The sequence below is a fragment of the Flavobacterium sp. C4GT6 genome, from assembly GCF_036347315.1.
In the GTDB taxonomy this organism is placed as follows: Bacteria; Bacteroidota; Bacteroidia; order Flavobacteriales; family Flavobacteriaceae; genus Flavobacterium.
On the sequence record NZ_JAZGZU010000001.1, the window covers coordinates 229,230 to 285,866 of the forward strand.

General features: G+C 35.6%; 64 protein-coding genes (2 of these 64 running past the window's edge). 29 read left to right on the forward strand and 35 right to left on the reverse strand.

Going from position 1 to position 56,637, the window contains the following annotated elements:
• On the reverse strand, positions 1-1,284 hold the 5' portion of the coding sequence (locus V3Z67_RS00985) for an RluA family pseudouridine synthase (protein WP_330441563.1). The gene continues 405 nt to the left of window position 1, outside the view; 1,284 of the gene's 1,689 nt are visible here — the first part of the coding sequence; the start codon lies at positions 1,282-1,284; its stop codon lies beyond the left edge, outside the window.
• Between the two features lie 157 nt (positions 1,285-1,441).
• On the opposite strand from V3Z67_RS00985, the gene V3Z67_RS00990 reads away from it, so the two are divergent.
• Complete coding sequence (locus V3Z67_RS00990) at positions 1,442-1,999, forward strand: DUF6642 family protein (protein ID WP_330441564.1); 558 nt, start codon at positions 1,442-1,444, stop codon at positions 1,997-1,999.
• A 59-nt stretch (positions 2,000-2,058) separates the two neighbouring features.
• Positions 2,059-2,598: a hypothetical protein gene (locus V3Z67_RS00995; RefSeq protein WP_330441565.1), complete on the forward strand. Its 540-nt coding sequence runs from the start codon at positions 2,059-2,061 to the stop codon at positions 2,596-2,598.
• On the opposite strand, the gene V3Z67_RS01000 is transcribed toward V3Z67_RS00995, so the two are convergent.
• The 8 genes from V3Z67_RS01000 to rlmD form a co-directional block, all read right to left on the reverse strand.
• On the reverse strand, positions 2,591-3,046 hold the full coding sequence (locus V3Z67_RS01000) for a GNAT family N-acetyltransferase (RefSeq protein ID WP_330441566.1): 456 nt from the start codon (positions 3,044-3,046) through the stop codon (positions 2,591-2,593). The genes V3Z67_RS00995 and V3Z67_RS01000 overlap by 8 nt on opposite strands.
• Complete coding sequence (locus tag V3Z67_RS01005) at positions 3,033-3,863, reverse strand: sulfite exporter TauE/SafE family protein (RefSeq protein WP_330441567.1); 831 nt, start codon at positions 3,861-3,863, stop codon at positions 3,033-3,035. Before V3Z67_RS01005 ends, V3Z67_RS01000 begins: the two co-directional genes overlap by 14 nt.
• A 36-nt stretch (positions 3,864-3,899) precedes the next feature.
• Complete coding sequence (locus tag V3Z67_RS01010) at positions 3,900-5,093, reverse strand: alanine dehydrogenase (RefSeq protein WP_330441568.1); 1,194 nt, start codon at positions 5,091-5,093, stop codon at positions 3,900-3,902.
• 57 nt (positions 5,094-5,150) lie between these two features.
• On the reverse strand, positions 5,151-5,558 hold the full coding sequence (gene tsaE / locus V3Z67_RS01015) for a tRNA (adenosine(37)-N6)-threonylcarbamoyltransferase complex ATPase subunit type 1 TsaE (protein ID WP_035130818.1): 408 nt from the start codon (positions 5,556-5,558) through the stop codon (positions 5,151-5,153).
• An 11-nt stretch (positions 5,559-5,569) separates the two neighbouring features.
• Entirely contained in the window at positions 5,570-7,123 is a 1,554-nt protein-coding gene (locus V3Z67_RS01020; protein WP_330441569.1) for a T9SS response regulator signal transducer PorX, read from the reverse strand.
• A 150-nt stretch (positions 7,124-7,273) separates the two neighbouring features.
• A complete protein-coding gene (locus V3Z67_RS01025) occupies positions 7,274-7,978 on the reverse strand; it encodes a DUF6048 family protein (protein WP_330441570.1) in 705 nt (234 codons plus the stop codon).
• Positions 7,950-8,480 (reverse strand): DUF6452 family protein, encoded by a 531-nt coding sequence (locus tag V3Z67_RS01030; RefSeq protein WP_330441571.1) that lies wholly within the window; start codon positions 8,478-8,480, stop codon positions 7,950-7,952. The genes V3Z67_RS01025 and V3Z67_RS01030 overlap by 29 nt, the downstream gene beginning before the upstream one ends.
• A gap of 21 nt (positions 8,481-8,501) precedes the next feature.
• Positions 8,502-9,914 (reverse strand): 23S rRNA (uracil(1939)-C(5))-methyltransferase RlmD, encoded by a 1,413-nt coding sequence (gene rlmD / locus V3Z67_RS01035; protein WP_330441572.1) that lies wholly within the window; start codon positions 9,912-9,914, stop codon positions 8,502-8,504.
• Positions 9,915-9,982: 68 nt separating this feature from the next.
• Here rlmD and V3Z67_RS01040 point away from each other — a divergent pair, with 68 nt between their 5' ends.
• The 8 genes from V3Z67_RS01040 to V3Z67_RS01075 all read left to right on the forward strand — a co-directional run bounded on the left by V3Z67_RS01040 (position 9,983) and on the right by V3Z67_RS01075 (position 15,423).
• Entirely contained in the window at positions 9,983-10,540 is a 558-nt protein-coding gene (locus tag V3Z67_RS01040; protein WP_330441573.1) for a DUF1697 domain-containing protein, read from the forward strand.
• Between the two features lie 104 nt (positions 10,541-10,644).
• Positions 10,645-11,061: an OsmC family protein gene (locus V3Z67_RS01045; protein ID WP_330441574.1), complete on the forward strand. Its 417-nt coding sequence runs from the start codon at positions 10,645-10,647 to the stop codon at positions 11,059-11,061.
• Between the two features lie 86 nt (positions 11,062-11,147).
• Positions 11,148-12,101 (forward strand): helix-turn-helix transcriptional regulator, encoded by a 954-nt coding sequence (locus V3Z67_RS01050; protein ID WP_330441575.1) that lies wholly within the window; start codon positions 11,148-11,150, stop codon positions 12,099-12,101.
• Positions 12,102-12,173: 72 nt separating this feature from the next.
• A complete protein-coding gene (locus V3Z67_RS01055; RefSeq protein WP_330441576.1) occupies positions 12,174-12,671 on the forward strand; it encodes a DinB family protein in 498 nt (165 codons plus the stop codon).
• A 176-nt stretch (positions 12,672-12,847) separates the two neighbouring features.
• Complete coding sequence (rocD, locus tag V3Z67_RS01060; protein ID WP_330441577.1) at positions 12,848-14,092, forward strand: ornithine--oxo-acid transaminase; 1,245 nt, start codon at positions 12,848-12,850, stop codon at positions 14,090-14,092.
• A gap of 47 nt (positions 14,093-14,139) precedes the next feature.
• Positions 14,140-14,595: a DUF5362 family protein gene (locus tag V3Z67_RS01065; RefSeq protein ID WP_330441578.1), complete on the forward strand. Its 456-nt coding sequence runs from the start codon at positions 14,140-14,142 to the stop codon at positions 14,593-14,595.
• Between the two features lie 86 nt (positions 14,596-14,681).
• Entirely contained in the window at positions 14,682-14,876 is a 195-nt protein-coding gene (locus tag V3Z67_RS01070) for a hypothetical protein (protein ID WP_330441579.1), read from the forward strand.
• A complete protein-coding gene (locus V3Z67_RS01075; protein ID WP_330441580.1) occupies positions 14,845-15,423 on the forward strand; it encodes a Smr/MutS family protein in 579 nt (192 codons plus the stop codon). The genes V3Z67_RS01070 and V3Z67_RS01075 overlap by 32 nt, the downstream gene beginning before the upstream one ends.
• 32 nt (positions 15,424-15,455) lie before the next feature.
• Here the strand turns inward: V3Z67_RS01075 and V3Z67_RS01080 are convergent, their stop codons facing one another.
• Complete coding sequence (locus V3Z67_RS01080) at positions 15,456-16,436, reverse strand: hypothetical protein (RefSeq protein WP_330441581.1); 981 nt, start codon at positions 16,434-16,436, stop codon at positions 15,456-15,458.
• Between the two features lie 111 nt (positions 16,437-16,547).
• Here V3Z67_RS01080 and V3Z67_RS01085 point away from each other — a divergent pair, with 111 nt between their 5' ends.
• Entirely contained in the window at positions 16,548-17,675 is a 1,128-nt protein-coding gene (locus tag V3Z67_RS01085) for a cysteine desulfurase family protein (RefSeq protein ID WP_330441582.1), read from the forward strand.
• Positions 17,676-17,810: 135 nt separating this feature from the next.
• On the opposite strand, the gene V3Z67_RS01090 is transcribed toward V3Z67_RS01085, so the two are convergent.
• From V3Z67_RS01090 to V3Z67_RS01115, 6 genes are all read right to left on the reverse strand, one after another.
• Positions 17,811-17,987, reverse strand: a complete 177-nt coding sequence (locus V3Z67_RS01090) for a hypothetical protein (protein WP_330441583.1) — start codon at positions 17,985-17,987, stop codon at positions 17,811-17,813.
• A gap of 94 nt (positions 17,988-18,081) precedes the next feature.
• Complete coding sequence (locus tag V3Z67_RS01095; RefSeq protein ID WP_330441584.1) at positions 18,082-18,510, reverse strand: GldL-related protein; 429 nt, start codon at positions 18,508-18,510, stop codon at positions 18,082-18,084.
• Positions 18,507-18,845: a PadR family transcriptional regulator gene (locus V3Z67_RS01100; protein ID WP_330441585.1), complete on the reverse strand. Its 339-nt coding sequence runs from the start codon at positions 18,843-18,845 to the stop codon at positions 18,507-18,509. Before V3Z67_RS01100 ends, V3Z67_RS01095 begins: the two co-directional genes overlap by 4 nt.
• A gap of 100 nt (positions 18,846-18,945) precedes the next feature.
• Complete coding sequence (locus V3Z67_RS01105) at positions 18,946-21,120, reverse strand: S9 family peptidase (RefSeq protein ID WP_330441586.1); 2,175 nt, start codon at positions 21,118-21,120, stop codon at positions 18,946-18,948.
• A gap of 143 nt (positions 21,121-21,263) precedes the next feature.
• Positions 21,264-22,193, reverse strand: a complete 930-nt coding sequence (locus V3Z67_RS01110; protein ID WP_330441587.1) for a T9SS type A sorting domain-containing protein — start codon at positions 22,191-22,193, stop codon at positions 21,264-21,266.
• 86 nt (positions 22,194-22,279) lie between these two features.
• Positions 22,280-23,479, reverse strand: a complete 1,200-nt coding sequence (locus V3Z67_RS01115; protein WP_330441588.1) for an aminotransferase class I/II-fold pyridoxal phosphate-dependent enzyme — start codon at positions 23,477-23,479, stop codon at positions 22,280-22,282.
• Between the two features lie 165 nt (positions 23,480-23,644).
• Here V3Z67_RS01115 and V3Z67_RS01120 point away from each other — a divergent pair, with 165 nt between their 5' ends.
• Positions 23,645-24,103 (forward strand): Lrp/AsnC family transcriptional regulator, encoded by a 459-nt coding sequence (locus tag V3Z67_RS01120; protein WP_330441589.1) that lies wholly within the window; start codon positions 23,645-23,647, stop codon positions 24,101-24,103.
• Between the two features lie 31 nt (positions 24,104-24,134).
• Positions 24,135-25,769: a carboxylesterase/lipase family protein gene (locus V3Z67_RS01125; RefSeq protein WP_330441590.1), complete on the forward strand. Its 1,635-nt coding sequence runs from the start codon at positions 24,135-24,137 to the stop codon at positions 25,767-25,769.
• A 77-nt stretch (positions 25,770-25,846) separates the two neighbouring features.
• Here the strand turns inward: V3Z67_RS01125 and V3Z67_RS01130 are convergent, their stop codons facing one another.
• Positions 25,847-26,533 (reverse strand): OmpW/AlkL family protein, encoded by a 687-nt coding sequence (locus V3Z67_RS01130; protein WP_330441591.1) that lies wholly within the window; start codon positions 26,531-26,533, stop codon positions 25,847-25,849.
• 315 nt (positions 26,534-26,848) lie between these two features.
• On the opposite strand from V3Z67_RS01130, the gene lpdA reads away from it, so the two are divergent.
• On the forward strand, positions 26,849-28,255 hold the full coding sequence (lpdA, locus tag V3Z67_RS01135; protein ID WP_330441592.1) for a dihydrolipoyl dehydrogenase: 1,407 nt from the start codon (positions 26,849-26,851) through the stop codon (positions 28,253-28,255).
• A gap of 238 nt (positions 28,256-28,493) precedes the next feature.
• Here the strand turns inward: lpdA and V3Z67_RS01140 are convergent, their stop codons facing one another.
• The gene (locus V3Z67_RS01140) at positions 28,494-28,916 is read right to left on the reverse strand and encodes a DUF4293 domain-containing protein (RefSeq protein WP_330441593.1); all 423 of its coding nucleotides are present in this window, start codon (positions 28,914-28,916) and stop codon (positions 28,494-28,496) included.
• A gap of 198 nt (positions 28,917-29,114) precedes the next feature.
• On the opposite strand from V3Z67_RS01140, the gene rho reads away from it, so the two are divergent.
• Positions 29,115-30,896, forward strand: coding sequence for a transcription termination factor Rho (gene rho / locus V3Z67_RS01145; protein WP_330441594.1), 1,782 nt, complete (start codon positions 29,115-29,117; stop codon positions 30,894-30,896).
• 55 nt (positions 30,897-30,951) lie between these two features.
• Here rho and V3Z67_RS01150 read toward each other — a convergent pair whose 3' ends face one another.
• Positions 30,952-31,119: a hypothetical protein gene (locus V3Z67_RS01150; RefSeq protein ID WP_330441595.1), complete on the reverse strand. Its 168-nt coding sequence runs from the start codon at positions 31,117-31,119 to the stop codon at positions 30,952-30,954.
• 172 nt (positions 31,120-31,291) lie between these two features.
• On the opposite strand from V3Z67_RS01150, the gene pyrR reads away from it, so the two are divergent.
• The 9 genes from pyrR (at position 31,292) to V3Z67_RS01195 (ending at position 38,795) form a co-directional block, all read left to right on the forward strand.
• Positions 31,292-31,825: a bifunctional pyr operon transcriptional regulator/uracil phosphoribosyltransferase PyrR gene (gene pyrR / locus V3Z67_RS01155; RefSeq protein WP_035130865.1), complete on the forward strand. Its 534-nt coding sequence runs from the start codon at positions 31,292-31,294 to the stop codon at positions 31,823-31,825.
• A 21-nt stretch (positions 31,826-31,846) separates the two neighbouring features.
• Positions 31,847-32,776 (forward strand): aspartate carbamoyltransferase catalytic subunit, encoded by a 930-nt coding sequence (locus V3Z67_RS01160; protein ID WP_035130867.1) that lies wholly within the window; start codon positions 31,847-31,849, stop codon positions 32,774-32,776.
• 72 nt (positions 32,777-32,848) lie between these two features.
• Positions 32,849-33,178 (forward strand): ribonuclease Z, encoded by a 330-nt coding sequence (locus V3Z67_RS01165; RefSeq protein WP_330441596.1) that lies wholly within the window; start codon positions 32,849-32,851, stop codon positions 33,176-33,178.
• Positions 33,179-33,268: 90 nt separating this feature from the next.
• Entirely contained in the window at positions 33,269-34,174 is a 906-nt protein-coding gene (locus V3Z67_RS01170; RefSeq protein WP_330441597.1) for a ribonuclease Z, read from the forward strand.
• A gap of 82 nt (positions 34,175-34,256) precedes the next feature.
• On the forward strand, positions 34,257-34,901 hold the full coding sequence (gene pdxH, locus V3Z67_RS01175) for a pyridoxamine 5'-phosphate oxidase (RefSeq protein WP_330441598.1): 645 nt from the start codon (positions 34,257-34,259) through the stop codon (positions 34,899-34,901).
• Positions 34,902-34,983: 82 nt separating this feature from the next.
• Entirely contained in the window at positions 34,984-35,508 is a 525-nt protein-coding gene (locus V3Z67_RS01180; RefSeq protein ID WP_330122682.1) for a SixA phosphatase family protein, read from the forward strand.
• Entirely contained in the window at positions 35,471-37,606 is a 2,136-nt protein-coding gene (gene ppk1, locus V3Z67_RS01185) for a polyphosphate kinase 1 (protein ID WP_330441599.1), read from the forward strand. Before V3Z67_RS01180 ends, ppk1 begins: the two co-directional genes overlap by 38 nt.
• A 42-nt stretch (positions 37,607-37,648) precedes the next feature.
• Positions 37,649-38,539: a Ppx/GppA phosphatase family protein gene (locus V3Z67_RS01190; protein WP_157484240.1), complete on the forward strand. Its 891-nt coding sequence runs from the start codon at positions 37,649-37,651 to the stop codon at positions 38,537-38,539.
• Positions 38,540-38,621: 82 nt separating this feature from the next.
• Positions 38,622-38,795: a macro domain-containing protein gene (locus tag V3Z67_RS01195; RefSeq protein ID WP_330441600.1), complete on the forward strand. Its 174-nt coding sequence runs from the start codon at positions 38,622-38,624 to the stop codon at positions 38,793-38,795.
• A gap of 158 nt (positions 38,796-38,953) precedes the next feature.
• On the opposite strand, the gene V3Z67_RS01200 is transcribed toward V3Z67_RS01195, so the two are convergent.
• The 4 genes from V3Z67_RS01200 to V3Z67_RS01215 form a co-directional block, all read right to left on the reverse strand.
• Positions 38,954-39,568, reverse strand: coding sequence for a hypothetical protein (locus tag V3Z67_RS01200; RefSeq protein WP_330441601.1), 615 nt, complete (start codon positions 39,566-39,568; stop codon positions 38,954-38,956).
• 113 nt (positions 39,569-39,681) lie between these two features.
• Positions 39,682-40,344, reverse strand: a complete 663-nt coding sequence (gene lepB / locus V3Z67_RS01205) for a signal peptidase I (RefSeq protein WP_330441602.1) — start codon at positions 40,342-40,344, stop codon at positions 39,682-39,684.
• 8 nt (positions 40,345-40,352) lie between these two features.
• Complete coding sequence (locus tag V3Z67_RS01210; protein ID WP_330441788.1) at positions 40,353-41,117, reverse strand: TIGR02757 family protein; 765 nt, start codon at positions 41,115-41,117, stop codon at positions 40,353-40,355.
• Positions 41,118-41,146: 29 nt separating this feature from the next.
• Complete coding sequence (locus V3Z67_RS01215; RefSeq protein ID WP_330441603.1) at positions 41,147-41,815, reverse strand: ABC transporter ATP-binding protein; 669 nt, start codon at positions 41,813-41,815, stop codon at positions 41,147-41,149.
• A 142-nt stretch (positions 41,816-41,957) separates the two neighbouring features.
• Here V3Z67_RS01215 and msrA point away from each other — a divergent pair, with 142 nt between their 5' ends.
• The gene (msrA, locus tag V3Z67_RS01220) at positions 41,958-42,620 is read left to right on the forward strand and encodes a peptide-methionine (S)-S-oxide reductase MsrA (RefSeq protein WP_442902253.1); all 663 of its coding nucleotides are present in this window, start codon (positions 41,958-41,960) and stop codon (positions 42,618-42,620) included.
• A 36-nt stretch (positions 42,621-42,656) separates the two neighbouring features.
• Here msrA and V3Z67_RS01225 read toward each other — a convergent pair whose 3' ends face one another.
• The 5 genes from V3Z67_RS01225 to V3Z67_RS01245 form a co-directional block, all read right to left on the reverse strand.
• On the reverse strand, positions 42,657-42,974 hold the full coding sequence (locus tag V3Z67_RS01225) for a DUF6787 family protein (protein WP_330441604.1): 318 nt from the start codon (positions 42,972-42,974) through the stop codon (positions 42,657-42,659).
• Positions 42,975-43,004: 30 nt separating this feature from the next.
• Entirely contained in the window at positions 43,005-43,451 is a 447-nt protein-coding gene (locus tag V3Z67_RS01230; RefSeq protein WP_330441605.1) for a DUF6146 family protein, read from the reverse strand.
• 89 nt (positions 43,452-43,540) lie between these two features.
• Positions 43,541-44,503, reverse strand: coding sequence for a D-2-hydroxyacid dehydrogenase (locus V3Z67_RS01235; RefSeq protein WP_330441606.1), 963 nt, complete (start codon positions 44,501-44,503; stop codon positions 43,541-43,543).
• 29 nt (positions 44,504-44,532) lie between these two features.
• Entirely contained in the window at positions 44,533-45,603 is a 1,071-nt protein-coding gene (gene serC / locus V3Z67_RS01240; RefSeq protein WP_330441607.1) for a 3-phosphoserine/phosphohydroxythreonine transaminase, read from the reverse strand.
• Positions 45,604-45,700: 97 nt separating this feature from the next.
• Positions 45,701-46,762: an acyl-CoA reductase gene (locus V3Z67_RS01245; RefSeq protein WP_330441608.1), complete on the reverse strand. Its 1,062-nt coding sequence runs from the start codon at positions 46,760-46,762 to the stop codon at positions 45,701-45,703.
• A gap of 70 nt (positions 46,763-46,832) precedes the next feature.
• Between V3Z67_RS01245 and V3Z67_RS01250 the strand changes: the two genes are divergently transcribed.
• Positions 46,833-47,186 (forward strand): 4Fe-4S dicluster domain-containing protein, encoded by a 354-nt coding sequence (locus V3Z67_RS01250; protein ID WP_330441609.1) that lies wholly within the window; start codon positions 46,833-46,835, stop codon positions 47,184-47,186.
• A gap of 48 nt (positions 47,187-47,234) precedes the next feature.
• Here V3Z67_RS01250 and V3Z67_RS01255 read toward each other — a convergent pair whose 3' ends face one another.
• On the reverse strand, positions 47,235-47,969 hold the full coding sequence (locus V3Z67_RS01255; RefSeq protein ID WP_330441610.1) for a DUF434 domain-containing protein: 735 nt from the start codon (positions 47,967-47,969) through the stop codon (positions 47,235-47,237).
• Between the two features lie 118 nt (positions 47,970-48,087).
• Here V3Z67_RS01255 and V3Z67_RS01260 point away from each other — a divergent pair, with 118 nt between their 5' ends.
• Together V3Z67_RS01260 and V3Z67_RS01265 are read left to right on the forward strand one after the other, a co-directional pair.
• Positions 48,088-48,828 carry a hypothetical protein gene (locus V3Z67_RS01260; protein WP_330441611.1) on the forward strand — a complete coding sequence of 247 codons (741 nt, stop codon included), beginning with the start codon at positions 48,088-48,090 and terminating at the stop codon, positions 48,826-48,828.
• 124 nt (positions 48,829-48,952) lie between these two features.
• The gene (locus V3Z67_RS01265; protein ID WP_330441612.1) at positions 48,953-49,156 is read left to right on the forward strand and encodes a (4Fe-4S)-binding protein; all 204 of its coding nucleotides are present in this window, start codon (positions 48,953-48,955) and stop codon (positions 49,154-49,156) included.
• 51 nt (positions 49,157-49,207) lie between these two features.
• Here the strand turns inward: V3Z67_RS01265 and V3Z67_RS01270 are convergent, their stop codons facing one another.
• The 3 genes from V3Z67_RS01270 to V3Z67_RS01280 all read right to left on the reverse strand — a co-directional run bounded on the left by V3Z67_RS01270 (position 49,208) and on the right by V3Z67_RS01280 (position 53,013).
• On the reverse strand, positions 49,208-49,990 hold the full coding sequence (locus V3Z67_RS01270; RefSeq protein WP_330441613.1) for a glucose 1-dehydrogenase: 783 nt from the start codon (positions 49,988-49,990) through the stop codon (positions 49,208-49,210).
• An 88-nt stretch (positions 49,991-50,078) separates the two neighbouring features.
• On the reverse strand, positions 50,079-51,659 hold the full coding sequence (locus V3Z67_RS01275; RefSeq protein ID WP_330441614.1) for a phage tail sheath family protein: 1,581 nt from the start codon (positions 51,657-51,659) through the stop codon (positions 50,079-50,081).
• A gap of 103 nt (positions 51,660-51,762) precedes the next feature.
• On the reverse strand, positions 51,763-53,013 hold the full coding sequence (locus V3Z67_RS01280) for a pyridoxal phosphate-dependent decarboxylase family protein (protein ID WP_330441615.1): 1,251 nt from the start codon (positions 53,011-53,013) through the stop codon (positions 51,763-51,765).
• Positions 53,014-53,235: 222 nt separating this feature from the next.
• On the opposite strand from V3Z67_RS01280, the gene V3Z67_RS01285 reads away from it, so the two are divergent.
• Positions 53,236-53,886 carry a hypothetical protein gene (locus tag V3Z67_RS01285; protein ID WP_330441616.1) on the forward strand — a complete coding sequence of 217 codons (651 nt, stop codon included), beginning with the start codon at positions 53,236-53,238 and terminating at the stop codon, positions 53,884-53,886.
• Positions 53,887-54,042: 156 nt separating this feature from the next.
• On the opposite strand, the gene V3Z67_RS01290 is transcribed toward V3Z67_RS01285, so the two are convergent.
• The 3 genes from V3Z67_RS01290 to V3Z67_RS01300 all read right to left on the reverse strand — a co-directional run.
• The gene (locus tag V3Z67_RS01290) at positions 54,043-54,924 is read right to left on the reverse strand and encodes an aldo/keto reductase (protein WP_330441617.1); all 882 of its coding nucleotides are present in this window, start codon (positions 54,922-54,924) and stop codon (positions 54,043-54,045) included.
• Between the two features lie 79 nt (positions 54,925-55,003).
• Positions 55,004-55,564 carry a Crp/Fnr family transcriptional regulator gene (locus V3Z67_RS01295; protein WP_330441618.1) on the reverse strand — a complete coding sequence of 187 codons (561 nt, stop codon included), beginning with the start codon at positions 55,562-55,564 and terminating at the stop codon, positions 55,004-55,006.
• 175 nt (positions 55,565-55,739) lie between these two features.
• Positions 55,740-56,637: the end of a BCCT family transporter gene (locus tag V3Z67_RS01300; RefSeq protein ID WP_330441619.1), read on the reverse strand. Its footprint extends 1,118 nt past the window's final position; 898 of the gene's 2,016 nt are visible here — the last part of the coding sequence; the start codon falls outside the window, past its right edge; the stop codon is at positions 55,740-55,742.

The window sequence follows — 56,637 nt, forward strand, 5'->3', positions numbered from 1 at the left end:
GTCTTTGTGAGTTTCTTTTGTCTTAGCTACTACCAGTAAGCCTGAAGTTGCCATATCCAACCTATGAATAATTAAGGGCTCGATATTTCCCCACATTGCCTGAAGCCTTGTATAAACCGAATCCTGAATTACAATACCGGGAACCGAAAGTAGCTCGGCAGGTTTATTTACAACGATAAGGTAATCGTCCTCAAAAATAATTTCCAGTTTTTTGTCTTCTCCCTGATTGATTAATAGCGGATTATCATCAACAGGAGTACCTTCCAGCATATGTTCCAATATAGGTTTGCATTTACCGGTACAGGCAGGATAGTATTGTTTGTGTTGCCTTATTTCCGACTTTGGAGGCGTTCCCCACCAAAATTCGGCCATAGCTATCGGTTGGAAACCATGTTTAAAGGTATATTGCAATAGCTTAGGGGTGGCGCACTCTCCGGCAGCGGCAGGAGGTTTTCCAAACACCGTATCCTTAAATATAGCGTGAAGGCTTTTGTTTTCTCCGTTTTTATTTAAAAACACATATTGCTCAAAAAGTTGTTGCTGTAGTGCAGACGATTTTTCCCTTCGCTCTTTTTTTAAACTTTCAATAGTATTTTCGTATTCGGCGAGTTGCTGTTTAACTTCATCAGTCTTTTCCTGCCATTTGTTTATTAGCACGTTAAGCTGATGTTTATCATGCAGGCTGTGCTTTATCATAAGAGCCTCAAACTGTACATAATCATTACCAGTCAGGATCTTTTTTTGTTCCTGTCGCTGTTTTTTACGATCCTGTTTGTTGGCTTTTACAATTTGTTTGAAGTCGTTTGTTTCTTTATCAGAAGCTAAGCTATATTCCTTTAGTTTTTGCTTTAGGGAGATGTAGTTACTATTGCTCTCAATTTCTTTAACCCTGTCGTTAATGCTGTTAAGAATATACTGCTCCTTTAGGAAAAAACTATTTTCCATAAGCATATCAAAAACAGGAGGAACAAATTTAGGATGCTCATTAGACCCCGCAAGTTTACCTGAAAAAGCCGACAGATAGCCCAGTTTACCATTAGTATCCTTTACGACTAATACCCCAAACATTTTCCCGATAACATTTCCTTTTTGGTTTTCTTTTAAACCAAAGTTATGGTCCAGTTCAGTTTGAGTTTCTAAATACTGTTGCAGTTCTTCAGCCGCTATTTTTGTTAACTCATGTGGCTCATAGTAAAAAGGAAAGGTGAAGCGTTCCGGTAAATTAATTGAATTTATCAGGCTTTCAGGAAAATAGGTAATTCTGTCTTTAGGATTGCTTGCCACCGGGTAATATAATTTTTTGCGCGAAAGTAATGGTTTTCTGTTTATTGGTAAACAATTGGTGTCTATTTTATGATTACTAACATAATATAAGAGTATCAAAAATGTGATTTTAAAACACAAATATTACATTTGCTATGCATTATTTAGAATAGATTATATGGATTATGAAAACTTCATTTTCTGCCTTGAGGCTGTTGCCGATGTAGATAGGGCAGGGAATACCGAAGTGGTTAGGAATTTGGAACAGCTGGCTTTTGAGGGAATTTCCAGTATTTATAAAAACTGTGATACTATAGAAGGAATGGAGGAGAGCCTACAGGCTTTACTATATGATGATCATAATTTTAAAAACTACGAGATTATTTATTTGGTAATGCAGGGACAGGCAAACAATATTTGCCTTAATGGCTACTATTACAGCATAGAGGAAATTGCCGAACTTTTTGAAGGAAGGATGAAAGGGAAAGTAATACATTTTGCCAACTCAAAAGTATTGGATCTTGATGAAGAGGAGGCTCAGTATTTTCTTGATATTACAGGAGCTAAAGCCATATCGGGTTACGGACTTTCTTTTATCGATATTAGCAGTGTTAACCTCGATAAATTATTTTTTAGCCTTTTTGAAGATAGTGATGACGTAGTAGATATAGTGGAAGAACTGCATGAAAAACGTTATACTCTTTGTAAAAGACTTGATTTTAGATTATATTACTAATTCATTTCAATAATATGAACACCTTACAGGTAATACTAAATATAGTAAACAGTATTTTTATGAGAGAGCTCTTTTTTATTGTAATTGCTATTGTATTGTATAAATCAATATTTAAAAGGGATGATATTTATACAAAATCGATAAATTTTCTACGATGGATAATTGTTTGTTATTCAGTAATGGGACTATTATCGTATTTGCTTTTATTGGTGTTTCCTAATGAAGATTATGCTTTAATAAACAGGGCAACAGGTACTTATTGGTGGAGTTATTTATTAATGAGTACAGGCCACCTCCTTATTCCTTTGTTACTTTTAAACAAAAAATTAGGAAGAAGTATTTATTTCCTACTGTTTCTAGGTATCATGATGAATATTGGCAGATTATTTGAAAGGTTTGTAATACTAACCACCTCTCTGCACAGGGATTATTTACCACAGGCATGGGAGACAACAGAAAATAGCCTTATAGGTATGTTTTTAATTATTGCGGGAAATTTTATCTTTTCCCTATTTACAGGATTGTTAGTTGCAACCTTTATTGTACTGGTGTTTTATGTAATACACTTGTATAAAAACAGAAAGCCGACAGTTATTTAATATTGTTGACTCTGTTTTCCATTAGGTATAAATCCAAACCTTTTGCCCAGTAGTCTTTACTAATTTCACGAATTTTAAATCCAAACTTTCCGTAAAATTTATAGGTAAGTTGTGATGTGCGAACCCTCACGGCTGTTACCGTACTCATTTCTTTTATTTTTTGAATTCTGAAAAGGGTTAAGCTAGAGCCTAATCCCTGTCCATGATAATCAGGATGGAAAAAATCCCACGAAAGTATTCCTGTAGTAAGGTCGTCAGAAAGGTTTATGCCTCCTGCACCAACAATGTTTTCATTTTTAGTAAGTACATAGTATTTATAAATACTATTATCCAGATAGTGAATCAAATCCTGTTCTTCCTCCGGTGAAAAGTAATGAGGGGTATTTAGCCTGAGTAGTGCTATCAGGTATGGTTTGTCTGCAGGTGTATATTCCCTAATGTTTACCATAAAAAAGGATTCTGATTCCTACTATAATAAGGCATACAGCAAGTGCCCTTATAATAGTATGGCTTTTAATTTTATGAGAAAAATAAGCACCAAGCTGAGCCCCTGGTATAACACCCAGTGATAAGTACACTATGGTCAAAACAATATCAGTATTGTTGTAAGTGCCGTTTATGGCATGTGTAATTACACTAACAGTAGCCATAATAGCCAGTATAAAGTGTGAAGTTGCTGTAGCGATATGTACCGGGAATTTTAACCAGTTTACCATGGCAGGTACATGTATTATCCCTCCGCCAATACCTAAAAGAGGGGAGATGTAACCTACCACAACACTTATTAGTGAACCTATTGATTGTTTATAGCTGTATTCGTATGTAGTTCCGCTTTTATCGGTAAGTACAGTATGTTTATATCCTTTTTTTTCTGAATGGATAACCGAATTGGAAACAATGGCCTTATTTTTAAAGAAGAGGTATACCGACAGCCCAATTAGCATAATACCGAATATGATTTTAAATACATTCTGCGGAATGTATTTAACCGTATATACTCCCAGTATAGATCCCGGAATAGTGAATACAGCAAAAACCACCCCTGCCTTATAATCAATTCTACCAGATTTAGCATAGGCCATAGAGCCTGAAATAGAATTCACAGCTACCACAGCTATTGAGATTGCCGTAACGACCTCGGGAGGAAATTCAGTATAGAAAAGAAGTAAAAAGGGAACAAGTATAAAACCACCTCCGGCTCCAATAAGTGTTCCTAATGTTCCAATTATTAATCCGGTGATAATTAAGGTAATGGGAGTATGCAAAATTGTATTTTTTGTTTAATAGAGTAGTTATACTCTTTAAAAAATTAAAAGGTTAATGTCCCTAAAAGGTATATTAAACCATTCGGCAACCGGGCGATTGGTTAACAGCCCGTGATAAAAGTAAATACCGTTTTTAAGTCCGTAATTACATCTTATAGAACTTTCTATACCACCGTCTTCCGCAATTTGCAGTAAAAACGGAGTAATAATGTTACTAATAGACATAGAAGCCGTTTTGGAGTAACGTGATGGAATGTTCGGTACACAATAGTGTATCACGTTGTTTTTTATAAAGGTAGGCTTTTCGTGAGTTGTAACTTCAGATGTTTCAAAGCAGCCTCCGGTATCAATACATACGTCAATAATCACAGCTCCTTTTTTCATGCGTTCTACCATCGTTTCGGTAACTACGATAGGAGTACGGTTTTTACCTCTCATAGCACCAATGGCCACATCACAACGCATTAAGGCCTTTAGTAATACTTTTTCCTGTATAGTAGAGGTAAATATCCTTTGGTTAAGATTGTTTTGTAACCTGCGAAGTTTGGTGATTGAATTATCAAACACTTTTACATTAGCGCCTAGTCCAAGAGCTGTTCTGGCAGCATATTCGGCTACGGTACCGGCACCTATAATAACAACTTCTGTAGGCGGTACCCCTGTTATATTACCCAAAAGCAGGCCTTTACCTATCTTTTGGTTGATCATCAGTTCTGAAGCGATGAGTACCGAAGCGGTACCTGCAATTTCACTTAATGATTTTACAGCAGGGTAGGACCCATCCTCATCTTTAATGAATTCAAAGGCAAGTCCGGTTATTTTCTTAGAAGCTAAAGCTTCAAAATATTCTTTCTTTTGTGTTTTTATCTGTATAGCAGAAATAAGTAACCCCTGATGAGCCATCATTTCTATTTCCTGTAGTGTAGGTGGTTCAACCTTTAGTATTACAGGGCAACTAAACACTTTTTTTGTATCATTGGTTATTTCTGCTCCGGCATCACTAAAATCCTTATCGCTATAGCTGGAACTAACTCCGGCTCCGGCTTCAATCATAACGCGGTGCCCGTGTGCTACAAGTGATGCAACAGCATCAGGTATAAGGCATATTCTTCGTTCCTGATAAGATGTTTCTTTTGGGATTCCTATAAACAGGTCACTTCTCTGCTTTCCTACTTCAAGTTTCTCCTCCTGCGGAAGCAATTGCTGTTTTGTAAAGGGTGTTAACGACATGATGGTTAGGCTGAAATATTTTGATACAATTTACAAAAATAATGTTAAGTTAAATAACTATTTTACAACTACATGCCTTTTACCGTCGGGCAGTTGTTTAATGGTAATTGCCGTGTGATCTAAAGGGATAAGATTAGGTGTTTTTTCGGGCCATTCTATTAGGCACAGGTTACCCGAATAGAAGTATTCGTCTATACCCATATCATAAGCTTCCTCCTCGGTATTTAAACGATACAGGTCAAAATGGTAAAGGATGTCACCATTTTCGGTTTCATATTCATTTACGAGCGAAAAGGTAGGGCTGGAGGTCATATCCTGAACTCCAAGCTGTTTAGCCAAAGCTTTTATAAGGGTAGTTTTGCCCACGCCCATACCGGCATGGAACAAAACTATATTTTTTATGTTTGCAGACAGTATTTGCTGTGCAACACTGTCTATTTCATCTAAGGAAAATGTAATTTCCATAAGCACTTCACCTATTTTGGGTTGAACACTAAAAACGGTATAATCATTTCTTCCAGTGAAATACCACCATGCTGATAGGTATTTCTGTAATAGCTTACATAATGGTTAAAGTTATTTACATAAGCAAGGAAAAGATCGTTTTTAGCAAAAATAAACGAACTGCTCATATTTACAGCCGGTAGGTGTATACTTTTTGGATCTTTTACATGGTACACGTCTTTTTCCTCATAAGTAAGGCTTCGTCCTGTTTTGTAACGAAGGTTAAGGCTTGTGTTTCTGTCACCAATAACCTTAGATGGGTTTTTAACGTTTATGGTACCGTGATCTGTAGTAAGTATAAGCTTAAAGCCCATTTGCTGCGCCTGCTGTATCATTTCCAGTAGAGGCGAGTTTTTAAACCAGCTCAGGGTTAGCGACCTGTAAGCCTTGTCATTACTGGCAAGTTCTTTTACCACATCCATTTCAGTTTTGGCGTGCGAAAGCATATCAACAAAGTTGTAAACTATAGTAGTAAGATCGTTGTTTTTAAGTCCCTTAAAGTTATCTACAAGTTTTTTACCATCCTTAAAGTTGGTAATTTTATAGTACTCCTGTTTTATATTAAGGCCTAAGCGTTTTATTTGCTCAGTAAGAAATTCAGCCTCAAAAAGATTCTTTCCGCCCTCATCTACATCATTTTTCCAGTACTGCGGATATTTCTTTTCCATCTCTAAAGGCATAAGACCCGAGAAGATGGCGTTACGCGCATATTGGGTAGCAGTAGGGAGGATAGAGAAGTAAGTGTTTTCTTTTTCCAGCTTGTAATGATTGTTTACAACACTTTCAAAAGCTTTCCACTGGTCGTATCTAAGGTTGTCTATAACCACAAACAGTATAGGTTGTTTCTTTTTGATTTCCGGAGCAACAAGTTCTTTAAACAGGGTATGAGACAGCACAGGTTTATCATCTTCTTTAGGATCAAACCAATCTTCGTAGTTTTTCTCTATAAATTTACCAAACTGAGAGTTGGCTTCAAGCTTTTGTGATTCCAGTATTTCAATCATACTGTGGTCTTCAATGTTTTCAAGCTCAATTTCCCAGAAAACAAGTTTCTTGTACAGGTCAATCCAGTCCTCATAACTGTTTACCATTGACATGTCCATGGCAATTTTCCTGAATTCCTTTTGATAGTCAAGCGTAGTTTTTTCAGAAACCAGCCTAGAGTTGTCCAGGTTCTTTTTCAGGCTAAGTAAAATCTGGTTAGGATTTACGGGTTTTATAAGGTAATCGGCAATTTTAGACCCAATAGCCTCTTCCATAATGTATTCCTCTTCACTCTTGGTAATCATAATTACCGGAACAGATGATTTTTTTTCCTTAATCTCAGCAAGTGTTTCCAGTCCGCTAAGTCCGGGCATGTTTTCATCAAGGAAAACAATATCAAAACTTTCTTCATCAAAAAGGTCTAAGGCATCCTGCCCGTTATTTGCTGTAGTAACTTTATAGTTTTTCTTTTCTAAAAACAGTATGTGTGGTTTTAACAGGTCGATTTCATCATCAACCCATAATATCTTTATTTCATTCATATCAAAGTGATTTTCCCTTCATTAAATTGATTATGCAATGTAACGCTAATTGCTCATTTTAGTATTAATTTTTTTATAAAAAAATTAAGAGACTAACAAAAAAAAGCGTAAGTAGAAACTCACGCTTTTCCTAATGTTGTATAATAAATATTATTTGACTCTTTTGTATAACGGAATGGTGTATGAAAGGGTGTAGTTAAACCCTGCACCAAAACTTCCGTCATAAGTACGGTTAAATCCCGGAATGTAAAGGTTATCAAAATTATCCGGTTTTTTATCAGTAATAAGTGCTTTTAATCTCACACTGAAACCTAAATACAGATTATTAAATAACTCGGCTTTAATACCTCCTACAAACTCCAGCCAGTGGGCACTTAAACCGCTATATTCCTGATTAGGGTAAACCACAGTTTGTTCAAAATACCCCGAATCATCGTATATCTTATAACTGTTAAGTGTTTGGCTGTAACTGCTGAAACCATAACGGAAACCAATATATATCATGTTTTGCATGTCCAGCCAGTTCTCGTAGGCATTATAATCAAAACCAAGTTTTATATAACTACCGTTTGTTGTAAAGTTTAATTGGTCGTCATCTACCGTAATTTTGGTATTCCCTATTTCTCCGGCAGCATATATCTTTTTTGTCAGTCTGTAATCGGCAACAATTTCAAATCCCTGAAAGTCGTCATCATAAAAAGAACGGGCAAACCTGTATAAATCGGCACCAACACGTATACCATACTTATCCGTTCTAGGCTTTTGTATGGTATCTGTTTTTTCTTCCTGCGAAAATGCCGGCTTAATGGCCAACATTAAAACGATACTAAAAATAAATTTTAACGTGTACTTCATCTTCGTTTTCAATGTTTGACTCTTCAATAGTATATTCCTGTATCCAAAGACCTTCTTCATCTTCAGAATCTTCAATTACAAGAGGATCAGGCGCTGTTCCGTTTTGTAGGTTTAGCGTAAAATTACTTTTAAAACCACAGGCACGTGAAATATATAATTCTGTAGTCTCGTAGTTAAAAGTAATTACATCAGTATTATAAGTTATTTCCCCAAGCTGAGATGAACCTAATCTAAAGTTCCACGTTGTAGCAGTAGAATCGGTACGTAGAGGTACTTCAATATGATTAGTACCATTAATTGTACCTATGGTGTCTAAATCTGCCGAAAAGTAACTAAAATAGGTTACGTTTTTTGGATCTGTATGGTTATCACGGTTATAAAATTCAATAATAAGGCTAGGTGTTGTTGCTGTACCTTCGGCACATATATCATCTTTTTCACAACTCCAAAAGCCAACAGCTGTGAGGAGTGCCAGAAGAAAGACTGTTATTATTCTTTTCATAGTGATAAATTACAGAAATTATTATCGTTTTTCCAAAAGTACAACATTTTCCACGTGATGTGTTTGCGGGAACATATCAACAGGGCGAACGCGTGTTACTTTGTATTTTTCGTCCATTAACGCAAGGTCTCTCGCCTGTGTAGCCGAATTACAGCTTACATAAACCACTTTCTTAGGAGCAATTTTTAATATCTGCTCTACAACATCTTTGTGCATACCATCGCGTGGTGGATCGGTTATAATTACATCAGGTGTACCATGTGTATTTATAAACTCTTCATTAAATACCACTTTCATGTCACCCACAAAAAAGTCACAGTTGGTTATTTCGTTACGTTTAGCATTTTCCTTGGCATCGGCAATAGCTTCAGGCACTGCCTCAACACCAATAACTTTTTTTGCTTTTTTAGAAACAAACTGTGCAATGGTTCCTGTACCTGTATACAAATCGTATACCAATTCGTTTCCGGTAAGTCCTGCAAATTCACGTGTTATTTTATAAAGCTCATAAGCCTGGTCAGAATTGGTTTGGTAAAACGACTTAGCATTGATGCTAAATTTCAAGCCTTCCATTTCTTCAAGGATATAATCACGCCCTTTGTAAAGTATAATGTTCTGGTCGTAAAGCGTATCATTAGCTTTACTGTTAACTACATATTGTAATGAAGTTATTTGAGGGAAACCATCGGCAAGGAAATCAAGAATAAGCTCTCTGTTTTCCTTATCGTCTTCAAAAAACTGGATAAGCACCATAATCTCACCTGTAGAGGCAGTACGTATCATAAGCGTGCGTAGTAGCCCTTCATGGTTACGGGGATTAAAGAAAGTTAGTCCGTGTTTATTGGCAAAGTCTCTTATTTCATTCCTAATAGCGTTACTTGGATCTTCCTGTAGGCTACAGTGGGTAATATCAAGAATCTTATCCCACATTTTAGGGATGTGGAATCCAAGAGCATTAGCATTGTCAATCTCTTCACCGCTTTGTATTTCCTCTTCTGTCATCCAGCGGGAATTAGAGAAAGAGAATTCCATTTTGTTACGGTAAAAGAATTGTTTTTCAGAACCAAGTATTGGTTCAAATTCAGGTAGTTCAATCTTACCAATACGCTTAAGGTTATTGAATACTTCCTGATTTTTATAGAACAATTGCTGACTGTATTTCATGTTTTGCCACTTACAGCCCCCGCAGGAACCAAAATGACTACATACAGGCTCTGTTCTGTGTTCAGAAAATTCATGAATGTTAATAGCCCTTCCTTCGTAGTAGGCTTTCCTTTTCTTAAAGGTTTGCACGTCTACTACGTCTCCTGGTACCACATTTGGTATAAATATAACCTTACCATCGGGAGCTTTAGCTACCGATACTCCTTTTGCGCCTGCATCAAGAACCTTGACATTGTCAAATACGATCTTGTCTGATCTTTTTCTTCCCATGCGGCAAAAATAAACTATTGGCTATAAAATTTAAATAAATTTGTAATTAAACTAATCAAACAAAAATAATGGCACTGTATCTGGCACTTTTTAGAGGGATAAACGTAAGCGGTAAAAACATCATTAAAATGGAAAGTTTGCGGAAGCAAATGGAGCATGCTGGCTATGGTAATGTGCAAACCTATATACAAAGTGGCAATGTGGTTTTTGAGGCTAAAGAAACATCTAAGGTAAAAGTATCGGTTGCTATTGAGTCACTTATCAAAAAAGAATACGGTCATGATATTACAGTGTTTGTACTTGATATGGCAGATATGAGCAAAGTTACTGCAAATAATCCTTATGCCACAAGAGATGAACTGGAAGAGGGGAGTAAAAAACTGTATGTTACTTTCCTGTCGGAAATACCACAAAAAGAAAATATCCAAAAGCTTTATGATGCACCAATAGATGATGATCTTATAGATCTTAAAGATGATATATTATACTTTAAGCTTGCAACAAAAGCATCTGATTCTAAATTGAGTAATAATCTTATCGAATCGAAGCTCAAGTTAAAGGCTACCACCCGTAACTGGAACACTACCATTAAGTTACTTATAATGTTAGAGAAATCTGAAAAATAGAGCTTCAGTTTTAATGTTATGTTAAATTTAAATTGTTGATTATTTGGTGTTTATCTGTTTAGTAACTTTATATGGAATAAAGAAACCAAATAAATAAAAAATTTATGAAAAGACATGCAACTGCCCATTGGGAAGGATCATTGAAAGAGGGAGCCGGAAAACTAACAACACAAAGTACTGTTCTAAATAATACACAATATTCATTTAAAACCCGTTTTGAAGACGGTAACGGAACAAACCCCGAAGAACTCGTGGCAGCAGCCCATTCAGGCTGTTTTACCATGCAGCTTACAGCCTATATTAATGAGGCAGGGTATGAAGTAGCTTCTATTGAAACCAAATGTGATATTGATTTTCAAAACGGAAGTATAGTTGAGTCTCATTTGTCGGTTGTGGCTAAAGTGGCCGAAATAAGTACAGATCAGTTTCAGGAACTTGTAAAAAAAGCAGAGAGTAATTGTCCTATATCACGGTTGCTAAATACAAAAATAACTTCGAATGCAACGCTTGTGCAGCAATAATTAAATTACAAAGGTTACTTAGTAAAGCCCCTTTTTTGGGGCTTTTTTATTTGTAGTATATTTGGCTAATCAATCATCTTAATCAAATGAATCGTTTTGACCGTATTACTGCAATATTAATACAACTACAGTCTAAAAGGGTAGTTAAAGCACAAGATCTTGCCAACAGGTTTGATATAAGCCTTCGTACCGTTTATCGTGACATCCGCACACTTGAGGAAGCCGGAGTACCTTTATATGGTGAGGCCGGAGTGGGATACTCCCTGGTAGAGGGATACAGGCTTCCGCCCGTAATGTTTAGCAGGGAAGAGGCTATAGCCTTTTTAACTGCTGAAAAGCTTATGGAAAAATTTACCGATGATTCCCTGCAAAATCATTTTTCTTCGGCCATGTATAAGGTAAAGGCAGTTTTAAGAGGAACCGAGAAAGACCTTGTGGAAAACCTGGAAAACCAGATAATGGTAACCCAGAGAAAAACCAATGCTGCTCCGTCGGGTAATATACTTGATACATTACTTAAAGCCATATCAGACAAGAAGGTCATAAAAATGGAATATAAGGCTTTTGGAAATGAACAAAGCTTAGAAAGAAAAATAGAACCTATAGGTGTATTCCATGAATATGAAAACTGGTATACTATAGGTTACTGCCATTTAAGGGACAGTTACAGGCAGTTTAGGTTAGACAGAGTAGTTTATATTGAGCTTACAGATGAACTGCAACAGGAGCGTACTTCACTTAAGGAATTTAATGAAATGCGAGAAAGAGCAAAATCAAGTCTTACTTTACAAAAAGTAATTATTAAGGTAGACAAAGCTATGGCTTTGTACATACAGGAACATAAGCATTATTATGGCTTTGTTTCAGAAAAAGTTAACGATGACAATATAGAAATGACTTTTTTAACCCAATCACCACAGCAGGGATTTGTAAGATGGCTTACTATGTTTGGTGATCAGGCAGAACTAATTGAACCGTTATCGCTTAAAGCAGATATGAAGAAACTTTTGGATCGAATTTTAGAAAAAATGAATCTTTAAAATCCTACTGACATACTGTTGTCACAACCCCGTGTTTACTTTGTAGTGTCAAACAAATAAACCACAACAGTTATGGAATTAATAGCATTATTAAAACAGGAATTAAATGAAGAGTCAAGAACAACCCGTAAAATGCTTAGCAGGGTACCACCAGAGAAATTTGACTGGCAACCACACCCTAAGAGCATGACATTGGGTAGGCTTGCTTCACACGTGGCAGAACTGCCGGGATGGGTAGCTATGGCTGTAGATACTCACGAGCTTGACTTTGCTGATAACCCTTATGAACCTAAGGATGTTAAAAACACAGGTGAATTACTGGATTATTTTGAAGAGTCGCTTAAAAATGCAAAAGACGGACTTGAAAAAATCGATGTGAAAGATTTTAATGAGCCGTGGACACTTAGAAACGGAGAGCAAATACTTAATTCTTATACTAAATATAGTGTGATAAGGATGGCTTACTCTCAGGTTGTACATCACAGAGCGCAACTAGGTGTTTATTTAAGGTTACTTAATATACCTATACCGGGTAGTTATGGCCCAAGTGCCGACGAAGTGGCTTCCTAGTTTAAAAACACTAAAATTTACAAATCCCTCACTGCAATACTGCGTGAGGGATTTTTAATTACATTTTACTCAAAATAAATAATAAATCGTTTTAATTTTATTAATTTGCAGCAAAGGATGATTTCTCTCCTAACTAAGCAGGAATTGTAAAGTGAAAATTAAAAATTTAGATTACAATGTCAGTTTTAGAAAAATTGAGTTCGGCAGATGCCATTGCTTTAGAAGACAAATACGGAGCACATAACTATCACCCGCTTCCGGTAGTTTTAAGCAAAGGAGAAGGTGTTTATGTGTGGGATGTTGAAGGGAAAAAGTATTACGATTTCCTGTCGGCTTATTCGGCAGTAAACCAGGGACATTGCCATCCTAAAATTGTAGGTGCAATGATGGAGCAGGCTCAAACCCTAACATTAACATCAAGAGCTTTTTATAACGATAGGCTGGGCAGGTACGAAGAGTTTATAACCAAATATTTTGGTTTTGATAAAGTACTACCAATGAATACTGGTGCTGAGGCTGTGGAAACAGCAATTAAACTTTGCCGTAAATGGGCTTATGAGAAAAAAGGAATTGCAGAGCAACAGGCTAAAATAGTAGTTTGCAAAAATAACTTCCACGGTAGGACAACAACAATAATTTCGTTCTCTAATGATGAGGATGCAAGGAAAAATTTTGGTCCGTATACTGAAGGTTTCATCAAAATAGAATACGATAACCTACAGGCGCTGGAAGATACTCTAAAAAATAATAGTGATATTGCAGGATTCCTGGTAGAGCCTATACAGGGAGAAGCAGGCGTTTATGTACCTTCAGAAGGGTATTTAGCTAAAGCAAAAGCACTTTGTGAAAAACATAATGTACTGTTTATTGCAGATGAGGTTCAAACCGGTATAGCAAGAACAGGTAAATTACTTGCAGTTAACCATGAAAATGTAACTCCGGATATTCTTATTTTGGGAAAAGCACTTTCAGGAGGGGCTTATCCTGTATCGGCAGTATTAGCTAATAACAGTATTATGGATGTTATTAAGCCGGGACAGCATGGTTCTACTTTTGGAGGTAATCCCGTTGCAGCAGCTGTTGCAATAGCAGCCCTTGAAGTAATTGAAGAGGAAAAACTTGCTGAAAATGCAGAAAAGCTGGGAGTTGTTTTCCGAAACAAAATAAATGAATATATTAGCGAAAGCAATATAGTTACTTTAGTAAGAGGTAAAGGATTACTTAATGCTATAGTAATCAATGATGCAGAAGACAGCTCTACAGCATGGGATATTTGTGTTAAGCTAAAAGAACATGGGTTATTAGCAAAGCCAACCCATGGTAACATAATTCGGTTTGCACCACCATTAGTTATGAATGAGGAGCAATTGTTAGATTGTGTAAACATCATTACATCGACACTTAAAGAATTTGAAAAATAACAAACACATTAAATAACCAATTAATTATTAACTAACAATTTTGTTTTATGGAAAATAATTCCGCATTTGATTCTTTTGAATTACAATTAACTAACGAGTCTAAAAGCTTTCTGAGAGAAGCAGGTAAATGGGCTAATTTTTTAGGTATTTTAGGTTTTATAGGTCTTGGATTTATGGTAATTGGTGCTTTTTCAATAATGGCAATGGGTAGTGCTTTTGGATCTATGGGAGGAGGCGCAGGAGCATTTGGTGCTATAGGGTCTACATTTTTAGGAGTCATTTATTTATTAATGGTGCTATTATATTTTTTCCCTGTACTATACCTTTATAGGTTTGGTTCAAGAGTAAAAAAAGCATTTGCGAATAATGATACAGCTATGTTAACCTCTTCTTTAGAGAACTTAAAGTCTCACTATAAGTTTGTAGGTATATTAGCAATAATCATGCTTTCATTTTATGCTCTTGCAATTTTAATTGCAATTATTGGAGGATTAGCTTCATAAGAGAATAATATATAGATATAAATCCCGCTCTGTGCGGGATTTTTTATTTAAAAACTTATAGTAAATTTGAAGCTTTAATAAACACTATGAGAACAATTTTTATAATATTAATGTTTGTAGCCGCTTTTTGGGCTTTTTATGAGCAGTCTAAAGATCAGCCTAACAAAATATTAATGATTCTTGCTTTTGCAGTTTTTGCTTTTGGTTTAATGCGCCTTATGGCAAAAGTGCCAAGCAAGGAAGAAAAAGATGAAAGAGAAAACAGAGATGAAGACATTTAATATAGGCGATGAGGTAACGGTTTTAGACGATTCTTTTTCAGGCAAAGTAAAAGGGTTTAAAAAAGACAGAGTTGTTATTGAAACTCCCGAAGGTTTTGAGCTTGATTTTGAAGCGCAGGAATTGGTTAAAATTGCCGACACCGGTGATATGAAGTCATTATTCTCTTCTCAAAGCTTATCTTCTGTATTGAAAGATAAGGAAGAGCCTAAAAAAAGGAGTTTTGTAAAGGAAAAACGCTCTAAAAAAGATGAGTTTGTACTGGAGGTTGATTTACATATAGAGAAACTCGTACCTAACAAAAAGGGTATGTCTAACTATGATATACTTACGTTACAAACCGAAACAGCTAAACGCCAAATTGATTTTGCCATAAAAAACAGGATGCCTAAAGTTGTACTAATTCACGGAGTGGGAGAAGGTATACTTAAAGCAGAATTAGACTTCCTGTTGGGTAGATATGATAACATTAGCTTTCAGGATGCCAATTACAGAAAATACGGACTTGGAGCTACAGAGGTTTATATAAAACAAAACCCTGACAGATAAGAATAAAAAAAGCAGCCATTAGGCTGCTTTTTTTATTCTGTACCAAATTGTCCAAAAACATAATTTCCATTTTCGTCTTCTGTTGGTTTAAAAGTTTCTTCATTGTTGGTAGAATTAAAAAAGGTAACATCGTGAAATATTACAGTATGCTGAAATTCTCCCACAACAACTTCTTCAGTTGTCACCCAAATTTCCCCGGTAGTAAGCCATCGCTGTTCTACAACAGGTGTAATAGGAGGTGTATTACTACAAATTAATGTACCTGAAGCAGTACCGGAGTATACATCAAAAATTACCCTGTTATCTGTTTCGTCAAGTTCAAGAATCCTTGGAGCATCAATGCCGGTAACTTCATTAACAAATAAGGTATTGAAGTTTTCTGAAGTAATAATTATTTTTAATACTTCGTCAGAGTTGATTTCGTATATTATTTTAGGAGCGTTTTCATCTCCGCTATCACATTTGCTAGGGTTAATAGTCCCGTTTGAGAAATCTTCAAAATCAAAATCAAATCCTTGTGAAGTAGTATATGTACCATAGTTTTGGTTTTCAATCACTATAGTCTCATCATCTTTAACAAATTCAAGTCTAACAATAGAGATGCTGTGTTCATACGATACATCACCATCATCACTTACAAGTTTAGTTGTCGTAACAGTAAGCTCACCACCCTGTGATGCATTCCACTCTTCAACAACCGTAGGTGTTGCAGGAGGTAATGATGTACAAATAGTCGAGGAAGTTACTGTACCGCTGTAATTTCTATAAATAACTTTATTGGCGCTATTCACAGTAATGGTTTCTATGGCTCCGTCTATATTTGAAAAGTATTCCTCAATGTTTACATCAAGTATAAGTACTTCTGTTCCGTTTACCTTGTATAAAAATTCGTTTGCAGTACATAACTGTGCTGTAGTTATATCGTCAAAGTTAAAATCTTTAAATGTCATATCACCATCATCACAGGCAAATACCAATATTACAATAGCAAACAGAGCAGATAGCTTTTTCATAAATTATATTTTTCAACAAAAATAAGGTTTTTACCGAGTTGATAAAACGTTTTTATGAAGCTGTATATTATATATAGTACTTATAAATGCTTTTTAAGTAATTTTGCAGGTATGAAAAAAGTATACCTGGATAACGCATCTACCACAGCTATAAGGCCTGAAGTAATTGAGGAAATGATGGCTATAATGTCACAAAACTTTGGAAACCCTTCTTCTACACACAGTTATGGCAGGGGAGCTAAAGTACTTTTGGAAACAGCAAGAAAAACCATAGCGTCCCTAATTGGGGCTGAAGCAAGAGAAATTATATTTACATCAGGTGGTACTGAGGCCGATAACTGGGTTATACGCAGTGCTGTTAAGGATTTAGGAGTTAAACGTATAATAACTTCTAAAATAGAGCATCATGCTGTATTGAATACAGTTAAAATACTGGAAACCGAATTTGATATTACTATAGACTATCTTAGTGTTTCCGAAAATGGTGAGGTTGATTTAAATCAGCTTGAATCGCTTTTAGCTGATAAAATTCCTACACTGGTTAGCCTTATGCACGTTAATAATGAGACTGGAGTAGTGCTTGATATTGATAAAGTAGGGAAGATGTGTAAAGAGCATGCAGCCTTATTTCATTCAGATACCGTACAATCCATAGGTAAAACAGAGTTCGATTTAAACACCACTCCTATAGATTTTATTGCTGCGAGTGCTCATAAATTTCATGGACCAAAAGGAGTTGGCTTTGTTTTTGTGAGGAAAAATACTCCGCTGCATTCTATGATACATGGTGGCGAACAGGAAAAAGGTATGAGAGCCGGTACCGAAGCTATCCATCAAATAGTGGGTATGGCTAAAGCTCTGGAATTATCCTGTAAACACTTAAATGATGAAAGAGAGCAAATAGCAACATTAAAGCAGTATTTACTTGAAAAACTTGATTCTGAATTTCCCGGTTATACTGTAAATGGCGAAGGTGCCGATTTGTTTTATAATTTGGTAAATGTGATGTTGCCATTATCATATGAAAAAACAGGAATGATTCTTTTTCATCTGGACATTAAAGGAATAGCGGTATCAAGAGGAAGTGCATGCCAAAGTGGTAGTGTAAAACCTTCGCATGTTTTAAAGGAAATGCTCAGTGACGAAGATGTCAAAAAGCCTTCACTTCGCATTTCATTAAGTCACTACAATACTAAAGAGGATATTGATTTACTTATCGACGCTCTTAAAACAATGTAATATATAAAATCCGCTGTACGGTAAACGTAAGCGGATTTTACTACTAACTCAAACCTTACTTAAAAGTTTTTTCAAAGTTATAGTATACTCAAAGGCAGTTCAATCCCTATAAGTAGGTATTATATAGGTTTGAAGTTAAACCTGTGCCTTATATTTTTTATAAAAATAAAAGGGTAGGTAACCAAAGTTTAGTATTACCACACCTGTACATAGTTGTATACTGGCACCAGGCCAGTGCATAATTTTGAACAAAACTCCGTTACTGATTAAAAACAGGCTGATAAAGCCAAATACATAAACTAATTTTTTCATGATTAATGGTTTTTAGTTAATACTGATTTATAAAAATGCATTTTAATAAAATGTATAAAGGTTTAAAAAAAAAGGCTTTCGCCTTATGGATAGTCTATATGTTTTTGGCATAAGACAGTTTATACTGATGATAAAAATACATAGGGAGAAAGAAAATGGTAAATACCGTAAAACCAAGTGTAACAATAATACTTGCTCCCGGCCAATGCATTATTTTAAAAAACTGTCCAAAACATATAAGCATAGAACTTATCAGTCCAAGTAAATAAACAATTTTCTGTCTTTTCATATTTTTTCTAAAGACGATAAGTAAATAGGTGTCGCGCTCTATTGCCCTCATTTCATTATAACCACCAAAGTTCTTAATCGCCTCTTTATAGGCGGTATCAAAATCATTATGCTCACTATTTTCAATAAGAGAACATATATGATCCAGTACATCACTGTGAAGCTCTTCGGTTGTAAGTCCGTAAAACTTTAGGTTATCAGAGATATATTCTATTTGTTGTTCGCTTAGTATCATTTAGCAACTTCTTTTTCTTTAAAAATAGTAGATAATGTACTTATAAAATTATTCAGTTCATCTGTAACCTGCTGTGCAGCTTTTATGCCACTACTGGTTACCTGATAGTATTTGCGTACCCTTTTGCCAATATACATTTTCTCTGTCTCCAGTATGCCTTCGGCTTCCAGTTTATGCAGGATAGGGTATAGCGCTCCTTCAGATATATCTATCTTTCCTCTGGTTATATCCTTAACCGTCTGTGTAATTTCATAACCATACATTTTACCCTTATCATGAAGCAGTTTCAGGATGATAGGTTGTAGTGTTCCTTTGGTGAGTTCTTTACTATACATAATACAAATATACATTTTATTTAAATGTATACAATTAAAACGTATTATTTTTGGTTTTAGTATAAAAAGAAAGGAGCCCTAAGGCTCCTTGTATAATATCTTATTTTAAATGTGTGTTAAAATAGTCGGCTATTTTGTGATTCAGGTGTATCCTATCCTTACCGCGAACATTGTGTTCATGAGTAGGGTATAGGAAGTAATCAACCTGTTTTCCTGCAGTGATACAGGCATTAATAAACTGCATGCTGTGTTGTTGTACAACAACATTATCCTGAGCACCGTGTATCATAAGTAGTCTTCCGTTTAGTTTAGAAGCTTTATTTACTACACTTGCTTTCTCATAACCTTCAGGGTTTTCCTGTGGCATATCCATGTAGCGCTCCCCATACATTACTTCATAATACTGCCAGTCGCAAACAGGACCACCTGCAACACCTACTTTAAAGGTATCGCTGTGATTAAGCATAAGGGAAGTAGACATGAATCCGCCAAAACTCCATCCGTAAACCCCGATTTTATCCTGATTTACAAACGGTTTAGATTTAAGGAACTCAACACCTTTCATTTGGTCTGCCATTTCATTCTGACCAAGGTTTCTGTGAATTACATGTTCAAAATTACGCCCACGTGCATCACTACCTCTGTTATCCAGTGTAAATACAACATATCCCTGTTGCGCCATGTAGTAGTCAAATAATGAAGCACCACCTAACCAGTCGTTAGTAACTAACTGTGCGTGAGGACCACCATAAACATAAACCATTACAGGGTATTGTTTGTTAGAATCAAAGTTACCCGGGTATATAAGTCTTCCGTTAAGAGGAGTTTTACCATCGGCAGCAGTTATAGTAACCAGTTCCATTTTAGGCAGTTCGGTTACGCCTGTATATGGGTTATCTGATTTTAACAGAGATGTAGCTTTTTTAGAAGCTGTAGCGATAATGCTCACATCATTTGGAGTAGTGGTATTGCTAAAGCTGTCAAGCGCTAGAGATCCGTCACTGCTCACCATTACAGAGTGTGTGCCCGAACCGTTAGTGATCTGTGTAGTTTTACCGGATTTAAGATTTACCTGATATAATTGTCTGTCTAAACCATTGTTAGCAGTACCAACATAAAATACAGTTTTTCCTTTAGCATCAAAGTTTAAAAGCTCCATTACAACAACATCGTTGTAACCAAGATTTTTAATTAGCTTACCATCTGTATTATAAACATAAAGTTGCTCATAACCGTCTTTCTCCGTTCTGTAAAGGAATTTATCATTACTGTTAGGTAGGAATGTAAGGTTGTGTAAAGGTTCTACATAAGTAGAAGCCTGCTCTTCAAAAAGTGTATTTACAAGATTACCGGTAGCAGCTTCATAACGGTTAAGTTTTAAATGATTTTGCTCACGGTTAAGTACACCAACAAATACATATTTGTTGTCAGGACTCCAGGTTACACAGGTTAAAAACTGCTCTTTAGGACCTTCGGTTTTAAGCGTGGTTTTAGTTTTAGAAGCAACATTGTAAACCACTAGGGTTACTTCTTCACTTTTCATCCCTGCCATTGGGTATCTTATATCGTTTTCTTTTGCTATACGCTCGCCAAAGTTCACAAGCGGATAATTTGCTACCATAGTTTCATCTTTACGGTAGTATAAAAGCATGTTGCTATCTGCTGACCACCACATACCTTTGTTGATACCAAATTCCTGACGGTGAACGTAGTCACTACCGTTTACAATACCTTTATCTGTATCGTTTGTAACGTTAGTATTGTTTCCGTTTTCATCAGTAATAACAATATTGTTTTCGTTTAACCATGCAGCTTTGGTTCCATTTGGAGCCATAGTTTGCTGTGTAGCATCTTTAGAGAAAGAAACGGCATGTTTAACTTCTTTTTTCTCTACATCAAAAAGTACTAGATAAGTACCGTTTGTTCCTGTAGCATCAAATGAAATAGTGTTTTTGTCTTTCCACTCATATCTGTAAGGGAATATCTGGAAGCTGAAATAATCAGAAGGGAATTTAGCTTTAAGGGCTGTTGTTAAGTCCTGTTTTGTCAGGAAAGTAGTTTCTTCCCAGTTAGACTCTTCACTTCTTGACATAAGTTTAGAGTAGGTATTGTCAAGATAAGTAATGGTTTTGGTATCGGTTCTCCATTGTGGAGCAGTTAGGCTTCTAGGTGCGTAGGCCTGATATTGCCCATAGGTAGCCTGCTCTATGGTAAGGTTTTGTTGTGCTGTTGCAACCATTCCCGTTAAAAGGAACAGCAGTAAAAGTTTTTTCATGTTTTTATATTTTATGGCGAATTTAATTAAACTCAATCTTATTCAGAAATATAATAATGCTAATTAGTACTGTTTATTACTGATTAGTTACAAAAAAATCCGCCTTTCTGAGACGGATTTATAAATTAACAGCAATATGCAGTCTATATTTTGATGAATTTATTAATTGATTTGCCCTGAGAGGTGATAATTTCTGCAAAATAGGTTCCAGGCTGTAAAGAAGAAATATCTACAGTCTCTATTTTGTTACCTGTTGTAAGTTGATTTACAATTTGTCCTAAAAGATTATATATTTTTATTTCCTTTATATTGTCAGTCTCGTTTTGAATAGTTAGGGTAGTGTGGGCCGGGTTAGGATATAGGATGTAATGATTAGCTGTTTCTTCATCTATTCTCATAGTACAGTTTGTTCTAAATTGTACATTTTCCTGAGGATAACTAGTATGATAGCTACTAATCTCATCATCATCTAGACAAACGGATTCAAGCGAAGGTAAATTTAAAAACATTGCACAGGTATAATCTACGCCTTCTGCTAATAATGTAATACAGTCGTTGATTACTCCGTTTCTTAAATTGATATTGGTTAGATTAGGATTTTCAGAAAAATCAAATGTTTCTGCAGAACATTGACTAGCATCAACCGTAATAAGGTCATTCCCCATACAATAAAAGCTATCTAAGTTATAAAGACCATTCACATTAATATTGGTAAGTAAAGTATTGTAGCTAATATCAATAGATATTAAAGAAGGTATAGCGGAAAGATCAGCATCTGTTATCTGTGTATTTGTACATCTCAGGGATTCCAGGTTATGAAAATTTTCTATTCCTTCTATTGATGTTACATCAATATTATCTATCGTAAGTTTTAATACAGCATTTGCTTCCTCCTGTTGTATCTCTCCATCATTATTAGTATCAACTGATATAGTTGGTGTGTAATTACCTGCAAGTGTTACGCAATTAGTATTTACTAAAACATTTTTAAAGGCAGAATCCTCAATAACCAGATTTTGTGCATTGATACTTGTAAAGATTACAATAAAAAGTAAGGTGTAAAGTTGTTTCATTTTGATTTTTGATTTTGAAGTAAAAGTAAAAAAAAATCCGTTTCGGGAGAAACGGATTTTTCAGTTGTTTATGTTTGAATACATACTTATAATATTCCAAGCTCCTGCATGCAGCTCTTCATCATATTATATGTTCTTTCAATATCGTTATCAAGTCCTATTGAGAAACGGATAAGACCATCTGTTAATCCCATTTCAACCTGCTCATCCATTGGTATTTCACTTGATGTAGAAGTACCCGGTGCACTGAATAAAGTTTTATAGAAACCTAAACTCACAGCAAGGTAACCAAGGTTTTTGTGTTGCATAAGCTCCATTAATTCGTTAGCCTTATCAAGAGAACCAACATCAATAGTCATCATACCTCCAAAACCATACTCAGGGTTAATCATTCCTTTGTATAACTTGTGGCTAGGGTGGCTTTCAAGCCCAGGGTATACTACTTTTAATCCGTCTTGTTCGAAACGCTCAGCTAAATATGTAGCATTATGGCTGTGTTGTTTCATTCGTATGTGTAAAGTCCTTAAATTTTTAAGTATACTGGCTGCCCTAAGGCTGTCCATTGTAGGGCCTAAAAGCATGCTGGCACCATCGTTAACGTTGCGAAGCGCATCGATAAACTCCTGAGTACCGCAAACTACACCACCCACAGTGTCACTACTTCCGTTAATGAATTTGGTAAGACTGTGTATTACCACATCAGCACCCATTTTAGCAGGCGATACAGATAGTGGAGAGAATGTATTATCTACAACCAGTTTAAGGTTATGCTTTTTAGCAATTTTAGCGAGGCTTTCAATATCGGCAACCTCAAGTAACGGGTTACTCACTGTTTCACAGTAAAGAACTTTAGTGTTAGGAGTAATAGCCGCCTCTACCACATCAAGCTTAGTAATATCAACAAACGAAGTAGTGATATTAAGCTTAGGTAAAAAGTTTTTCATGAAAGCATAAGTACCGCCATATATAGTACGGCTTGATACTATGTGATCTCCGGCTCCGCAAAGTTGTAATAATACAGGTGTAATAGCCCCCATACCAGATGCCGCAACATTAGCAGTTTCTGTACCTTCCATAGTAGCAAGTGCCTGACCTAAGTATAGGTTGCTTGGAGATGAGTGACGGGAGTACAGGTAACATCCATCGGCATTTCCTTCAAATGTATCAAACATTGTTTTTGCAGAAAGGAATGTATAAGTAGATGAATCTGAAATAGAAGGGTTTACACCTCCAAATTCACCAAAGTACTGTAAATCCTGTATGTTATCGGCCGGATTGAATTTCATAAATGTGTTGTTTTTAATCGTTTATGTTTTCAAAGAGAATGAAAACTACCGTAAAAATCAATGATAATCTATATATTTGGTTTTTGTTTCTATTTAAGCGTTATTATGTAGATTTAAATTTTATAAAATAGCTTTAACTATAGTTTTTAACCGAAAATTTTTCACATGAATTTTGATGCAACCGACAGGAAAATATTGATGCTGCTTCAGCAGGATAGTACCCGAACCACAAAAGAACTTTCTTTAAAGTTAAACCTATCTGTTACAGCTGTTTATGAGCGTGTAAAAAAGCTGGAACGTGAGGGGGTGATTGATAGGTATGTGGCGGTACTTAACCAAAAAAAGGTGAACAGGGCATTTGTGGTATTTTGTCATTTGAAGCTTACCCAGCATGCTAAAGAATATCTTACTCATTTTGAGCAGGAAGTGGTAAGGCTGGACGAGGTGATTGAGTGTTATCACGTAAGCGGTGACTATGATTATATCCTTAAAATTTTTGTTGCCGATATGGAGGAATACCGTGAGTTTATGGTAACTAAGCTTACTACTTTAAAACACATAGGCAGTACGCATAGTACTTTTATGATTAGTGAAGTGAAAAATACTAATGTTATAACTTTATAGCTATCTTTACGCTTCAACCGAATCTATTAATATGAAAAAATACTTCTTGCTGCTTTTTGGCAGCGTTATTTTTACGTCCTGTACTCAGGAAAAAAAGCTAAACGATTTACAGGTACAAGTGGAACAGGGAATCCTAGAAGGTATTGCCCTGCCAAGCGGAATACATAGTTTTAAAGGTATACCTTTTGCACAGCCACCTGTTGGTGAACTGCGATGGAAAGCACCACAACCACTTCAAAAGTGGGAAGGTGTTTTAAAAGCTGATGCATTTAAGGACAATGCCATGCAAAAGGATGTTTTTGGCGATATGAAATTCAGATCGTCGGGCATGAGTGAAGATTGTCTTTACCTTAATGTATGGGCTCCTGCAAATGCTAATAAGGAAAAGCTGCCGGTATTGGTTTATTTTTATGGCGGAGGCTTTGTAGCCGGAGACGGGTCTGAAGGGAGATATGATGGAGAAGCACTTGCTAAAGAAGGTATCATTACTGTAACGCTAAACTACAGGTTAGGGATATTCGGGTTCTTTTCACACCCTGAACTTACTAAAGAATCACCTAATAACGCATCAGGTAACTATGGTTTACTGGATCAGAATGCGGCATTGACTTGGGTTAAAAACAACATTGCTGCTTTTGGTGGCGATCCTAATAAAATTACTATAGCGGGTGAGTCGGCCGGATCTATATCGGTATCGGCACAAATGGCTTCTCCGTTATCAAAAGATTTGATCAGTGGTGCTATTGGACAAAGTGGTGCTATGATAAATCCTACTTTTGATGCTGTTACTTTAAATGAGGCAGAACAAAACGGACTCGATTTTGCAAAACGTATTAATGCACAAACACTGGCAGATTTGAGAAAAATGCCAGCCGATTCATTATTGGAAGAGGCATCTAAATTGGGAGCCTTTAATGCTAAAGCCACTGTTGACGGTTATTTTTTACCTAAGTTGCCATCGGCTACTTTTGCAGCAGGAGACCAGGTAAAAGTACCTTTGCTGGCAGGATGGACATCGGCAGAAATACCTTACATGGCTTTTATGCAGGGGCAATATCCTAATCCGGAAAATTATGCCGCGAGGGTAAAACAGATGTTTGGCGATAAGGCAGGCGAGGTTTTAAAATTGTATCCGGGTACTTCTCAAGAGGAAGTAATACAATCGGCTACTTCACTTGCAAGTGACAACTTTATAGTTTTCAGTACATGGAAGTGGGCAGAGCTTCATAAAAACACAACAGGACAACCAACGTATGTTTACAGGTTTGCACAGCAACGCCCATCGTTAAAGTCAGAACTGGGTAATGTAAAAGAAGGTCTTGCCGGAGGAATAATTGAGGAAGACGGAGAAAATAAGGAAAACGAAATGCCTGCAGCACTGCCGGGAGCGTCTCATGCTTCTGATATTGAATACCTGCTGGGTAATCTAAATAATAATGAACTTTATAACTGGACAGATGAGGATCGTAAAGTATCCCAAGCCGGAGTAAAGTATCTGGCTAACTTTATAAAAACAGGTAATCCAAATGGAGAAAGCCTGCCACAATGGCCTGTTAGTAAAGATAATGAAGCTATGAATGTACTTACCATCGGTGCAGAAACGTCTGCTGCAACAGAGCAATACAGGGACAGGTATTTATTCCTTAATAGTTACTACGGATTTTAACTGAAAATCATAAAAATCAAAAAGGCTGTCTCTTGTTTAAAGTGACAGCCTTTTTTTACATCTAAAAAAACTATGAATTAAAATGTATAGCCTATACCCACACCTAATAAAAGTGGGTTAATATCTACATCGGCTGGTATGCTAAGTCCCGGTGCAAGGTTGGAACCGTCTACTGTTACATCGGTATTAAGAAACAGTTGTTTGGCATCGGCATTTATGTAAAATTTATCACTTATCTTGATATCAAAGCCCAATTGTAAAGCAAAACCTACGCTGTTATCATAATCAACATCATGTACAGTATTACCTGGTTTTACATCATAAAAAATAGTATAGTTTATACCGGCACCTACATAAGGTTTAAACATTCCGTCAAAAGTGTAAAAATGGTACTGTACGGTAAGGGTAGGAGGTAGTAACCTTACACTTCCCAGGTCAACATCTGTACTGGTTGGTCCTCCAATAGCTGAAATATCAGAACCCGTAGTTTTCACATCATGTTTTGAAGTACCTAAAATAAGTTCGGCAGCTATGTTTTTGGTAAAAAAGTAAGTGAAGTCCAGTTCAGGGATAAACGTACTGCTAATGTCTGCATCCCCACCAATAATACCTATATCAGCACTTTCATTAGGTAATACACCTACTCCGCGTACGCGAACCATCCATCGGTCAAAGTTGGCAGAATCATTATTGTTTTCCTGAGCAGTTGCAGTTGTAGCACAAAATAGTGAAGCTGCCATTGCTGCAAATAGTATTTTTTTCATGGTTTTGTGTTTTTAAATTATACACCAAAAGTAGGTCGACTTACAGGGGAAAAAACTGACATTAATCATGGTTTGACAATTACTTTATCTGCATACTAGAAAGAGGAGTACAATATGTTAGTTTTGTGGCTATAATGTATTTTTAACACCTTTTTAAGCTTTTTTGTTTCAAGTTTTATGATTTAAAGCAGGTGGTATCACAAATTAACATTGAGGATAGAAAATTAAACTCATGTTTTTGACTTTTGTACTACCCAAAAGAAAAAACTTCGCTAAATTTGCCTTACAAAATTAAAACACACAAAAAGTTATATTATGAGTTCATTTGACGTAGTCGTTATAGGCTCTGGACCCGGCGGATATGTTGCCGCTATCCGTTGTGCACAACTAGGTTTTAACACAGCAATCATAGAAAAATATCCAACGCTTGGAGGTACTTGCCTTAACGTAGGTTGTATTCCGTCTAAAGCACTTCTTGATTCATCTCATCACTATCATGATGCTATTTCTCACTTTAAAGAGCACGGTATTGATATTCCGGGGGAGATAAAAGTAAACTTTGAGCAAATGATTGCCCGTAAGCAGGGTGTTGTAGACCAAAACGTAAGCGGAATTAAATACCTTATGGATAAAAACAAGATAACTGTTTTTGAAGGTGTTGGTTCTTTTGAAGATGCTACTCATATTAAAGTAACTAAAAACGACGGTTCTGAAGAGACTATCGAAGCTAAAAACACTATTTTGGCTACAGGTTCTAAACCATCTTCATTACCATTCATTAAAATAGACAAAGAAAAAATAATCACTTCTACAGAAGCGCTTAAGCTTAAAGAGGTTCCTAAGCACCTTATCGTTATTGGTGGTGGTGTTATCGGTCTTGAGTTGGGGCAGGTGTACCTTCGTTTAGGTGCTCAGGTATCTGTAGTTGAATATCTTGACAGAATCATCCCGGGTATGGATGCAGGCTTATCTAAAGAGCTTACAAAAGTGCTTAAAAAACAGGGAATGAAATTCTATACTTCTCACAAAGTAAAATCAGTAGAAAGAAACGGAGAAGGAGTACAGGTACAGGCAGAAAATGCTAAAGGAGAAACTATCACTCTTGATGGTGATTACTCATTGGTTTCTGTAGGTCGTCGTCCGTTTACAGATGGCCTTAATCTTGATAAAGCAGGTATCAAAGTATCTGAAAGAGGACAAATTGAAGTAAACGATCATTTACAAACTAACGTATCTAACATTTACGCTATTGGTGATGTTGTTCGTGGTGCTATGTTAGCGCACAAAGCAGAGGAAGAAGGCGTATTTGTTGCTGAAACTCTTGCCGGACAAAAACCTCATATTGATTATAACCTAATTCCGGGTGTTGTATATACATGGCCTGAAGTTGCAGCTGTTGGTAAAACAGAAGAACAATTAAAAGAAGAAGGTGTAAAATATAAATCAGGTAGCTTCCCGTTCAAAGCATTAGGTCGTTCGCGTGCAAGTATGGATACTGACGGGTTTGTAAAAATCCTTGCTGATGCTGAGACTGACGAGGTTCTTGGTGTTCACATGATTGGTGCTCGTGTTGCTGATCTTATTGCTGAGGCTGTAACTGCAATGGAGTTTAGGGCGTCTGCAGAAGATATTTCAAGAATGTCTCACGCTCACCCAACGTATGCTGAAGCTGTTAAAGAGGCTGCTCTTGCTGCTACTGCTAACAGAGCATTACATGTATAATTAAAGTAATTTCAATTATATAAACAGAGACCCCGCTATATAGTGGGGTTTTCTTTTATGTCTTTTTTGAATATTGATTTCCCAAACGGTTTGTATTGAGTGTTACCGTTCGTGACAGTAAACTTATAGTTAAGTATTGCCAAAAACACATGAATTAAAAGCTAGGAGTGGGGTAAACAAAAAATCCCCGCTTTAAAAAAGCAGGGATTTAACGCACTAATAAACTAAGTTAAAAGGTTTATCTCAATCGGTCTACTGATTTTACGAGATCCTCGTCCTTTTTGATAGCCTTATTGGCAAGGCTTAAAAAAACGATAGAAACAATAGGAAGAAGCATCCCAATACCCTTCTCTGAAATGACAAGATCTTTGTCAGTCTCTCCGGATAAGTTTAGCGACCTGAAAATGAATAATCCTAATAAAATTAAATTTAATATTATATTAAGCCTGCCCATTACGAACTGGCTTTTTCTCTTTTTAAATGATACTATGCTTACTAAAGATAACGTAGCGCTTAACCCGAATAGTACAATATATCCTAAATTTTCCATAAACATGAATCCGTTACCGGAAGCAGTAGTCCATAAAGGAAAAATAAATGGCATAACGCCGGCAGACACAAGGGCTATTAATAAGTATATGGTTTGTATTCGTTGTAACATTATCTCTTGTTTGCTGCACAAAAATATGGTTTCTTTTTTAAAAAATACTATTGCACAGTAAAAATAAATTCGTATTATTGCAAGACATAACCATAAGTGCTTCATTCTCCGAAGCATTAGATTTCAAATAAAATTACACCCTTCACTTTTTATTTATTAAATTGAATACACTCTCAATAATTTAATTAACATTGATGCATGTTTGATATTTCCGAACTAAAAGAAATGAAGCTAACCGAGCTTCAGGAAATTGCTAAAAAAGCTAAAATCAGTAAATACAGAGGCTTAAAAAAAGACGAGCTTGTTTACCAGATTTTAGATCACCAGGCTGCAAATCCAACCAAAATCAAACCTTTGTTTGATGAAACGGGCGCAGCTAACGAAGCACTACCACAAGACAAAGCTGAAAAGCCTAAAAGGGCAAGGATAGCTAAAGAAAAACCTGCAGCCAGAGCCAAAACTGAAACGGCAGCACAGGTAAAGGCTGAAAATAAGCCTGATGTAAAAGAAACAAAAGCCACTGAAGCTAAACCTGAAGAACAGGAACAAAAGGCACAGGATAAGAATTTTGCTAAAAAGAAACCTGAGCCTAAAAGCCAGCAACGTCCTGCAAAAGAACAGTCTGCTCCTGAAGCTAAAAGCGACATACAGGCAACTCCCGCACCTCAGGCTAAAGACGATAATAAGAAAAGAAATCCTCCCCAGGATAACAGACAGAAAAATCAAAAACCTGCCGATAATAAGCTTACTAAAGCTCAAATATCAGAGGAAGAGAGGCTGGCTCAAATCGAAAGAGCTAACGCTAACAATCCGAATCATCCAAGTTATAAAAAGAAACAAAATTTTAGAGAACCTGATTATGAGTTTGACGGAATTATTGAAAGTGAAGGAGTACTTGAAATGATGCCGGACGGTTATGGTTTCCTTCGTTCTTCTGATTATAACTACTTAGCATCTCCTGATGATATTTATTTATCCAATTCGCAAATCCGTTTATTCGGTTTAAAAACGGGAGATACTGTTAAAGGTGTGGTTCGTCCGCCAAAAGAAGGAGAGAAATACTTCCCTCTTGTAAGGGTTTTAAAAATAAACGGACACGATCCGCAGGTTGTAAGAGACAGGGTTTCTTTTGAACACTTAACTCCGCTTTTCCCTGAAGAAAGATTTAACCTTGCTAATAAGCAAAGTACCATTTCTACAAGAATTATTGACTTGTTTTCTCCTATAGGTAAAGGACAACGTGGTATGATCGTTGCACAGCCTAAAACAGGTAAAACAATGTTACTAAAAGATATAGCTAACTCTATTGCAGCTAACCACCCTGAAGTTTATCTTATTGTGTTACTTATTGATGAGCGACCTGAAGAGGTTACCGATATGCAGCGTAGTGTAAGGGGAGAGGTTATCGCTTCTACCTTTGATGAGCCTGCAGAACGCCATGTAAAAGTAGCTAACATTGTGCTTGAAAAAGCAAAACGTTTGGTAGAGTGTGGTCATGATGTAGTGATACTACTTGATTCTATTACCCGTTTGGCAAGGGCTTACAACACTGTACAGCCTGCATCCGGTAAGGTATTGAGTGGTGGTGTGGATGCCAATGCGCTTCAAAAACCAAAACGTTTCTTTGGTGCTGCCCGTAATATTGAAGGCGGAGGCTCTTTAAGTATTATTGCTACTGCACTTACTGATACCGGTTCTAAAATGGACGAGGTTATCTTCGAAGAGTTTAAAGGTACCGGAAACATGGAGCTTCAGCTTGACCGTAAAATTGCTAACAGACGTATATTCCCGGCTATCGACCTTACTTCGTCAAGTACGCGTAGGGATGATCTTCTTCTTGATGAGAAAACCATACAACGCATGTGGATTATGAGGAAGTATTTGGCGGACATGAACCCTGTAGAGGCAATGGACTTTATAAATGAGCGTTTCAAGAAAACAAGAAACAACGAAGAGTTTCTGCTCTCCATGAATGATTAATATAAAAAAGCCTCTGTATCACAGAGGCTTTTTTATTACTTGTTGGTATCGCCGCCTATTTTTTCATTTTAAAAATAAGCCAAACAATCAATACCAGCACTGCTATTACAATAAAAACGCCTACACTTACACCTACCTCAAATATATCTCCGGCCAGTTCACACCCAGTTAGAGATACCATCATAAGTAATAATAGGGCAGGTTTTAAAATACTCTTTTTCATAGCTTTTTGCTTTTAGGTTATTACTATAAAGTTAAAGTACTTAAAATCGTATTTCGTTAAAATTGAATTAATGTTGAAAAGCCACTGGTAAATACTAAAATTAAATATGTGGTGTTATTTTTTCTAATTCTGTTTTTTCACTACTTTTACACTCCAAACTTAACACAGCACTATGAGCCATAAAATATTGCTAACTTCAAAAGAAGTCAATATCATCCTTAACCGTTTGGCCTGCCAGTTAATTGAAAAACATCTTGATTTTTCTGATACGATACTTATTGGATTACAGCCCAGAGGCCGTTATCTGGCAGAACGTATAAAACAGTTGCTGGAACAGGATTATAATGTGAAAGATGTACCACTTGGATTTTTGGATATTACATTTTTCAGGGATGATTTCCGTAGGTCAGATAAGCCATTGGAGGCAAATAAAACCCAAATTGACTTTTTAGTAGAAAATAAAAAGGTAGTTTTTATTGACGATGTATTGTATACAGGCCGAAGTATAAGATCTGCATTAACAGCAATACAGTCGTTCGGAAGACCTTCTGAGATAGAATTACTGGTACTTATTGACCGTCGTTTTAGCAGACATTTACCTATACAGCCTGATTACAGAGGACGTCAGGTAGATGCAATCAATAACGAAAAGGTAAAAGTAACCTGGCAACAGAACGAGGGAGAGGATAGTGTTTATTTAATTTAGGCGTAACAGCAACAGTAAGTAATGAAAGAATTAAGCGTTAATCATTTATTAGGAATAAAATATATCAACAAAGCTGATATTGACCTTATTTTTGAAACGGCCGACCATTTTAAAGAAGTAATAAACCGACCTATTAAAAAAGTTCCTTCACTTAGGGATATTACCATAGCCAATATATTTTTTGAAAACAGTACGCGTACCAAGCTTTCTTTTGAGTTGGCGCAAAAGCGTCTTTCGGCAGATGTGATAAGCTTCTCGGCTGCACAGTCATCTGTAAAGAAAGGGGAAACGCTTATAGATACTGTAAATAATATCCTTTCCATGAAGGTGGATATGGTAGTTATGAGACACTCACATCCGGGGGCGGCTCATTTCCTTTCACAAAATGTAAGTGCAAGTATAGTTAATGCCGGAGATGGTGCTCACGAACACCCAACACAAGGCTTACTGGATTCTTACACTATAAGGGAAAGACTTGGTGATGTGGGTGGAAAAAAAGTGGTTATTGTAGGTGATATTCTTCACTCAAGGGTAGCGCTTTCCAATATTTTTGCATTACAGCTTCAGGGAGCCGAAGTTATGGTTTGCGGACCAAAAACATTAATACCGAGATATGTTGAATCACTTGGTGTAAAAGTAGAGTCTAATTTGCGTAAAGCACTGGAGTGGTGTGATGTTGCTAATATGCTTAGGGTACAAAATGAACGCTTAGATGTAAACTATTTCCCGTCTACAAGGGAATATAGCCAGCAATATGGTGTTGATAAAGAGTTGCTTGATTCTCTTAACAAAGAAATTGTTATAATGCACCCGGGTCCTATAAACAGAGGGGTAGAGATTACCAGTGATGTTGCCGATTCACAACAGTCTGTTATATTAAACCAGGTAGAAAACGGTGTTGCTGTAAGGATGGCAGTTATTTATCTGTTAGCCTCTAAAATTAAGCAATAGGCATAAAATTATTTTAAAAACAGTATTTTTCATTTATCTGTTTGTAAATTAGCTATAACAGCACAGTAACTTATGAAAGTAGACGAAAAAGGACATACCGTTACTATAAAAGATACTCAGGGAGACATTAATTCTTTCAGAGAAAAAATAGAAGGTGAATACAATTCCTTTAAAAACCTAAACATCATACTTGATGTTACTCAGGATACGTTAGGATTAAATGATGTTTTATCATTTTTATTACTATCCAATAAGCACAGAAAAGCTAAAAAATCGTTTGTTATGGTAGTAAGCGATTTTGACTTTAATGAAGTTCCTGACGAAATGATTGTAGTGCCTACAGTTTTAGAGGCACATGATATCATTGAAATGGAAGAGATAGAAAGAGATCTGGGCTTTTAATTTTAATTTATAAATACTGTTACTCTAAGTAACAGCAAACAAAAAGGCATTTATAATGACACTGCTTTTTTGTTTTCAAAATTCAAGCAGATGAATCTCACCATACTTGGCTGTTATGCCGCTACTCCAAGAACATTAACTAATCCTACGTCACAGGTTTTAGAGATTAAAAACAGAATGTTTTTGATAGACTGTGGTGAAGGTACACAGGTGCAGCTCAGGAAAAATAAAATCCGTTTTTCTAAAATTAATCATGTTTTTATTTCACACCTGCACGGGGATCATGTTTACGGACTTATAGGTTTGATTTCTACATTCTCATTATTAGGAAGGAAAAACGACCTTCATGTTCATGGTCCTAAGGGGATTAAGGAAATGATATTGGTACAATTAAAACTGTCAGCATCATGGACAACCTATAATCTTTACTTTCATGAATTGGAAGGAAATGAATCTCAGGTAGTTTTTGAAGATGATAAAGTGATAGTACGTACAATCCCGTTAAAACACAGGGTGTATACTAATGGTTACCTCTTTGAGGAAAAACCTGCCGAACGTAAACTACATATAGGAAAAGTAGAGGATTACAATATTGATACCTGTTATTATCAAAAGATAAAAAACGGAAGTGATATCACCCTTGATGACGGAAGGGTAATACCAAATAGGGAACTTACGTTTGATCCTCCTGCACCAAAAAGTTATGCTTTCTGTTCAGATACTTTGTATAGTGAAGATATATTACCGGTTATTAATAATGTAGATGTTTTGTATCATGAAAGTACTTTTTTAGATACAGAAGAATACTTGTGTGAAAAAACAATGCACAGTACCGCAAAACAGGCTGCAACTATAGCTAAGAAAGCTAATGCTAAACACTTACTGTTAGGGCATTTCTCTACACGTTACGACTCTATTGAATTGTTTAAGGAAGAAGCCCAAACTGTTTTTGAAAATGTTGAACTGGCAGATGACGGCAGGTTTTTTGAGTTCTGATTATTACAATAGCTAGATTTTGTTATTTAAAAATTAAATAAATTTAAACTGTTGTTTATATATAGTTTAAAAAGATATAAAAATGGAAGATTTAAGTAATTACAGACGTTCATATGAAAAAGGTGAATTAACCGAACAGAATTTACCTGAAGATCCTGTATCGCTTTTTAAAAAGTGGTTTCATGAGGTTGAAGATTTTGGAGCTGTTGCCGAGGTAAATGCTATGACGGTTTCTACCATAGGTAAAGACGGATTTCCAAAAGCGAGGGTGGTGTTGCTTAAACAATTTACTTACGAAGGTTTTATATTCTATACTAATTACAATTCTGAAAAAGGAAAGGCTATAGAAGCTAACCCTAATGTCTGTCTTTCATTTTTTTGGCATGAACTTGAACGCCAGGTTATTATAAAAGGTGTTGCAGAGAAGGTATCCGAAAATATATCTGATGGTTACTTTGAAAGTCGTCCGGAAGGAAGTAGGCTTGGGGCTATAGTATCGCCACAGAGCGAAGTTATTCCTTCACGTGATTATCTTGAAAACAAACTGCACAATCTTGAAAATGAATACAAAGGGAAAGAGATTGCGCGCCCAAAAAACTGGGGTGGCTTTATCGTAAAACCTGTAGAGGTAGAATTTTGGCAGGGAAGACCAAACAGACTTCATGACAGAATACGATATAAACTACAGGATGATTTCAGTTGGTTAACAGACAGGCTTGCTCCGTAATAAAAAATTAACATATTCTTTGGATTTTATTAAGCTATTTTTTCTGATATTTAATATATAGATATTTTAAAAATGCAGGCCCATGAAAAATTTAATATTAATCCGTCATGCAAAATCAAGCTGGGATGCCCCACTGATTGATAAAGACAGACCATTGTCTAAAAGAGGGATAGACGATGCGCATCTTGTTGCTTCTGCGGTTTCAGGATACTTACCAAAAACTTTTATGGTTTGGTCCAGTACAGCACAACGCGCTAAAAATACAGCCTACATTTTTGCTGAGACTCTTTCAATTCCTATAGAAAATATAGTATTTAAAGACGATCTTTATACTTTTGAGGTAAAAAAGCTTGAGAATATCATAAAAAGTTGTGATAACAAATATGATAACCTAATTCTTTTTGGACATAACGAGGCGATTACTAATTTTGTTAATATCTTTGGGAGCGTTACCTTAGATAATGTACCTACTTCGGGTTTTGTTTCAATATCTTTTGAGCAAGACGACTGGGGTGCAATACAAAAAGGTAAAACCCAAAAAACAGTTTTTCCAAGAGAGTTAAAAAAATATGATTCACCATCACACACCGGTAAACCGGTATATTGACAGGGAAAAAAGCTGGCTGGCCTTTAATGCGAGAGTATTACAGGAAGCAGCTGATGAAAAAGTCCCATTATTAGACCGACTTAGATTTTTAGGTATATTTTCCAATAATTTAGACGAATTCTTCAGGGTTCGGTATGCTGCAGTTAGGCGATTAAGCTTAGCAGGGCAAACCGGAGAGAAGCTTTTGGGCGGTATATCCTCACAGCAATTGCTTAAGGATATTACCGAGATTGTTATTGAACAACAGTCTGAAAGCTTAAGGATATTAAGTGTTATTGAACAGGAACTTCAGCAGGAAAATATTTACATTATCAACGAGACCGAAATTTCCAAGGAACAGGAAAACTTTATAAAAGATTTCTTTATCCAAAAGGTTAGTCCGGAGTTGGTGACTATTATCCTTAATGATCTTGACGAATTCCCGTTACTTAAAGACGCGGCAGGTTATCTTGCCGTTAAACTTGTTATTAAGCCTAAACAAATTAAGGGGCCTGACGGAACTTTAATTGATGATGACAGTAACAAGAAAAGGGAAGTGCGTTATGCCGTTGTGGAAATGCCTAAAACAGTAAACCGTTTTGTGGTATTACCGTCTAATAACGATAAGCACTATGTTATTTTGTTAGATGACGTTATCCGTTATAACCTCCACAATATCTTCAGTATTTTTAATTATGAGAGTGTATCTGCACACATGATTAAAATTACCCGTGATGCTCAGCTGGAAATAGACAGTGATCAGAGCAAGAGTTTGATGGAAAAAATTTCCAAAGGGGTAAAAGAAAGAAGGATTGGTGAACCGGTACGATTTGTTTACGATCAGTCAATAGAGAAAGATACGCTTAACTTTTTCCTTACCCGAATGGGGATTGATGCTACGGATAGTATTATTCCCGGTGGTCGTTACCACAACAGGAGGGATTATATGAGTTTCCCTAACTTGGGCAGGTATGATTTGCTTTACAAGCAAAATCCACCACTACCTGTACCCGGGTTAAGTCTTGACGGTAGTATTCTTGATAAAATAAAAGAAAAAGATTATCTGTTAAACGCTCCATACCAGTCGTTCTCTTATATCATTCGTTTTTTAAGGGAAGCAGCGCTGGACCCAAAGGTAATTTCGATAAAAATTACCCTTTACAGGCTTTCTAAAAATTCCCAGATTATCAGTTCCCTAATCAATGCAGCTAAAAATGGTAAAAAAGTTACTGTACAAATTGAGCTGCAGGCACGTTTTGATGAGGCTAGTAATATTTCTTATTCAGAGCAGATGCAAAGGGAAGGAATCAACCTTATTTTCGGAGTAAAAGGGCTTAAGGTTCACAGTAAAATTTGTGTGGTTGAGCGTGTTGAGAAAGGAAAAATAAAACGTTACGGATTTATATCTACAGGTAACTTTAACGAGTCTACAGCTAAGATTTATACCGATGTAACTTTGTTTACCTATCATCAGCAAATATTAAAGGATGTAAACAAAATATTTGACTTTTTTGATGTAAATTACCGAATACATCGCTACAAGCATTTGTTTGTATCGCCGCATTATACAAGGTCTAAGTTCTATAAACTGATAGACAGGGAGATACTTAATGCGATAGCCGGAAAAGAGGCCTTTATCAAACTAAAAATGAATAGCCTTACCGACTATAAAATGATTGACAAATTGTATGAAGCCAGCAGGGAAGGAGTAAAAATACAGCTTGTAATAAGAGGTATTTGCTGTCTTATCCCGGGCGTGGAAGGTATGAGCGAGAATATTGAGGCTATAAGTATTGTAGATAATTACCTGGAACATTCGAGGGTTTATATTTTTGGGAATAACGGACAGCCGGAAGTGTTTATCTCTTCTGCCGATTTTATGACCCGTAACCTTGACGAAAGGGTAGAAGTTACCTGCCCTATATATGATGAGGATATAAAACAGGAACTTATAGATACTTTTGAAATTGGCTGGAAAGGTAATGTAAAAGCAAGGCTGCATTCTGAAAACCTTGAAAACAGGTACAGAAAACGTCCTGAAGAAAAAGTATTCAGGGCACAGCTTGAAACCTATAACTATTACAGGGATAAACTGGAAGTAGTTTTCGATAATTTTTAAATTATAAAACTTCGGGCTTAGAGCGCGGGGTTCTTATTGCGAATGATTAACATAAAAAAATATGCAGCGATAGATATTGGATCAAATGCCATGAGGCTTTTGGTGTGCAATATTGTAGAGCAGGAAGGAAAAGCACCACAATTCAATAAAAGTTCTTTAGTACGCGTTCCCATACGTTTAGGGCAGGATGCCTTTACAGTTGGCGAAATAAGTGACGATAATATAGAGCGTATGGTAGATGCCATGAAGGCTTATAAATTACTTATGAAGGTACATAAGGTTGAAAGGTATATGGCATGTGCTACATCAGCAATGCGTGAGGCTTTTAACGGTAATGAAGTGGCAGAACTGATTCAACAGGAAGCTGAAATCAAAATAGATATTATTGATGGTAAAAAGGAAGCTGCTATTATAGCATCGACCGATTTACATACTTTTATAAAGCCCGACCAAACATATCTTTTTGTGGATGTAGGTGGTGGTAGTACCGAATTTTCTCTTTTTGATAACGGTAAGATCATAGCTTCAAAATCTTTTAAAAATGGTACGGTACGTTTGCTAAACAATATGGTGAACGATTTGGTTTGGGTAGAGATAGAAAAGTGGATTAAAACTGTAACCGAGCCATTTGATAATGTTACCCTTATAGGTTCTGGTGGTAATATCAACAAGCTGTTTAAACTTTCGGGTAAAAAACAGGATTTACCATTATCCTATTTTTATATTAATTCTCAGTATCAGTTTCTTAATACGCTTACTTATGAGCAGCGCATTGCCGAGTTAGGGCTTAACCCCGACAGGGCAGACGTTATTATATATGCCACCCGTATATATCTTAATGCTATGAAATGGAGTGGTGCACGTAATATTTATGTACCGAAAATAGGTCTGTCAGACGGTATAGTAAAAGCAATGTATTACGGGAAAATTTAATCATGAATAAAATAGAGCTTATTAAGGGTGATATAACAAAAATCACTGCCGAGATGCTATTGTCAATGCAGCTAATTCTTCTTTGCTGGGTGGTGGTGGAGTTGATGGTGCCATACATAGAGCAGGCGGAGCGGCAGTACTTGATGCCTGTGTAGCTTTAAGAAATAAACAGGGTAATAATCATGTAATTGATAAAGTGATATTCGTTTGTTTTGATTACGAAAATTACACTCTCTACAAATCAATTTTAGAATAATGTATTAAATAATGGAAACAACAGTAACCGATTTTCTTTTGGTCTTGGAATGTGGCAGCTACTTTGTATACTGTTCCTCCTACTTTTTGTAGTATGCATATTCTTTTTAGTGAGATATATTTCAAAAAAAACTTTATCTAAATAAAAATAAAAGGAGACTACCAGTCTCCTTTTATTTTATCGATTATTTCATCCTGCCTGTGTTCATCAAGTCTTCTCAAATAATGTCCGTTAGGCTTTATTATAATGTAATTGCCATAAGAGGCTTCATAATTTGAAAATAGATTTTTGAGCAGATAATTATTTTTATCTTCTATAAATCCATCTAGTATATAATCTTTTTGTGAAACGAAAAAATGTACATAACCGTAATTCTTTTTAAAGAATCTTAAATAGGAACGGTTTTTCGTGTATTTATAGAAGAAGCCATCATAACTCGTATCGTTTTTTGAAGGTAATGAGAAAAAATCAATAACTATAGTCTGGCTATCTTTAATTTTTTGCCCGCTTAATAATTCAAGTTCTTTTATTAGAGATTTTCGGTCTTGTTGCGTAATTATGTTTATCTCTTCTCTCAAAAACAAACTACCTAATACGGCGGTATCATTTTCAATGAGTTTATAAGCATATTTATGATTAGGAACTTTTAAACTGTCAATAAACGTTTGTTTATCAATAGACTCTCCTTTGTGATTATAAAAATATACGCTTGGTTCCTGTGAATAGGAGTGAAAGCTGAAAAGCAGACATAGTAATGCAGTAAGTAATCTCATATAGGTAAGGATTTGTTTGATACACTGCAATTTAACTAAAATCCTTCAAACACACCAAGCTGAAATAAAGCGAAGTCGTACTTTACAGGATCTGTAGTGTGTAACAGGTGTATTTATCTAATCAAAGTTCCTTTTATATCGCTTTCATCAATTAATCCAATATATCTGGAGTCCATGGCATTTTCTCTGTTATCACCTAAAACAAATACTTTATTAGCAGGTATAACTATTGGGCCAAAATTGTCTCTATTCCAGTTTTGTTGATAAATATCTGTAATAAATTTATCGGGTACCGTATCAAGTATTCTTTTATAGGGGAACTTTACTTTATGCATTACACTGTCTTCAGCAGTAATATGAAGGTAATTGTTTTCTATTAATACAGGAAATCCTCTTTGTGTGAAATAATTTCGTTGCTTTCCCGGAAGTTTTTTTATTTCATTAATATCTATAAGGTAACTGTGATTAAGGTTGTATTGATTGTCAAAGTTTTTACTGTTACGATATAAAGTACCATCCTTAATTTCAATAGTATCATTTTCTTCTCCTACAAGCCTGTATAAATACGAGTTACTTTCTCTTTCAAAAACTATGAAATTACCTAATTCAGCTTTTTTTAACCTTGAGATAAAAATAGCTGAGCCTGTTTTTATTGTTGGTTCATTAGCACTGGTAGGTATGCGGTAAATACCGATAATATTTAATATATTACATATAATTAGTGTAAATAAAATTACACTAAATGTTATAGTCAGATATATAATTTTTCTATTCATAATTAAATTTAAAACCCTTCAAACACACCAAGCCCAAATAAAGCAAAGTCATACTTTACAGGGTCGGTAGGGTCTAAATGACGCAATTGGGTATCCAGTTCTTTTAGAGCCTTAGCATCGTTTTGTTTTCGATTAAGTAGACCCAGTTTCCGAGCTACATTGCCCGAATGTACGTCTAACGGGCAGGATAGGAGTGAAGGTGATATTTTGTTCCATATACCCAAATCGACACCTGCGTTATCGTTACGAACCATCCATCGTAAAAACATATTGATTCTTTTTGCTGCCGAACCGTTTAAGGGATCGGATACGTGTTTTTGTGTACGTGACTGATGGGCTATTTCAAAGAAAACTTTTTTAAACTCACTTATACTTTGTTGCATTCCATCTGTATTTTGATGTTTAGCAAAAAGCATTTCGAGTCCGCCATGATTTTTGTAAATATTCTGTAATGCCCGCATAAAAGTGGCAAAGTCTACCGAATTGAATGTGCGGTGTACAAAGCCTTCCAAATTATCCAAATGATCTTCATTATGGTTCATAACAAAGTCATACGGACTGTTACCCATCAAGTTCATCATTTTATTGGCACTGTTAATAATCATTTTACGATTACCCCAGGCAATGGTAGAGGCAAGGAATCCGGCTATTTCTTTATCTTCTTTTAAGGTATATCGATGCGGGATCTGTATTGGGTCGGTATCAATAAAATCAGGATTGTTGTATAAAATTACCTTTTCATCAAGGAATGATTTAAGCTCCTCCACATTCATTTTTTCATTCATCAGAGAGATCTCCATTTTTAGTGTCCCGAAATTATCTTTCCGTCACTCATAACTAGTTTTCTATCAGCCATATTTGCCAGTTCCTCATTATGGGTAACAATAACAAAAGTCTGTCCCATTTCATCTCTTAACTTAAAGAATAGGTTATGAAGGTTCTCGGCAGAATGGGTGTCAAGGTTTCCCGAAGGTTCATCGGCAAAAATTACGGCAGGTTTATTTATAAGCGCTCGTGCTACAGCAACACGTTGCTGTTCACCACCCGATAGTTCTCCCGGTTTGTGGTTTATTCGGTGTGATAGCCCTAAATACTCAAGTAGTTTTTTAGCTTCTGCTTCCGTTTCTGCTTTTTGTTTCCCTGCTATAAACGCAGGTATACATACATTTTCAAGAGCTGTAAATTCAGGAAACAACTGGTGAAACTGGAAAATAAAACCGAGTTTAAGGTTTCGGAACTTTGATAAGGCTTTGTCTTTCATATTCAGTACGTCTTCACCATCAATAAGTAGTAAGGTTCCGTTCTCTGATTTAGGTTTATCTAGTGTTCCCAATATTTGCAGTAGGGTTGTTTTTCCGGCACCTGATGCTCCTACAATAGAAACGACTTCTCCTTTTTTAATATGTAAATCCACGCCTTTAAGTACATGAAGGGAATCGTAATATTTATGAATATTTTTTGCCTGTATCATTAATTCGGGTTTTCACAAAGAAACAAACAATTTAAATAAAAATAAATCTTTTTTGGCACAATATTTCGTATGTAAATAGTGTAAAATCTGTTTAAAAACAGATTGTAACAAAATGATTGTATAACTTTGAAAACTGCATACAATGAAAAGAATTATGATGCTAGCACTGGCTGTTTTTACACTTTCCTGCCAGGGAAAACCCGAGACAGCAGTAACAGATAACAACAAAGAAGAATTAAAGAAAGGAGATTTAAAACAAATGGATAACAGCAAGTTAGAGACTGCCATATTTGCAGGAGGATGCTTTTGGTGCACTGAGGCATTTTTTACCGATTTAAAAGGAGTGGATAAAGTAGTTTCCGGTTATATAGGAGGTACTACAAAGAACCCAACTTACAAAGAGGTTTGCAGTGGTACAACAGGACATGCCGAGGCTATTAAAATTACGTATAACCCTGATGAAATTGCTTATGAGGATTTACTTGAAATCTTTTTTGCGACTCATGATCCTACTACGCTAAACAGGCAAGGGGCCGATATAGGTACGCAATACAGGAGTGAGGTGTTTTATACTACTCCTGAGCAGAAGACTAAAGCAGAAAACTTTATCAAGCTACTGGAAGATCAAAAAATATTTGATAAGAAGATAGTTACTAAGGTTAGCGAGGCTACAGAGTTTTATCCGGCAGAAGATTACCATCAGGATTATTATGCCTTAAATCCTAATCAACCGTATTGTAAGGCAGTGATTGAGCCTAAACTTAGTAAGCTTAAAAAGAATTATAAGTCTAAACTTAAAGAATAATTAAATTAATATAAGTGATAAAATAAAAGCTCCTAATTAAGAGCTTTTATTATTTTTAAATAGAAAACCAAGCCCCATGCTACGGAGCATTTTTTTCTCGAAGTTCCAAAAGAATTTAAACTGACCGGATACAAATCCGAAAAATACCAGTAATACCTGATATACCGGAAAGATAATAAGTAGTCGAAGTGGTATATACAGCCAAGGAGACATGGCATCTTTAGAGATACCTATCCATTCTATTACTGGTTTAGATAAATATGCCGATGTTGAGCCAGTTATGGCAAAAACAATGAATATTACTATGAGTTGGAAATTACTGGTAATACCCCAGCGCTTTTTTAATTTTTCCATGAAAAGGGTTAAAAGACAAATATACTTGATTTAAGTTTTAGGTACAATACCTCCAAGGCGTTGTCCTGTTGTTAACTGAAAATATACCAAATAATTGTATAGCATATAGTTTACTTCATATCCGTAGTCTATTCGGGGGGCATAATCTATTTGCATAAGGTATAGGTCTCCGTAACGTTGTGGCTGCATTGCTCTTATATTCCATTGTACTACCCATAACCTGTTTTTGTTTTCCAAATATTGTTGTGAGTAATATCCCCTTGGTTTTGCCCTGGAATATAACCATGAATTAAATCCCGGGTCTATAATGGTAATTTCATATTCCAACTCATCGTTTGCAATTCGCACAGTGTCATTAGCTATGGCGGTAGTATCTGTAGAGAAAGACATAGGTTCCATAGCCTTAATATCATTTTGTGTTTTACAACTCAATACAAGTAGCAAAAATATTCCGAAAAGTGCAATGTAATTTTTCATAGCTATATGACTTTTGATCATACAGGTATAAAGTTAAAAAATAAAAAGCACCCGATAGGGTGCTTTTCTGTTAATTAAGATTTTTAATCTTAGCTATTTGCTGTTTTCAAAATACTTATAATCTGTTCGGCAAGCTCTGTACCAATACGATCCTGAGCCTCAAGGGTAGCAGCCCCAATGTGTGGTGTTAATGAGATTTTAGGATTCATTAATACCTGTATAGCCGGTTTAGGCTCTTCCTCAAACACGTCAAGTCCGGCAAAGGCAACCTTACCGCTATCAAGAGCATCAACAAGGGCAACCTCATCAATAATACCACCACGAGATGCGTTAATGATACCAACACCGTCTTTCATAGATTCAAGTTCAGTCTTACCAATAAGGTGACCATCCTGTGCAGGTACGTGTAGGGTAATAAAGTCGGCATGCTTAAAAATATCCTCAATAGGCTCTGTACTTATTTCAACATTAATAAACTGACCGTTATAGAAGTCTACCCTGATTTCAGCATTGCCAATAAATTTATCTGAAGCAATTACTCGCATACCTAATCCAAGGGCGATACGTGCTACAGACTTACCTATTTTACCAAACCCTATAATACCTAGTGTTTTACCTTTAAGTTCGGTACCAGCCGCATAACTCTTTTTAAGGCTGTTAAAGTTACTGTCGCCCTCAAGCGGCATAAGCCTGTTAGAATCATATAGGAAACGTACGCCTGAGAAAAGGTGGGCAAAAACAAGTTCTGCAACCGAGTCAGATGAAGCAGCTGGGGTATTGATTACATGAATGCCTTTTTCACGGGCATATTCCACATCAATATTATCCATACCAACACCACCACGACCTATTATTTTAAGGCTTGGGCAATTGTCAATAATATCTTTTCTTACCTGTGTTGCACTCCTTACCAAAATTACGCTAATCTCGTTTTTATTAATGTAATTAGCTACCTGTTCCTGTGCTACTTTTGTTGTTATTACTTCAAATCCGGCATCTTCAAGAGCTATAATACCGCTTTTGGAAATTCCGTCGTTTGCTAAAATTTTCATTTGTTCTCTTAAGATTTGATGATTAAAATTTATACAGTTCTTTCAAACTCCTTCATTGCATCTACAAGTACCTTAACGCTCTCTAATGGCATGGCATTGTAAATGGAAGCCCTGTATCCGCCAACAGACCTGTGTCCGTTAATACCGCTAATGCTAGCTTCTTTCCAAAGTTTATCAAACTGTTCTGTATGTGCTTCATCCTTTAAAAGGAAGGTTACGTTCATTTTAGAGCGGTCCTCGGTTTTTGCAGTACCTTTAAACAAAGGGTTACGGTCAATTTCATTATAAAGGAGTTCGGCCTTTTCATTGTTTTTCTTTTCTAAAGCTGCAATACCACCATTTTTTTTAATCCATTGAAGGGTTAAAAGTGAAGTGTATACAGGGAATACCGCAGGGGTATTGTACATACTCTCTTTAGCGATATGCTGACTGTAATCTAAAATCCCAGGGATGTTTCTTCCGGTATTGCCAAGTATATCTTCTTTCACTATAACAAGGGTAGTACCTGCAGGTCCCATATTTTTTTGAGCTCCGGCATATATAATTCCGAATTTAGAAAAATCCAGTTCTCTTGAAAAAATATCTGAACTCATATCGCAAACCAAAGGCACATTGGTTTGAGGGAAACTGTGCATTTGTGTCCCGAAGATGGTATTATTACTTGTACAGTGTAAATAATTGGCATCTGCCGGTAAAGCAAAGCCTTTAGGTATATAGTTGTAGTTTTCGTCTTTGGATGATGCTATAACCTCAGTAGTGCCAAAACGTTTAGCTTCCTTTATAGCGCCCGAAGCCCATGTTCCCGTATCAAGATAAGCAGCTTTGCCATTTTCTTTTAACAGGTTGTACGGAACTCTTACAAACTCCATACTGGCACCTCCGGTTAGGAAAAGTGCTTTATAACCTTTGCCTTCCAGCCCTAAAAGCTCAAGCGCTGTGGCTCTGGCTTCTTCCATAACGGCAACAAAATCTTTACTTCTGTGTGAGATTTCGAGGATAGAAAGCCCTGAATTATTAAAATCAAGGACTGCCTGAGCAGATTTTTCAAATACTTCTTGTGGCAGGATTGAGGGACCTGCACTGAAATTGTGTTTTTTCATGGGACAAATTAAAAATAGATAGAATGCGTGCTACAAATTTCCAAAATATCCATTAGATAACGGCAAAAAAGTTTCCAAAATATTTTGAATTATTCCGCTATATTTTTGATAAAAATGCAATTGTATCCACACCATCTGCATAATCCCAAAGCTGTGGTTTTTGTGTGTCTCCAAAAGCAACTTTTCCGTTAATACCATCTATGTTAGTAACAATGCACTGAATCAGTTCTTTATCGGTTTCAATACGCTGTTTAATAGCATCTGTACTTTCATAAAACTCATAAAAAACACTCGAGATAGGAGAGGGGTAGCCAGAGTCCTCTTTTATAGTTAAAAAACCATTGTCCAGAATTTTAAAGTTACTCATTAGGAAAACGGCTTTGTTATAATCGTAGTTGTTGGCATATTTTTCATACTGTATAATATCCCTGTATTCATATATGGCCTCCCAAAACGGAGTGAAGTCATAATCCTTAGGCACAAAAAGTTTTGATACGTTACGACACCCTAAACCAAAATACCTGAAGATATCTTCTCCAAGTCTTACCAATTCTTCTTTACTTTCGTTACCTGTAAGTATAGCGGCAGAGTTACGGTTCTTACGGATTATAGATGGTTTATCTTTAAAATAGTATTCAAAATAACGAGCAGTGTTATTACTACCTGTGGCAATAACGGCATCAAAGCCTTCCAGTTTTTGCTCGATGAAAGTAACAGTATTTTCAAAACGGGGTTCAACTGCAATAAGGTATTTGGCTAAAAACGGCAGTAAGTGCTGATCGTTTGATGATGTCTTAATCAAAGCTGTGTGTCCTGTAATTAATACCGAAATTAAATCATGAAACCCAACAAGCGGAATGTTGCCTGCTAAAATAAGGCCTATGGTTTTAGGTTCTATATTATCCAGATTATAATTATTTAACCATTTATCCAGATTATCAGGGGTTAGGGCATTAGCCCAGGATTGTAATGCGAAATAGACCTCATCCTTAGTAAACCAGTTATTGTGTGATTGTGATAGCTCTATCAGGTTAGAAAAGTTATCAAAAAATAAGTCGTTGTTCTTTACACCCTCTTTTGGAGTAGTGCTTTCGGCAGAAAACTGACCTAAAAATTTACCTAATTCAACAAAGGCTGTTTTTCTTTCGGCTAAAGTCATTAGATTTGCTTATGAATAGTTTTGGACGTAATTTTGTGCAAATTTACATTATTAAAAAATAAAACAAGCTATGGCAATCATAATAACAGACGAATGTATAAACTGTGGGGCATGTGAACCCGAGTGTCCTAATACGGCAATATATGAAGGTGCCGATGACTGGAGATATAAAGACGGTACAAGTTTAAGTGGTAAAATTGTATTACCAAACGGAGAAGAGATAGATGCCGATGAGGCTCAAACGCCTATTTCAGACGACTTATATTACATTGTACCTGGTAAATGTACAGAGTGTAAAGGTTTCCATGAGGAGCCTCAATGTGCTGCTGTATGTCCGGTGGACTGCTGTGTACCTGATGATGACCATGTTGAAAGTGAAGAAACACTATTAAACAGGCAGGCATTTTTACATGGAGATGAATAAGGAAATCTTATTTTAAATATAAAATCCCCTGCATTGCTGGGGATTTTTTTATGGTTCTATTATATAAGTTGGTTTTGTATTTGGAAACAGGTTATTAATTACATAACTTCCTAAATCAAACCATTGTTTACATTCGTTTAGTATCCACGCGTCTGACGAGCAAACCAGTTTTTCTCCTTCACACAAAAATTTATCGGGAGAATTATCAAGGAGTACTTCCCATTTAAAGTTATGTTGTTGTGCCAGTTCATAACAAAAGCTTTTCATTTTTCCGCTGTTTGATACGGGAGCATCAAATACCCATATCACTTTTTCCAGTTCCAGGTTATCAAATATTTCCCCTACAGTAACAAGTACTTCCTGTGTTTGGCTTACTCTTTTATAAGTACCATGAACAGAAGATATATCCCTGTAACACCCATCAAGACCTCTAAAAATAAATCCTTTTGATAGTAAAGTTTCAAACAGTATTACTACATTAAAACCATCAAGGTAAATAGTTTTACCTTTTAATTCTCCTGGAGTGAGTTCTTTACTTTTTCTGAAAGCAACATCCTGACCGGAAGCAGACATTCCCTGTAATGCTTTTATTTGTCTTGTTTTAAGGCGGTATCGGTTACCTACAAGCCCTACAGATGCTTTTGCAGGGAAATCCCTGCTTAAAAGGTAATACATATCTTTAAGCCCTTCGGTTATTTTTAGCTGTTCTTTTTGGTTACCAAAAAGTTTATCATCTTCAGAGCTTTTGCCTCTGTTTTTAAGTGATTCGGTTTTGCCTTCCAAAGTTACAGGTGTTTGGTTTATAGTTAAATAGTGAAAACCCTTATATTAAATAGGTAGTTTTACCTATAAATAGGTTTCAATATATTGATAATTTTACAGAAACCAAATCTAATCAATTATGGAAATGCCAAAAACAGAAATACCGGTTTTTGATATATATTCTTACCGAAGGATAAGAAGAGCTATAGGTTATTTAGGAATATTTTTACCTATAGTTTTGGTTATTCTCTCATTTATAGATTTTTTTGAGACCAGTGTACAATCGTCAATCAGTCATTATTATTACACCAACTTCAGGGAAATTTTTACCGGTACACTGTGTGCTGTTGGTTTGTTTTTAATACGCTACAAAGGTCATGGTAATCCATCTATATGGAAAAATGATAATTTACTTACCAATATTGCTGGGATAATGGCTATTGGCGTAGCTATGGTACCTACAAACCCCGAGGTTATTACCCAAAAGATATATACTCTTATCCCGTATCCTAATGCTTGGTTGGGAGCGTTACATTATGGTTTTGCCGGAATGTTATTTCTCATTTTTTCACTCTTGTCAATTAATGTATTTACTATAGGACATAAACAAGAAGCAGATGTTCCTAAAAGCGCTGTGAATGAAAATAATATTTACCGTTTTTGTGGTTACTCTATATTAGTATTTATAATAATGGTACCTGTATCGGCAAAGTTTAAACTGTTTCCTTATTCAACATTAATTTTTGAGGCTTTGTCATTATTAGTTTTTGGTATAGCATGGCTTATTAAAGGACGTGCTTTAGGAGACAAAGGTAATTGGGGACAAAAGGTATATGGAGAGTGCAATAAGGTTAATACCGAAAGTTATTTTAATAAATAAAGCCGAGTATATATAATCAATAAAGGTTTTACTTTAGTAATAAAATCATTTTAGATAACATAATTGAAATTTTGTTTTATTACCTGAAATGAAGTAACTTGTAGTAAATAAAAACTATGAAATTATGGATGTTCGTGAATATTCTAACGGAGAGGTTACTATACTATGGAAGCAGAAACAGTGTATACATTCGGGTATTTGCGTAAAAACATTGCCTAAAGTATATAACCCTAAGGAGAGGCCCTGGATTAAACCTGAGAATGCCTCTTCAGAAGAACTGATTGATCAGGTGGCCAAATGCCCGTCAGGAGCATTGAGTATTAAGTAATAAAAAGCCTTCCTGCTGGGGAAGGCTTTTATATTTTAGACTTGTTTTGGTTTATGAATTACCATACAGGTTAGATTCACCACCGTCAATAGCAATGGTTTGTCCGTTAACATAACCATTTTCATCACTGATTAAAAATGATACTAACTTCCCTACGTCTTTAGGATCACCTAGTGCTCTGGTAGGGTTACGCTGTGCATATTCTGCTTCAGCGGCTTTTGGATCATCCGGATTTACCTGTTTAAAAGCTTCGGCTACCATTGGTGTTAATATGGCACCAGGGGCTATGGCATTGGTTAAAATTCCGTCTTTACCATATTCTATAGCTGCATTTTTAGTCATACCTGACACTGCATGTTTACTAGCCACATATGGAGTTTGATTTAATACCCCGCGTATACCGCCTACAGATGCTACATTTACAATACGTCCGTACTTTTGTTTTTGCATCACAGGTATTACATATCGCATACCATAATAAACTCCCATAAGGTTAATGTCTATAACTTTTTTAAAGATATCCACATCATATTCGGTTAAGGGAGCCTGTCGTCCTTCTATACCGGCATTATTGTAAAAACCATCTATTCGACCGTATTTTTCTACAGCTTTGTTAACATAGTTTTTAACCTGTTCTTCGTTTGAAACATCAGCTTTTATTGAAATAGCATCTAGTCCGTTATTATCAGAATCCAGCTTTTCAAAAGCTTCTTTCAGGGCATCCTCATTATAATCAACTAAAACTAATTTTGCTCCTTTTGAAGCTAATTCTTCGGCGGCTGCAAAGCCTAATCCCATAGCGGCACCAGTAATAATAATAACTTTATTTTTCATAGTGATAATTAAAAATTTAAATATTATCCTATAAAATTACTCAATCCCTCAGAGAAATTATTTTAATAAAGTATTAATGTTTTTGTATTTAACTACTCACAGCCATTTGCTGCTGTAGTGTAATAACAATAAATTCTGCCGGATGCGTAACTGCCACTTTAATTGTAACATTCATGAATCCGTTAAGTATATCTTCGGGAGTCATTGTAGTACCTAAACCACATTCAACCGAAAAAGCATCTGATGTCTTTACGCCCTGTAATCCCCCTTCTTTCCATAAAGAGGTTAGAAAACTACTAATACACGATTTTACTGCCGACCAGGTATTTACTGTATTAGGTTCAAAAACATAAGCCTCCATAGCCAGTTTACAGGATTGCTGTATATAGGACACTGTTCTTCTTACAGAGATATACCTCCAGTCATTACTGTTGCCATCAAGTGTTCTTGCTCCCCAAACTAATATTCCCCGTCCGTTAAAAAAACGTATTGCATTTACTGATTTACCACTAACGGCATCTATATTTAAATTAGCCTGTTGGGCATCATTAAGCTTTATAGGAAGCGAACTAGCTCCTACAATAGATGTATTGGCGGGTGCGTTCCAAACTCCAACTGTATTATCTGTCACTGTTATTACTCCTGCCATTCCACCACTTGGAGGTAACATGTTAACATTAGCAAGTATATGTTTTATAATTTGGGAATACGTTTTACTTACATTTACAAGAGCATTATTGTATTGTGAAACGGTTAAAGCATCTTTCCCCGGATTTTGAATAGTATTCAATAACTGATTAAGGGTATCGTTGTTATCGTCACCTTCTTTTAGTATAGCTGCCAGTTGTTTTATATCTCCGCCAAAAAGATTAGTATAATCAATTTCATTACTTTGCATTACTGTTGTACCTACAAAAGGGTAGTAGGCAGCCCCATAGTTTAATCCGTTGTTGCTGGTATTGTTTCTAAAGGTTTCAATGTCATTAGTGTAAAGTATAGGGTCGGGATTATTACCACCTATAATATCAAATATAGATATAGGGTTTTCTTTTTCTGTACATTGCAATAACATTTTTTGCATAAGAGTTCCGTTATCGGTTACAGATAATAGTGTTGCTTCGGGGCAGATGTACATGGTAGGCTCCTCTTCATTTTGAAGTAAAGCCAAGCCTTTTAAAAGGTCATTTAATTTTACATTAGGATTTACTATGTTTTTACCAATAGCAGCAGGGGTCCCAGAAGGTTCACCATATCCTCCTACAGAAACAATATAAGCATCACCACCACCATTTTCATAAAATAGCCTGATACTATTGTATAAATAGTAAATAGTATTGGGATCAGGAACAATGGAATAAAAAGTACCGTTTATCTGTAAATAGTCGCCACTTGTAGGTTCTGTATCCTGTTTTACCAGATAATACTGTGGATTATATTGTTTTGAAGGATCTGCCGGAGCTGCAGCATCCGGTATACAGTATATGGCTTTGAATTTAGCGAATGAAGTTATTTTTAGTGCCTTATTAGTGTATGATTTTCCTTCATATTCAGCCTGTGGTGTATATCCTATAAAGGCTGGCATGGCAGTAGGTACCGGTACAACAGAATTAGTAAATGCATTGATTTCATTTATATATACTCCCGGAGTTTTAAGGTTTGATTCTAGCATGGGTATGGTTAATTAAGTACATCTCAAATTTAATTACTTAATAATTATAATTATACCGTAATACTACCTGTTTGATTTTTTTAGGTATAAATGCCTGATTTATTTAACTGATAACAGAAACATTTCTGGCAGCCTTAAGTTCATTTATAAACTGCAATAAATCTTCTACCTCAACATGTCCCATTACAATGATTTTATACCACTGATTTGTTTCATCATGTTTTTGGGGTACTAAATCAAATTTGTGAGCCAGTTCTTCAGGGATGCCTTCAGCCTTAATGGTTACGATATTCATATATGGATTCCTAAAGTATTTTATACCCAACTCATCTAATTGATTACATAGCCATGTTGTTCGCATTTGGAGTATACTTATTTTTTCAAACCACGCATGTGGACCGTAAGTAGCAAGTATTGCCCAAACCGCAACAGCGTTGGTTCCCGATCGGCTGCCACACAGGGTTAAATCCATTCCCTCAACATACTCGGCTTCTTTGGTCAATACATTTTCAATAAGTCCTTTACGACAGATAAAAATCCCGGTACCATAAGGTGCCTGTAACATTTTATGGGCATCTATTGTTATAGAACTAATGTTTGGGTTATTAAAGTTTATATCGCTGTTTGTATTACTAAACGGATATATAAATCCGCCGTAAGCAGCATCAATATGTAGTTTGAAAGGTAGATTGTTTTGTTCCATTACAGCTACATAAGTATTTACATCATCTACAGACCCGAACATGGTAGTCCCCATGTTGGCTACTATGATGAAGTATTTTTTACCGTTAGTGATTGCTTTTTCAATACTGCTTTCTAAAGCCGGTTTTTTAACCGATCTATTTTCAAAATCGACAGGTATTTTAATGAAATCAATCATTAACAGGTTTGAACCTTTTGGGATAGAGTAGTGGGTATCTTCCGATGCTATTATGGCTATTTCATTAGGAGAAGCATTTAATTCGTTTATAAAGTAATTTCGGTACACCCATAATGCCTGTATGTTAGCTTCGGTACCTCCCGGAGCTATATAGCCGTCAAATGAATCAGGCTGAGCCTTAAAAATATCAACAGCTACTATATTGAGTACTTCCTTTTCAATATCCTGAGTGCCTTTAAAAGCTTTTTCAGATGTGCCAAAGGTATGGCAGCCTATATGATTTGGGTTTGCTACAAACGATTGCAGTACGGGACTGTCTTTTAAAAACGGAGCCTCGTCGTTAAAAACCTTTTCGTCCAGCTGTGATGCTGGATATCCAAGGGAAGGATCTTCAGAGAAGTTTACGTTGTTGTGTAATGCTTTTTTAATATGTTTTAAGCGCTCGCTGTGTGTAAATTTTTTCCAGTATTCCATCTTAATTTGTTTTAGGCAAATTAAGATGTTAGTGTGAACTTAAAATATGATATATGTCATAAGTCAATTGTACATGCAAAAACCCGAATCATAAAATATAACTCACTCAATGATTTGATAATCGATTAATACTAAAAACCGTTTATTTGAGTTTATTCTTATAAAAAAGAACTAATTTTAAATATTTATAAAATAGAGTTTATAGAGAATACAAAAATTGATATGGCTATAGTCACAAAATATTTAAGTGAAACGTTAGATCCTATTACAGAGGATGAACGATTAACATATGAAGGGTATTATGAAGATATTTATATAGATGGGTTTTTAAAAAAAAGAACTCATCTTGGAAATTCTCGTAAAGGTAGATATAGAATTACGCACTATTTTTTAAATGATAGTGAAGATATTAATACTATACTTAATGAGTTTTGTGATCCTATTTTGAATAAAAGGTGTATTATATATAATAACATGCAAACTAATGGTCATTATACTTTATGGGACTGGACAGAGTATTCATTAGAGAAAGTTATAAAATTTAAAGGAAAAACTGTTTTTGATTCAAATAACAGAAGATTTGTAGATATAGATTACGATATAAATACAAATGTTATAAAAGAGGCATATAAGTATTTCTATGAAAATGTTTATGAGGGAGAGTTATCTGACAGGTTGCTTGAGTTTAGTTATTTTGAAAATGGAGAGCTAGAATATATATCTGATATAAAGAACAGGTTTGATTATGTAAAACCTGTTGATTTAACTCAGTTTTTAGCAGATACACATTTTTCACAAGTTGATTTTCCCTGGGATCAGCATACCTATTACCATAATTTATACCCGTTATTTCCAGAAGGGGATACCGTTTAAACGTAATATGTCAATTCAATTAGTAAATGAAAAAATGTTGTTCTGCATTATTTTTATTTCGTTCATTATTAAGTTAAGTAAGCTACTTTAAAAATAATAGGAAAGAATAAAAACCAAAAGGCACAGCTAAACCATACCTTTTTGTTTTATGACGGATTATCCTAAAAATGCCATATCTTCATCGGTAAGACTTATATCAAAAGCTTTAATGTTTTCATTTAAGTGATTCAGTTTTGAAGTCCCTGGAATAGGTAAAATCAAATCATTATAATGTAATAGCCAAGCTAGGTTTATTTGTGCCGGTGATACATTGTATTTTTTTGCAATCTCAGCGATTTTATTTTCCTTGTTGTGTAAAGAGCTTTGTAATGAGAAAAACGGAATCATAGATATGTTATTAACTATACAAATGTCCATTACTTCCTGCAGTCCTCTTATTTCCATTCCGTGTGCCGAAAAACTTGTGCGTCGCTCATAGCCAAATGCATTTTCAACACTGGCTACATTTCCCATAGTTAAAGCCTTATTTAATTCTTCCGGTGTTACGTTGCTCAAACCTACATGCATAATTTTTCCTTCTTTTTGCATCTCGAACATGGCATTCAATGATTCTTCAAAAGGTGTAGTTGAGCCAGGCATTACACGGAAATGTACCAGTTGTATCTGTTCTGTTTTTAGGGTTCTCAAATTATTTTCAATACTGACCCTTAAATCCTCAGGTTTATCATAAACGCCCCAGCTTTTATCTTCACCTCTGTTTGCACCTACTTTTGTACATATTACCAAGTCGTTTTTATAAGGATATAACGCTTCTTTAATAAGTCGGTTAGTTACATCCTGTCCGTAGTAATCGGCTGTGTCTAAAAAGTTAATTCCTTGTTCAGAAGTTGTTTTTAAAATTTGTAAGGCTTCATCTCTGTTTTTAGGCTCACCCCAAACATACTCTCCGGGTAACTGCATAGTGCCATAACCTAATCGTTTTACAGTTAATGGGGTATTTGTATTGGCACCAATTGTAATTGTTTCTTTAAAACTCATTTTTTTTACTTTTTTTGATTAACAATACAAAGTTCTATTAAATGGAATTTAAAACATTTGCCATTTGGCAAAAAGTAACTTAACGGATATTTTTTCGAATCCTGCTTAGTGACGATTGCGTAACTCCAAGATAAGAAGCTATATAGGAGAGGGGAATGCGATTTACAAGTGTTGGAAATTTTTCTAAAAACATAAGGTATCGTGTTGTGGCATCTTCAGAAACCAGCGAACTCATCCTGTCTACTTTTTTTATTAAAGCATTATTAAATATTTTATTGGTAATAGAGTCCCAGTCTATAATTGTATTAGAGAGTTCTTTCCATTGCTGTTGGGAAAAAACAATCAGTTTACTGTCAGTAGCAGCCTGTATGTATTCAGTAAAAGGTTCAGCACCGTAAGGGTTTGCTATAAAGTGCTTTTCCTCAATAAAATACTTAGTAATTTCTTCCCCTTTTTTGTTGTAGTAACAAATACGAAAAACCCCTTCTAAAACAAAAGCATAGTAGTCAAACTTTTTACCGGCTTCAGCAAAATATTCATCCTTATGCAATTCCCTCTCAGTTGAATTTTTTGAAATAAGTTCAATTTGCTGTGCATTTAAATTGCTAAACTGTAAAATATATTCAATGAGCTGTTCCATTTGGTAAAGTTAGCAATCATTATGCAGGAAGTTTTTGTCATTTGGCAAAAATAAATAGTGATTACAAGATTAATACAACCGCATTTTCAGTAAAGTATATAAAAATCATAATCCCGACTACCTTTAATAGTCGGGATTATTATATTAATTGTCAACCTATTTTAGTACGACTCATTTATTTCATTTTTCTGTTGTTATTGCTACTTATAAACATTTCATTTTTTTGTTCGGTTATAATTTCAATAAACCTTTCGTAATGCTTTAATACATCAGATATCAATTCGTTTTTTGTAAACAGTCGAACATCATATCCTTCGCGGGCATCTCCAAAGTATGCATAAGGGTAAAAGGTTTTATTTTCATCTATATCGGGTAAGTTATCTTCATTAATAAGATATTCAGAAACACTTCTCGACTTATTTTCTACACCATAAATAAAGTTGTTTACTATATCATAATGAATTTCAATTTCAACTCTTTTTGGATTTTCGTATTCATTTATTTTGGTCTCTATTTCATTGCTGTTAAATTCTTCCTGAAGCTCAATAAAAGCGCGTTTTACCTTTGTTTCTATAAAATCATCAACTGTATTTTTATCATTAAAAGAGATAATTTGTTTTAAACGTTCTTTCCAGAACTCTCCCGACCAGGAAACGGTTGATACCGAAAACTCTCTGTCATAATAATTTTGATCTATTGTTAGAGCTTTAGTAAGGCTTATCATAAATAGTATTATAATAACCGAAAAGGGTAATGCAGTTATTAACGTCATGCTTTGTAAAGCTTTTAGACCTCCGGCATTTAAAAGGAAAAGTGATAATACTGCAAGTAGGCACCCCCATAATACAGTTTGCCATTTTGGTGAAACTTTTGCATTTTTTGTAGCGATACTGTTCATTACAAATATCCCGGAATCGGCAGAGGTTACAAAAAATATAATTATAATGGCAATTACCAAAAAGCTCACAATGGCAGGGAAGGGTAGGTATTCTAAAAAGCGAAACATTAGCGCATCGGGATTATCGGAAAGCCTACTAAGTGCTCCTTTTGCTTCATGCAAATCAAACCATATA

Coding starts and splice junctions, on each gene's coding strand:
- V3Z67_RS00990 (WP_330441564.1), top strand. CDS start 1,442: ATGGATTATGAAAACTTCATTTTCTGCCTTGAGGCTGTTGCCGATGTA.
- V3Z67_RS00995 (WP_330441565.1), top strand. CDS start 2,059: ATGAGAGAGCTCTTTTTTATTGTAATTGCTATTGTATTGTATAAATCA.
- V3Z67_RS01000 (WP_330441566.1), bottom strand. CDS start 3,046: ATGGTAAACATTAGGGAATATACACCTGCAGACAAACCATACCTGATA.
- V3Z67_RS01010 (WP_330441568.1), bottom strand. CDS start 5,093: ATGTCGTTAACACCCTTTACAAAACAGCAATTGCTTCCGCAGGAGGAG.
- tsaE (WP_035130818.1), bottom strand. CDS start 5,558: ATGGAAATTACATTTTCCTTAGATGAAATAGACAGTGTTGCACAGCAA.
- V3Z67_RS01020 (WP_330441569.1), bottom strand. CDS start 7,123: ATGAATGAAATAAAGATATTATGGGTTGATGATGAAATCGACCTGTTA.
- V3Z67_RS01025 (WP_330441570.1), bottom strand. CDS start 7,978: ATGAAGTACACGTTAAAATTTATTTTTAGTATCGTTTTAATGTTGGCC.
- V3Z67_RS01030 (WP_330441571.1), bottom strand. CDS start 8,480: ATGAAAAGAATAATAACAGTCTTTCTTCTGGCACTCCTCACAGCTGTT.
- rlmD (WP_330441572.1), bottom strand. CDS start 9,914: ATGGGAAGAAAAAGATCAGACAAGATCGTATTTGACAATGTCAAGGTT.
- V3Z67_RS01040 (WP_330441573.1), top strand. CDS start 9,983: ATGGCACTGTATCTGGCACTTTTTAGAGGGATAAACGTAAGCGGTAAA.
- V3Z67_RS01045 (WP_330441574.1), top strand. CDS start 10,645: ATGAAAAGACATGCAACTGCCCATTGGGAAGGATCATTGAAAGAGGGA.
- V3Z67_RS01050 (WP_330441575.1), top strand. CDS start 11,148: ATGAATCGTTTTGACCGTATTACTGCAATATTAATACAACTACAGTCT.
- V3Z67_RS01055 (WP_330441576.1), top strand. CDS start 12,174: ATGGAATTAATAGCATTATTAAAACAGGAATTAAATGAAGAGTCAAGA.
- rocD (WP_330441577.1), top strand. CDS start 12,848: ATGTCAGTTTTAGAAAAATTGAGTTCGGCAGATGCCATTGCTTTAGAA.
- V3Z67_RS01065 (WP_330441578.1), top strand. CDS start 14,140: ATGGAAAATAATTCCGCATTTGATTCTTTTGAATTACAATTAACTAAC.
- V3Z67_RS01070 (WP_330441579.1), top strand. CDS start 14,682: ATGAGAACAATTTTTATAATATTAATGTTTGTAGCCGCTTTTTGGGCT.
- V3Z67_RS01075 (WP_330441580.1), top strand. CDS start 14,845: ATGAAAGAGAAAACAGAGATGAAGACATTTAATATAGGCGATGAGGTA.
- V3Z67_RS01080 (WP_330441581.1), bottom strand. CDS start 16,436: ATGAAAAAGCTATCTGCTCTGTTTGCTATTGTAATATTGGTATTTGCC.
- V3Z67_RS01085 (WP_330441582.1), top strand. CDS start 16,548: ATGAAAAAAGTATACCTGGATAACGCATCTACCACAGCTATAAGGCCT.
- V3Z67_RS01090 (WP_330441583.1), bottom strand. CDS start 17,987: ATGAAAAAATTAGTTTATGTATTTGGCTTTATCAGCCTGTTTTTAATC.
- V3Z67_RS01095 (WP_330441584.1), bottom strand. CDS start 18,510: ATGATACTAAGCGAACAACAAATAGAATATATCTCTGATAACCTAAAG.
- V3Z67_RS01100 (WP_330441585.1), bottom strand. CDS start 18,845: ATGTATAGTAAAGAACTCACCAAAGGAACACTACAACCTATCATCCTG.
- V3Z67_RS01105 (WP_330441586.1), bottom strand. CDS start 21,120: ATGAAAAAACTTTTACTGCTGTTCCTTTTAACGGGAATGGTTGCAACA.
- V3Z67_RS01110 (WP_330441587.1), bottom strand. CDS start 22,193: ATGAAACAACTTTACACCTTACTTTTTATTGTAATCTTTACAAGTATC.
- V3Z67_RS01115 (WP_330441588.1), bottom strand. CDS start 23,479: ATGAAATTCAATCCGGCCGATAACATACAGGATTTACAGTACTTTGGT.
- V3Z67_RS01120 (WP_330441589.1), top strand. CDS start 23,645: ATGAATTTTGATGCAACCGACAGGAAAATATTGATGCTGCTTCAGCAG.
- V3Z67_RS01125 (WP_330441590.1), top strand. CDS start 24,135: ATGAAAAAATACTTCTTGCTGCTTTTTGGCAGCGTTATTTTTACGTCC.
- V3Z67_RS01130 (WP_330441591.1), bottom strand. CDS start 26,533: ATGAAAAAAATACTATTTGCAGCAATGGCAGCTTCACTATTTTGTGCT.
- lpdA (WP_330441592.1), top strand. CDS start 26,849: ATGAGTTCATTTGACGTAGTCGTTATAGGCTCTGGACCCGGCGGATAT.
- V3Z67_RS01140 (WP_330441593.1), bottom strand. CDS start 28,916: ATGTTACAACGAATACAAACCATATACTTATTAATAGCCCTTGTGTCT.
- rho (WP_330441594.1), top strand. CDS start 29,115: ATGTTTGATATTTCCGAACTAAAAGAAATGAAGCTAACCGAGCTTCAG.
- V3Z67_RS01150 (WP_330441595.1), bottom strand. CDS start 31,119: ATGAAAAAGAGTATTTTAAAACCTGCCCTATTATTACTTATGATGGTA.
- pyrR (WP_035130865.1), top strand. CDS start 31,292: ATGAGCCATAAAATATTGCTAACTTCAAAAGAAGTCAATATCATCCTT.
- V3Z67_RS01160 (WP_035130867.1), top strand. CDS start 31,847: ATGAAAGAATTAAGCGTTAATCATTTATTAGGAATAAAATATATCAAC.
- V3Z67_RS01165 (WP_330441596.1), top strand. CDS start 32,849: ATGAAAGTAGACGAAAAAGGACATACCGTTACTATAAAAGATACTCAG.
- V3Z67_RS01170 (WP_330441597.1), top strand. CDS start 33,269: ATGAATCTCACCATACTTGGCTGTTATGCCGCTACTCCAAGAACATTA.
- pdxH (WP_330441598.1), top strand. CDS start 34,257: ATGGAAGATTTAAGTAATTACAGACGTTCATATGAAAAAGGTGAATTA.
- V3Z67_RS01180 (WP_330122682.1), top strand. CDS start 34,984: ATGAAAAATTTAATATTAATCCGTCATGCAAAATCAAGCTGGGATGCC.
- ppk1 (WP_330441599.1), top strand. CDS start 35,471: ATGATTCACCATCACACACCGGTAAACCGGTATATTGACAGGGAAAAA.
- V3Z67_RS01190 (WP_157484240.1), top strand. CDS start 37,649: ATGATTAACATAAAAAAATATGCAGCGATAGATATTGGATCAAATGCC.
- V3Z67_RS01200 (WP_330441601.1), bottom strand. CDS start 39,568: ATGAGATTACTTACTGCATTACTATGTCTGCTTTTCAGCTTTCACTCC.
- lepB (WP_330441602.1), bottom strand. CDS start 40,344: ATGAATAGAAAAATTATATATCTGACTATAACATTTAGTGTAATTTTA.
- V3Z67_RS01210 (WP_330441788.1), bottom strand. CDS start 41,117: ATGAATGTGGAGGAGCTTAAATCATTCCTTGATGAAAAGGTAATTTTA.
- V3Z67_RS01215 (WP_330441603.1), bottom strand. CDS start 41,815: ATGATACAGGCAAAAAATATTCATAAATATTACGATTCCCTTCATGTA.
- msrA (WP_442902253.1), top strand. CDS start 41,958: ATGAAAAGAATTATGATGCTAGCACTGGCTGTTTTTACACTTTCCTGC.
- V3Z67_RS01225 (WP_330441604.1), bottom strand. CDS start 42,974: ATGGAAAAATTAAAAAAGCGCTGGGGTATTACCAGTAATTTCCAACTC.
- V3Z67_RS01230 (WP_330441605.1), bottom strand. CDS start 43,451: ATGAAAAATTACATTGCACTTTTCGGAATATTTTTGCTACTTGTATTG.
- V3Z67_RS01235 (WP_330441606.1), bottom strand. CDS start 44,503: ATGAAAATTTTAGCAAACGACGGAATTTCCAAAAGCGGTATTATAGCT.
- serC (WP_330441607.1), bottom strand. CDS start 45,603: ATGAAAAAACACAATTTCAGTGCAGGTCCCTCAATCCTGCCACAAGAA.
- V3Z67_RS01245 (WP_330441608.1), bottom strand. CDS start 46,762: ATGACTTTAGCCGAAAGAAAAACAGCCTTTGTTGAATTAGGTAAATTT.
- V3Z67_RS01250 (WP_330441609.1), top strand. CDS start 46,833: ATGGCAATCATAATAACAGACGAATGTATAAACTGTGGGGCATGTGAA.
- V3Z67_RS01260 (WP_330441611.1), top strand. CDS start 48,088: ATGGAAATGCCAAAAACAGAAATACCGGTTTTTGATATATATTCTTAC.
- V3Z67_RS01265 (WP_330441612.1), top strand. CDS start 48,953: ATGGATGTTCGTGAATATTCTAACGGAGAGGTTACTATACTATGGAAG.
- V3Z67_RS01270 (WP_330441613.1), bottom strand. CDS start 49,990: ATGAAAAATAAAGTTATTATTATTACTGGTGCCGCTATGGGATTAGGC.
- V3Z67_RS01275 (WP_330441614.1), bottom strand. CDS start 51,659: ATGCTAGAATCAAACCTTAAAACTCCGGGAGTATATATAAATGAAATC.
- V3Z67_RS01280 (WP_330441615.1), bottom strand. CDS start 53,013: ATGGAATACTGGAAAAAATTTACACACAGCGAGCGCTTAAAACATATT.
- V3Z67_RS01285 (WP_330441616.1), top strand. CDS start 53,236: ATGGCTATAGTCACAAAATATTTAAGTGAAACGTTAGATCCTATTACA.
- V3Z67_RS01290 (WP_330441617.1), bottom strand. CDS start 54,924: ATGAGTTTTAAAGAAACAATTACAATTGGTGCCAATACAAATACCCCA.
- V3Z67_RS01295 (WP_330441618.1), bottom strand. CDS start 55,564: ATGGAACAGCTCATTGAATATATTTTACAGTTTAGCAATTTAAATGCA.